We start from the raw sequence: 51,963 nt of genomic DNA on the forward strand, positions 1-51,963 counted from the left end.
GTGTTCGAAGGGCACATCTGAGCGGATGTAAAGCTCGCCTTTATAATCTATATAGTTTTAACAAATAACTTTAGATATTACTATCACAGTTTTCCATTGTATTTAACCAACCTCAATGGCCGGTAATCGCTCTTTTGAGGCATTCGCCTAAACACGTTTTGGGGCAGAAACGAGTTACGCGTGAATGACCGCTATTGGCACTTTCCAGCCATCCGATAATATAGAATATTGATAATAGTTGGCAAATATTACTGTGTCTGATGGCGCTCCGATTATCCGGCCTACACACTGCGGTTGGCTATAATCAAACCCTAACTTTACTTTTAGGAGTTATAGCCATACTTGAGCCCATTTACGGTATTTTTAATTAACTCACGGCCAGCTATAGTATCTATAAATGTTAAAGGTTTTTTAGAGTCGAATAGGAGTGAAGGGGTATTTAACCAAATATTAAAACGTTCTATATTTTCAAAGTAATCAAGACAAAAAGAGCAGACTTTTGCAATTTCAAATGCATTTTCACTTAAAGTGGTATTTAAAGGCTTTAATTCTTTTTTATAGCGTACATATGAGCTCTTGCTAGTTCTAATAGCTGAAGAAAATGCTCGTATATCCCAGCCTAGCTCTATCCTTAAACGCTCAGCATTTTTGATATCTACACCTTGATGTATAAAGTTAATTTGTTTTAGATGACTAGATTTTTCACTGATATTTCTATTGCTTAAAATCTCTATAAGGTCTATTTGTTTATGAATTTCAGAGAAGCTATACATAGCAACACCTTAAATTAAATTATGTTTCCTCGTGTAACTGAAATCGATGTTACCTGTAGAGGTCTATTTGAGATAAATTCTAGCGTATTTACCGCAATTCACTTAACCCCAAAGCAATAGCCTCTTGCTGAAAGCGGCCTGATATATTAATTATTCGCTCATAGGCACCGGTTAAAAAATGCTCCTCTGTCGCTTCAGGCCTATTGTTCATAACTGGCTGATCAAAAAAGTCAGCAAAGTTATCAAAATCAACCTGAGCTTTGGAAGGTTTTTTACTTTGTTTATTAAAAGTAATATTGCTTGAGTCTGTATCTGCGGTGTTTTTTCCAGCAGGAGTTTCAATTTTTTCAAACTTAACTACATCAGCTTCCAATGGAACATCTTGATTAACTCTATACGCGTATTCTAAAAGCTTAGGTTCGGCGGGCATGTACATAATAGCTTCTTGGTTCTTAGAGTTTGTTACCCTCAGTATGCGGCCCAATATTTGCCTAAAATGCATTTCTGTTTTTATGTTTGTAAGGTGGCAGCAAACCTGTAAACGAGGGATGTTTGTACCTTCGCTAATCATACCAACAGAAATAATCCACTTAGTTTGTGCATACCTAAACTGCTGAATAATACTTGTAGGTTCATTTTCTCGGTAGGTTACAACAATGCTATCCTCGTCAAAGTAAGTTCGCATTAACTTAGAGATTTGATGGGCATGCTCAACAGACGATGCAACAATTAACCCCGCTGCATCGGGGTTTTTCAATCTAATTGAGATAAGCTTTTTTTGAGCGGAAGAAATTATGTATTTTACTACCGCTTCATTTTCAATAATTTCTTGATAAGAAACGCCAGAGTCGTTTAATAACGCTTTAAAGCAGTTAAATGTTTTGGTTTCAACGTCATCTACAACTGTAATGTGGTTATTATCAACAGCTACTATTTTTGGAACCCGACACACATTATCTACAATAGCCTCTGAAAGCCCGTAAACGTAGTCACACGCTATTTTGTTGTTAGGCTGCTGATAAGATGAAAGAACAATAGGAGCAGCATCAGAGCGCCAAGGTGTGCCTGTTAAGGCTAATGTGCATTGTGCTTTATTATGAATGTTAAGAATTATCTGCTCACCCCATGCATTAGCATTGTCAATATTAGAGCCAGCACAATGATGAATTTCATCAAATATTACAAAAACACGATATCGTTCAAATAGCTGCCAAAAGTGCACATCTAAATACTGTAAGCTTTGATATGTTAAAGTTCTACCTTTAGCGCCAATAAGCCCATCAAATCGTTCATTCGTTTTTAGTTGCAAGCTTTCCTTAAAGTCTTGAGATACAATTGAAGACGGTGAAAAACAAATAATCACATCGACCATATTATTTTTTAATAATTGATCGGCTAATTCCGAGGCCATCAAGGTCTTACCCGCCCCAGGAGTTGCCAAGGCTAAAAAGTGGCTATTGCCGTTCTGATATTGTGTAAGCGCTAAATTAATACACTCGGCTTGCCATAGTCTTAGTTTCATATTTTCTCTAATGCTTCGCTCTGCTTCAGTAAGCCTTCAATCGCTCTAATCTTGCCAAGTATTCTTGTATTGTTGTCTCTCGCTTTGTTGTACTGTGGCTGTAGTTCATCTACCAGTTCGGGCGACTCCAAATAAAGCTCTTTATATGCCTCAGATTCCCCCATATTCAATAATAGATCGGCTTTGTAATGATTTAACTTACTAAGTAACAGCGAGTGTTTATCACCTGCCTTTTCTATGGCTTTAATGGGTACTGAGCTAGCTAAATGAGTAATTATCTCAACGTTAAAACTCTCTGTTTTATTGAATCGCGTAAATCCTTTTTTATTTGATACCACTTTTTTCAGCCAGCCTTTTTTAACAAGCTTGAGCAATTCAGCATATATACTTCGCCTAACTGCTGTAGGTACTAAAGAAGAGTCATTTTTTAGTGCTAAGTACGCCGAGCGTACATCACTTGTTGTAAAGTTATCAAAATTTGGTGCAACAATAATTTGAGCTACGAGAGGATCAAATTTCAAAGTAAATCCTAATAAACTTCTTATAATAATGGGTATTATAGGGCGTGGTAGTTAAGCGCTCAACATGAAAATCTAATCATTTTGCCTTGAGGGAAATCAGGTGAGTGATTTAGTTAAACATTTTGGTGAAAAGCTACGAGAAAAACGCAAAGAAGCAGGTTATTCGCAAGAAGGTTTTGCGGCCTATGTAGGTATAGAGCGCGGTAATTATGGAAAAATGGAAAGAGGTAATGTGAATATTAAGTTAGAGACATTATACAAGCTAGCTAATGCGTTAAATTGTGAATTTGAAGACATAATGCCACCAAGGTTGATGTATAAACTCAATTTAGATTAATTAAAATACATTCAAATTCTACGAGTTTTTATTAATTAAAAGCACGTATCAAAATTAATCCCGGATTTTTTGTACAATATGCATGCATATTATTATCGAACAATAGAAGAAAAGTCACCTTTCATGTATAATAATATTGGTCAATATATTATTTAATTCGAGCATTTTTCATGGCTAGTTCAACGCAAATAAAAGCACTTATGCAATCGCATATCGATAAAGATGACGATAGATTTTTATCTATTGCGCTTCAAGTTGCTGCGCATGAAGCAAGAAGTGGTCATGGCAAACTAGCACAGGAATTAAAACAGCTTATTGATAAGGCAAAAAAAAAGAGCCTTAATAATCTACCTGTTTCAATTGCAAGTGGTGTCAAAGATTCTACGGGACTGCTGACAACAAGCTATCCTAAGCTACGTTTTAATGATCTTATAGTTTCTGAAAGTGTTAAAGGCCGGTTAAATCGCTTAGTCAAAGAGCAAAAACATTTATCAACACTAAAAAATCATGGTTTATCACCAAGAAGAAAATTACTATTAGCAGGAAAACCAGGTACAGGTAAAACTTATACGGCATCTGTACTTGCAGGAGAATTAAATTTCCCTTTATTTGAAGTCCGCCTTGATGCGGTGATTACTAAATATTTAGGTGAATCTTCAGCTAAATTACGTCAAATATTTGATGCTATTAGAGATGTAAGAGGCGTATATTTCTTTGATGAATTTGACGCATTAGGCTCTCACCGAGGATCAAATAATGACGTAGGTGAAGCACGAAGAATCCTAAATAGCTTCTTACAGATGATTGAACAAGATGATTCTAGTAGTGTCATTGTTTGTGCTACTAATCATATTGAAGCCCTTGACCATGCACTCTTTAGACGTTTTGATGATGTCATTCGCTACGAATTGCCGTCAGAGAATGAAATAATTGCACTTTTTAAGTCTAGACTTCATTCTTATGTTGCTAAGAATTTCTCATGGAAAAAATTAGCATTGAAGTCAGATGGTCTCAGTAATGCAGAAGTTACCCTAGCTGCTAATGACGCAATCAAGGAGATGTTGATTCATGATTATCCGTCGATCACTATCACTATGATTCAAGAAGCAATAGAAGATAGAAAAAGCATTAGTCAACATTTTGCGATTTAATATGGAAGCTTAATGAAGAATAACAATTTTGAAGGAACAAGCAGTGACTAACCACTTTTTTAACAAACCGCACTTCATCCTAAATTCAACGGCAAGACCTCAACTATTTACTACTCCTAATCGACGCATTCCTCCAATACTTATCCCTCAGCGAGATCGACAAAGTCATAGTAGAAATCTACGAGGTGATCTTGCCACAGTTTCAACTCAATTAAATACATTGAAACAACACGCTTCAGGTTTAACATTGCAAATGGGGATAGGTATACAGGTCGAATTTGAAAGTTTTCCTGATATTGATATGGCAGTAGAGAAATTAGCTAATGCGACGCATAAAATAGAACTTCATAATGTAAAAAAGATTACAGAAAACAATCAAACAAGAACTATTGCTACTGTTTTTATTCCTGAAGGAAAGCTTCATACTTTTGAAAGTAAAATTATTGAGTATGTTAATCAAGATAGGATTATAAATGGAATTGTTAGAGATAATCAAAAATTAATAGATACCATATCATCTATTCGCACCGCTGCTTTTTCTGCTATATGGTCTGATGATAATACTTTATTACCCGATGATAAAAATGATTTCGTTTGGTGGGAAGTATGGCTGTCTACTCCAAAGAGAAGTAGAAGCACAACAAATCATTATGCAGAAATTATTTCCGATTTTACGTTGATAGCTAACGAGTTTGAAATTGAGGTTTCTGAACATAAGTTGCGATTCCCAGAGCATACTATTATTCAAGTTAAGGCTACTCAAAATCAATTAACTAATAACACATTATTGCTAAGTCGAGTTGCTGAAATTCGCGCACCAAAAACCACAGCTGATTTTTTTGACTCTGCCCCCCATGAAGAACAAGAGCAATGGACAGAAGATTTATTGCGACGTCTAAGCGTGAACAACAGTGGTACTGAGCCTTACATTTGCGTGTTAGATACAGGCGTAAATGTAGAGCATCCTTTGTTGTCTCCTTTTGCAGGTCTCAATGATCAATTAACGGTTACTGATAACGGAGACGCTACGGATATTAATGGTCATGGCACAGAAATGGCTGGGCTTGCTATGTGGGGGGATTTAACCGATATACTTGGTTCTAATGATGTAGCAACTATTAATCATAAATTTGAATCAATTAAAGTTTTAGATCGTAGTGGTGATAATGAAGACAAGTCTCTAGGTTTAATAACTGCTAATGCGATTGCAACAGCAGAATTTGCAAATATTGAACGAAGTCGTATATTTTCAATGTCACTTTCAGCTAATACTGGGACAGACGGAGGCAGGCCTTCATCTTGGTCAAGTACGCTAGATTCATTAGCTGTAGATTATTTAGGGGAAGGAAAAAACCCTCGTTTATTTACTATATGCGCAGGTAATGTTCCGTTTGATTCTGATATGGAATACCCCGATACTAATCAACTACAAGATATTCATGACCCTGCTCAATCTTGGAATTCTATTACAGTTGGTGCTTATACCAATAAAGTGACCATTACAGAGTCCTGTGATTATCAACCATTAGCAAAAGTGGGGGGATTATCACCTTATAGTACGACTTCTCTTGTATGGGATAGAAAAAACGCCCCTATAAAACCCGAGATTGTTTTTGAAGGGGGGAATATTGGTAAAGATCAATATGGGTGTGCAGGAATGCAAGACTTACACTTACTTACTACTTTCCATGATTTCTCTCAACGGAACTTCCAAACCAGTAATGCTACAAGTGCAGCTACAGCGCTTGCCGCCCGCTTTACTGCGCAAGTAAAAGCCGAACACCCTGACTTGTGGCCTGAGACTATTCGGGCTTTAACTATCCACTCCGCGGATTGGACAGATGAAATGTATCAATTAATAAATACAGGGCGCTCCAATAAAGCAATTAGAAAAAGTGATATGAGTAACTTAACTCGCATGGTTGGCTTTGGTGTGCCCAATTTAGAAAGGGCGGTTAAAAGTGCCAGCAATTCTCTTTCGTTAGTTATACAAGATGAATTACAACCGTTTTATAAGGATGGTAACGTTAAAACAAAGGATATGCATTTACATGATTTACCATGGCCGAAAGATACGTTACAAACAATAGGTGAGGCAGATGTTGAACTAACTGTAACGCTTTCTTACTTTGTTGAACCAAATCCATCAAGCCGTAACACTTTAAATAAATATAGCTACGCCAGTCATCAATTGCGCTTTGATGTAAAACGGCATGAAGAATCTTCTGCTGCATTTCAAAGTCGTATTAATGCGGCTGCGGAGGGGGGCAAACCAGATGACTCTCCGAGTGACTCTAATTGGACTTTAGGGGCTGATAACCGACATAGAGGCTCTATTCATAAAGACATTTGGAAAGGCAGTGCAGCAGAGCTTGCAGAGCGAGGACAAATTGCTATTTATCCTGCCAGTGGTTGGTGGAAAACTCGTACTTCACATGAGCGTTGGGATTCAAAAGCAAGATACTCTTTAATTGTTACTCTTTCAGTGCCTGAAATAGATATAGATATTTATTCTGAAGTAGAAACTAAAGTAGAAGCTACTCTTCTAGCAAGTTCCGCGGTTGACGTTCAGGTTTAACAGTGCCTATCAACTAAGTTTACATGGCTTAATTGACATAACCCAAGAAAAACTTAGTTAAACTTTTTGAACCTTTCACTAAATAGTATGCTTAATTAGTATGTGTACTATTAAAATTTATTTGTTTATCAATGCAATTCTATTTCATAGTATGTTTTTAGAGGTACTAACCGCAATATAACAAGCGATTGCTGCGCCAAATTGACCGCCGAGTACGCTACTTACGCAAACGCATACCAGATTTAAAAATTATTGACTACTCTCCGGTGCAAGATGGAAAAGTATTTTTTGGTGCATGGGTTGAAATTGAAAACGAAGAAGGTGAAGTTAAAAAGTTCAGAATTGTAGGTCCTGATGAAATTTACGACCGTAAAGATTACATATCAATAGACTCACCTATGGCGCGTGCGTTGATTAAAAAACAAGTGGACGACGAATTTGAAGTGACCACTCCTCAGGGAAAAAAGCAGTGGTATGTAAACAGTATCGATTACCAAAAAAAGAAATAAAAAGTTTTGATTCAGATCATGTTAACTTTTGATTGTGTAAATTAAAGCAATAAGCTATAACTGAATTATTCAAGTTGATTTGTTTAATTTGAAAGCAGTTAATTAAGGTCGTGATTATGTCAAACATAGTACAGCGCATATTTAGTAATGCCGTATTGTTTGCACTTTTAATGAGTGTAAGTTTGACGCTGCATGCCAGCAACACTGACGTAAACCTTGATAACGCTAAACTATCTAATCACTTTATTACTTGTGATATTCCTGACCAAGCAAACCTCGATTTTGACGTGGACTCTCACGTTAACACTATTACCTTTAGGTCGCCTCAACCACTTCCTAATGTCGTAGATTCTTTTTATAAGAGCACTAATCTAAACAGACCTTTTAGCACTGCATACCAACGCGGACCACCTAGCTATTTAATTTAATTCATTATTTTACAACTTAATTAAATTTTATAACTACTAAGGTGACTACTATGTCTAACTTTAAAGAATTACGTACCCAAAATATTTCTCATGGCGTTATTGCTAGCACATTTGCAGATGATCAACCATTAATCGATTTATCTTCTCCAGCGCTAAAAATGGTGAATAACTTTACTCAAAAAACACCTATTCGTGCAGAGCATGGAACAACGATTACAGATGCACTTAAACAAGTAAGTGCACAACAATCTGACTTTGTTTTAGTAACAGACGAACACCAAAAATTAATTGGCCTAGTTTCTAGCGCCGATTTACAAAGCTCTAAAATTACTATTATTGCAGAGCGCTTAAATATGCAACGAAGCGAAGTAAGCTTACGTGACATCATGACACCAGTTAACCGCCTTACAGGTGTAAGTATGCAAAGCTTAAGCTACGCATGCATTGGTGATGCGCTGCAAACGATGGAGCATCAGGGCACAATGTTTTTATTAGTTACAACAGCGAGTAACGAAATTTGTGGTTTAATTTCAGCTCGCCAAATAGCTAAAACATTACATATTCCTGTACATATCTCACCTATTGCTCACTCTTTCAGTGAGGTATTAGAAAACATTGAGCACCCTCACTAGGGCGCTCTTTTAGTTGAATTGATTTGCTCCCGACCCAACCATCTTAAAGCAAGTAAAATAGCTTGCTTTAAGAGCTTTTCATTACTACCTCCTGTGATATTATTCAAGCAATTAACAGCGCCAGTAACACGCTTCTGGTCTTATTTTATTGTATAAAAAGGTTTTTGCATGAGCGATATCTCTGCACGTTTAGCCGGTGAGTTAAACGCACAGCAGCAACAGGTTGTTGCTGCAACAAAGTTACTTGATGAAGGCGCAACTGTTCCTTTTATTGCCCGCTACAGAAAAGAAGTTACAGGCGGCCTAGACGACACCCAATTACGCCTTTTAGAGCAGCGTTTATCGTATTTACGTGAACTAGAAGAGCGCCGTAGTTTTATTTTATCGACAATCGAATCGCAAAATAAATTAACGCCAGAGCTAAGTGCCGATATAACCAATGCACAAAGTAAAACAGAACTTGAAGATTTATACCTACCATATAAAGCTAAGCGCCGCACTAAAGGCCAAATAGCAATTGAAGCTGGTTTAGAGCCTCTTGCAGATGCACTATTTAAAGATGCTAACCTTGACCCAGAGCAACAAGCGGAACAGTTTGTAAGTGCTGAAAAAGGTTTTGCAGATACAAAAGCGGTACTTGAAGGCGCTAAATTCATCTTAATGGAACGCTTTGCTGAAGACGCAAAATTACTTGCTAAATTTAGAAGCCACATTAGCCAAAATGGCGCAATTGAAAGTACTGTGATTAAAGGCCAAGAGCAAGCCGGTGCAAAATACCGTGATTACTTTGAGCATCAAGAACTTCTTAAAAAAGTACCTTCTCACCGTGCGCTTGCAATGCTTAGAGCTCGAAATGAAGGTGTACTTCAGTTAAATATAAACCCAGAGCCTAGTGCAGAAAATTCAGCACAATTATGTGCAAACATGATTGCTGAGCATTACCGTTTAGATATTAAATATAAAGCGGCAAGTCCTTGGTTATTAAACGTTGTTCAATGGGCGTGGAAAGTTAAGCTAGGGTTACACCTAGAGAATGAGTTTTTTGCAGCAATGCGCGAAAAAGCAGAAGCCGGTGCAATAGATGTATTTGCTAAAAACTTAAAAGATTTATTAATGGCTGCACCTGCAGGCCCTCGTACTACTTTAGGTCTTGATCCAGGCCTTCGTACTGGCTGTAAGATTGCCGTTGTTGATAGCACAGGTAAATTACTAGCTACACAAACTATTTTCCCTCATGCACCACAAAATCATTGGGATAAATCAGTGCGTACGTTAGAGCAACTTTGCCGTCAGCATAAAGTTGAGCTAATTGCGATTGGTAACGGTACTGCATCACGCGAATCAGATAAGTTGGTTGCTGAGCTTATCAAAGCAAACAGCGAACTTAAGCTTAGTAAAATTATGGTTAGCGAAGCGGGTGCATCGGTTTACTCAGCTTCTGAATTTGCAGCTAATGAATTTCCAGATTTAGATGTTTCTATACGAGGGGCTGTCTCTATTGCACGCCGCCTTCAAGATCCTCTTGCTGAACTTGTTAAAATTGAGCCAAAATCAATTGGTGTTGGCCAATACCAACATGATGTATCGCAAAGCCAATTAGGCCAGAGCCTTATTTCAGTAGTTGAAGACTGTGTAAACTCAGTAGGCGTAGATTTAAATATGGCCTCGGTACCACTACTTACACGTGTATCTGGTTTGAACAAAACATTAGCGCAAAATATCGTTAATTATCGCGATGCTAACGGCACATTTACTAAACGTAGTGAGCTTAAAAAGGTTGAGCGTTTAGGGCCAAAAGCATTTGAACAAGCGGCTGGTTTTTTACGTATTAACAATGGTAGCGATCCACTAGATAACTCATCAGTTCACCCTGAAGCTTATCCTGTTGTTAAACGCATTTGTGAACGCAATAGCGTAGATGTCAGTAACCTAATTGGTAACAGCGACTTTTTAACTAAACTTGCTGCTAACGATTACACTGACGAAAAGTTTGGCTTACCAACCGTTACCGACATTATCACTGAGCTTGATAAACCAGGTCGAGATCCTCGACCTGAATTTAAAACAGCTGAGTTTAAAGCCGGTGTTGAAAAAATTAGTGACCTAAAACCAGGTATGATTTTAGAAGGCGTGGTTTCAAACGTTGCTAATTTTGGTGCGTTTGTTGATGTAGGTGTTCACCAAGATGGTTTAGTGCATATTTCAGCAATCACGAATAAATTTATATCAGATCCGCGTGAAGTTGTTAAAGCTGGTGATATTGTAAAGGTTAAAGTTGTTGAAGTAGACGCTGCACGTAAACGCATAAGCTTTACTATGCGCTTAGATGACGATATTGACACAAGTAATAAGTCAGCAGCTCCAGCTACGCAAAAGCCACAAGCACGTGCTAATAATTCGCAACCTCGCGCTGCAAAGCCTAAACGTGACAACGGTAATGCGTTAATGGGCAATGCATTTGCCGATGCGTTCGCTAATGCTAAAGTAAAAAAATAATACTTGTACAACTAAGCTAAAACGAAAAAAACCGCGTAAGCGGTTTTTTTGTGGTTATGTTTTGCTAAATTATTAACTTAACGCTGAAAAACTACTTTGGCTCGCTGGCGATGTAGCCATTTGATAAAAGTTAGCAATACGCCCCGCCCGTGCTTCAACATCGGCATCACGTGTTTGCTCGTCACTTTTAGCTGTTTTTGTATCGCTGCTTTCATCGCTAGAGAATGACGCTTCAAGTTTACTTTTTGCGTCTTCGTCGTCTTCTTTTTCAGGTTGTGCAAGCTCAGCTTGAGCCGCTGCTAGCTTTTGCGTAGCATCTGCAGCAATAGAGCGATCAGCTCCTGAAGGCTCTGCAGGCGCTAATGCGGCAGCGCGTACCGTTTGCATTTTGTCTATAGTCGCTTGCGGGTCACCCGGAATTTCTGATACATCTATTTGTACTTCTCCGCCAACTGCGTAGTTAGTACCATCTGGGCCACGTTGGTATTCATAGCTTGGCGAGCCAGCATATTGCCCGCCTACAGAAGCGTGTGCTTGTTCGTGTATTCGTACTTCAGTATCCCGTGCTTTTAGCTCTGTAATTTGTTGTTGTTCTTGTTCTAATTGCAGCTCTTCTTGCTCAGATTCTTTTTTCTCGATTGCTTCACTTTCTTGCTCAGTGCCCTCAGGATTTTCTGAGTTTCCATCGCGCTGCTGAACTGACTTTTCGTCTGCTATTTTTCCCGTTGCGTTATACGTCGCACCATCGCTACTGCCTGGCAATTTTGCTTTTTCAGCATCACTTTGCGCTTTGGTTTCTGTATTACTTGCGCTACTAGATGCGGGAGCCGGAATAACTTCGCGTAGTTGGTTGTCACGCCGTGCGGTTTCCGTATAAACATTTGCGGTGTTTATATTGATAGACGGAAATGGCGTGACAATATTCATAATACTAAACTTTAATATCGATTAACGTGCCAAGTACATCATCGGCCGTTTGAATTGATTGCGTGTTTGCCTTGGCATTAAATTCTTCAACTTTTAAGTTAACAAGCGCTTCATCAACACGAGCTGGTTGTGCTACTGGTGCAGTAATCGCCTCTTCAGGGCGTGCTGCCGTAAGCTGACGTTGCTGCGCTAATTGCGCGTCATCTTGTTGTTCTATACTGGCACGGTTAATCTCAGCACTGGCTTTTTCAATACCTTGGCTAGCTCGGTTAAACCCTTCTATACCACTATTAAATACTGATCCGATTGGCATATTAAAACCTCCACCAAATAAACATTGTTTAATTATCGCTCAGGTTCTGCTCAAAATAAAGCTTTAAACAGCGCTATTCTTAGCTCTATTTTAAAGCATTGATTTAACGACAGATAAAAACTCACTTTTATGAGAAATAAATGGTGCATGAGATGCTTTATCTAGTACTTCATATTCAAACTCAGTATTTAGTGCTGACATTTTGCTAATAGCTTTATAAGGTACTAAAGCATCAAGCCGGCCAAATACTCCTCTAATAGGGACTGGGCAATGAGTAAATAAGTCACGTAAATCGTCGTTTTGTAAAATATCTAAACCAGCACTCAGGGCATCGCTTTGGGGTGCGCTGTACTGATTTAGCAATTGTTTAAGCTGCTTTATATCATCACGCGCCGACTCGCTACCCATTGCTTGAATAGCTAAAAAGCGCTCTATTGTTTTTTCTCGATGATTAACTAACTGCTCTTTAAACTGCGCCAATACATTCGCTTTTATTCCAGGCCAATTATCTGCCTCTGCAAAAAAAGGAGTCGATGCTATTAAAATAACTTTAGATACCTTTTCAGGCCAATGTTTAGCAATATAAAGTGCAAATAATCCACCTAACGACCACCCCATTAAAATGCTCTTTGGCTTTAATTGCTTACTCAAAATTTCTGCTGCATCATGCAAAGTATAAGGGCTTGGGCACACATCGCTATTACCAAACCCAGGTAGGTCATGGCTACGTACATTTCCTGAATATAAAAACTCAAGTTCTGGCTGTACTAACTGCCATACGCCCTGATTCATTCCCCAACCATGTAATAACACTAACTCATTTTGCATATTTGCCTAACCTTTACCAAACTTAGGCTCATCATAACGTTTAGAAAGGCGATTGCAATGCAAGGAGCGAGTCTGTGAAACAAGCCGTTTTAAATTGGTTATTTCCCTCTTATTGCGTGCAGTGTCAAAACTCGATTGCGACCTCTTTAGGGCTATGTGATTATTGCCTTGAAGATTTACCATTGTTTGATTTTAGTAAGCATACGAGTTTATTGCATCGACCTGATATTATTGAGATGTTTCCTAATTGCGAGTTTGATAAATTATTTGCATGCGCTTTTTATCAGCCTCCCTTTGAGCATTGGCTTAAAAGGCTAAAATTTAATAATCAAATTCATTATAAAAAGGCATTGCAGCAAATTATACAAAAACAGTTAACGCAGTTTTTTGAGCAAAGCCCTAACTTGCCAGATACCTTTATTATTTTACCTCTTCATAAAAGCCGCTTTATTACTCGTGGATTTAATCAGGTAAGCCAAGTTTGGCAACCCTGTTTAGCTAATTACGCCCCACTAAGTAATGTTCTTATTCGCGATAAAAAAACACAAGCTCAGTCGGAGCTATCCCAAGCAAAGCGTATAAGAAACTTAAAAAATGCCTTTATTTGTACACAAGACATGGCAGGTAAAACAGTCGCTATTGTTGATGATGTGATGACGACAGGGGCAACATTAAACGCAGCTACTAGTGCACTAAAACAAGCAGGCGCTAAACAAGTGTGGGCTTTTACAACTTGCTTAACGCCTATTTAATTATTAAAAAGTATTAAACCAATCCGCAATAATACTTAATCATTTTGCGGGGCTAAACGTGTCGCTACCTGTGTTAAAAAATTCTCATTTACGACTGCATGGATGCAGAAGGTAGAGCAATGCAGAAGAAATTGCCGAGAACAACTAATTAGCGAATTTTTAGCCTAGCTATCAACACGTTTTTCCATCCTCAAAATAGATTACTTAATTAAGCTAATTGGTATTATTCGCCATTTGCACGAAACGTATGACCAAAAAATAACGCATTGCTTAGTAGTCGACTAGTCCCATACCAGTAACCCCTAAATACAGGATCGTCGGTCATGCCTATTACTGTACCTCGTCCATATGAGTGCGCAATTAAGCCAGCACCACCAGCAACTTGCTCAACATTAACAGCATCGGTAAAACCCGCTAACAATGGCTTTTTAGTATAGGTAAGTACATTTACAAACGGTGCATCGGAAGCTTCTAGCAACCAAGTACTGTTTTTGAATACGGGCAATGTATTGCGTTTAAGTGAAAATGTAAGTGGGTGAGTTAAATCTACATTAGTATTAAAAATAGCTCCTGCAATGCGTTGACGTCCTGCTAAATGGTCCTTATCGGCGTAGCTTAAACCTTTTGTTTTAAATGCACTTGCTACATCTTGGCGTGATAGATAGCTTGCTTTGAGTAATTGCTGATCAGCTAAAAATTTAGCGCCGCCTTTGTGACCCCAAATAACGCCGCCTTTTCTTACCCAGCTTTTTATAGCCACTTTGTCGGTATCAGATAAGCTGTTGTAGTTACCATGAGCAAGTACTATATGGCTGTAATTACTGAGTTCAATAGAGTTTAAACGCTCCATTTCAACAATTGTTGGCGCAACACCTACAAAGCGATCGAGGTAATACCATACTTCCCCAGCTTCGTACTGGCTTACGCCTTTACCACCTACCAATAATACTTTTGGCTCGCTAACAACCGCCATTGTACGAGACCCTAAATCGGCTCCTTTGCTTGTAAGACCTGAGTTAATAGGCTTGATTGCAATTCCAAACTCGTTTTGTGCTTTATTTAATATTCCAACCCAATCATTATTCGTTTGTAAGCCTGCTGGCACAATAATACTACCAGCATCAAAGCTTACTTCACTTGAGTTTGATTTGGCTGTTAATGGGCTTAGCGCTACACGCGCTTTAATACCTTGCTTTAAAAGGCTGTTTAGCATTTTAGGTGCTAGGTAATCATCCCACGAAAAGCCAAACGCATAGCCTTGCTCAAGTGAAGCAAAAGAAGGTTTTACCGCTTTTTGCCACGGTGTACTTGCAACCTCTAAACCCCAACTGCTTTTTACTTTTGCAAAAGGTAAGTTAAACGCATGCGCTAAAGTCCAGCCAGATACGTCATAAAAGGTGTTATCAGCAAAGTTTTTTTGCTCGCTAAAAATAGCTTTTATTAGGCGGTACTGTGGCTGGGCTAAGGGCACAAAGTAACTATTGGTTGTATAGTTGTTGCCATTTGCCTTGAGTGATTTAGTAAGCGAAAAAGCATCTATTTGATGCTGTTTCAACAACCCTAAAAAATCTTTAATACGAGTGTTGTCATCCGCGCCCTCAATTACATAACCTTCAAAGCTTTCATCACTGGCTAAATCAGTAGCTTGATTATAAAACTTAGCTTGGTAATCAAGTAATGCTTGGCGGTTATCAACAGCGGCTTTAAAGGTAGATAAACTCGTTAATAGTTGATTTTTAATAGTAAAGGGAAAGCTCAAAGGTCCATTTATAGTGTCTTGGATATGCCCGCGAGAACTTGCTTGCTCAAATAAAATGCCTATGCCACCATTTACATCGGGATAGGTTGAACCTTTACCGTAATAGAAGTCGTCAAAGCTTTCTTCAGTAAAGTACAGTGCGTTGTTTTCATCTAACGTTTTTGCGTGATAGTTAGCAATCGCTTTAGTTAACGTTACATTTTCATCCGGTGTTATAGGATGCTTACGACTAGGAATACCTGGCTGAAAAAAGTAACTGCTGTTTGGTCCCATTTCATGAAAATCGGTTAAGACATTTGGTTTCCACTGATGAAATTTAGCAATACGCGCGCGCGATTCAGGGTGTTGTAGTAATAACCAGTCACGATTTAAATCAAACCAGTAATGATTGGTACGACTACTTGGCCAGTTTTCAACATGTTCACGGGTTTTAGGGTCGCTTGATAAGTTCATACCTCGGTTACTGTTGGCCCAGTTAGCAAAACGAGCAAGTCCGTCAGGATTAAGCGAAGGGTCGAGTAAAATAACCGTGTTGTTTAATAACTCATCTATTTCAGCACCTTGTGCAGCAGCTAAGTAATATGCCACCAGCAAAGATGAGTTACTACCTGATGACTCATTACCATGCACACTATACCCCATCCATACAACGGCAGGCTGCTTTGTAGAATTAGCATCTGATCCATCGTTACTTAAGCGTGCTAAGTGAGCTTGGCGTGTCTGCTCTATGCTTGATAACTTATCAGCTGCTGTAATTGTTAGCATGACAAGGGGGCGTTGTTCATGTGTGCGGCCAATCACTTCAAAATTTATACGGTCGCTTTTATCAGCAAGTATTTCCATATAACGTACGAGCTGATCGTGTCTCACGTGCCACTCTCCTACTTCGTAACCGAGTACTTGCTCAGGAGTAGGAATTGAAGGGTCAAATTTTACATCTTGTTCAAAATAATACGAAAGTGGCTTAGCTACACTTGAAAAGCTAAGCAACACCACCATTAATGTTAATACCAAACGCATATAAATCACTCAAAAAATGTTCGTTGTTTGCACGCTACCATTGCTTAAAATAGATGCCAACTTTTTACGCTCAACACTAGCCGCAACACGATGAGCGGAGTATGATACGCAGTATCCGAGTAATTTAGTCAAGTATAGATGGTTTTATGATTTCTATTTCCGAAACAGCGCAAGCGCATTTTGCTAAACTATTAGCAGATCAATCACAACAAACCAATATTCGTGTGTTTGTTGTAAACCCTGGTTCATCACAAGCGGAATGTGGTGTGTCTTATTGTCCAGAAGACGCTGTAGAAGCGAGCGATATTCGCCTAAACTTTAACGGTTTTGATGCCGTTGTAGATGCAGAAAGTGCTCCATTTTTAGAAGAAGCTGAAATCGATTTTGTTACCGACAAAATGGGTACTCAGTTAACGCTAAAAGCACCAAATGCAAAGGCGCGTAAAATAGGTGACGATGCATCGTTAAACGAACGTGTACAGCACATGCTAGAAACCGAAGTAAATCCACAACTTGCTAACCACGGTGGTCAAGTAAGCCTTGTTGAGATTACAGCTGCAGGTATAGCTATACTTCAGTTTGGTGGTGGTTGTAATGGTTGTTCTATGATCGATGTAACACTAAAAGAAGGCATTGAAAAAGAAATGATAGCTAAGTTTGAAGAAATCACCGGTGTTGCTGATATAACAGAACACGAAGCGGGCGATCACTCTTACTATTAGGCCTTGTAAATGCTAAAGCAGCTTATCTATCGCTTAGGGAGCAATCCTAAGCTGAGCTTAAAGCGCTTTTTTCGCGGCTTAGCACTGTTTGTGCTAGCCGTGATATTCATATCTATTGGGTATTACACCCACTACAGCTTACAAATAATTGGCGTTATAATTTTACTCCCCGCATTATTTTTTGCCGGTTGGGGCTACTGCGGTATTTTTGCCAATCGTTTTTCACAAGTTTTAAAAGATATGGGCCCTAAACACCATGACCCCGATCTCTGGAAATAAACCATTTATTTAATCTAATAGCTGATTATTTATTTTTAAGTGGTGATATTTAATTATTAATGTAACCCCGCGCATTAACATAAAACAGCTCATAGCCAGCCATAACCCGTTATTTTGCAAGTCTATAAACACCCAAAACACACCAAAAAAGCCAACTCCAGCTGAAAGTATCATACTGTTACGCATGTTCTTTGCTCGCGTAAGCCCTACAAAAACACCATCAAACAAAAAGCAACTCATGGCCAAAATTGGTAATACTACTATCCATGGTAAATAATGCGTTGCCTCTTGAATAACCTCTGGCACATTGGTTAAAAGCTTGATTATGGTGTTGCCAAATAATGCAAAAAATAGGCTATATAACACACCAAAAAGCATACCCCAAAATACGCTTATTTTAACCCACAGCTCTATATTCTTAACACTTCCTTGGCCTTTCGCTTGCCCTACTTTTGCCTCAGAGGCGTAAGCAACGCCATCAAGAGCAAAACTCACCAACATTAAAAAGTTAAGTAAAACAGCATTAGCAGCTAATGTGGTTTCGCCTATACGCGCCGCGTAAAATGTCATAAAACTAAAGCATAATTGCAGTATTAAAGAGCGAATAAATATATCTCTATTCAAACTCAATAATTCAGCCATTTTGCTAATACTCAACCAATTCGGTACATTTAGATCAATGTCTTGTTTTTTAGCTAGTTTAGCCACTAAAAACAGTGCAAATACTAGTGCTGTATAGTCAGCAATAAGTGACGCCCATGCAGCGCCTGCAACTGCCCAATCTAAATAAACAACAAAATAAATATCGAGCACTATATTAACGATATTAGTGACGAGTAATAAATAAAATGGACCTCGACCATAATGCACACCAAGCATCCAACCCAGTAACACTAAATTACATAATGCTGCTGGAGCACTAAAAATACGAATGCTAAAATACTGATAAGCTTGGGTGAGTACATCGCCATTGGCGGCGGAGAGATAAGCTATAGCGTGCTTTATTAATGGGGATAACACAATTAATAGCACGGCCACTGCGCTTGCAAGCAATAGGCTTCGTTTAAGTAAGGCGGCAAGTTGGGTTAAATCGTTTTTTCCGTATGCTTGTGCCACGAGTCCCGTGGTGCTCATTCTTAAAAAACCAGCAAGCCAAAATAAAATAGATATAACTGCAGAGCCAAGGGCAATTCCAGCTAAGTAATGAGCGCTTCCTAAGTGCCCAATTACAGCAGTATCAACAATTCCTAACAACGGCACTGTGATATTTGATAGTATCATCGGACCCGCTAACAACAGCAAGCTTTTATGGTGTGCCTTATTATGTATAAGAAATTGTTTCATTTAGTGTTATTTATCCTCATTAGTATATCTGTGCGGGCTCAAGCAGCCGTTATTTTACAGTATCATCATGTTAGTGAAACCCTACCCGCTGTCACGAGCGTTAGCGCAAATACATTTACGGAGCATTTAAGCTATTTAAAAGAGCACAACTTTAACGTTATTCCTCTTAATGAGTTAGTTAGCGCGCTTCAACAAGGTGAAACTTTACCTGATAAAACACTCGCCATCACCTTTGATGATGGTTATAACAATAACTATGAACAAGCCGCACCTATTTTAGAAAAGTTTGGCTACCCGTACACTATCTTTGTAAATCCTAAATTAATAGACGAAGGTATGAGTTACGTAATGGGGTGGGATAAGCTCAAAGAATTATCTAAAAAAGGGGCATTAATAGCCAATCATAGCGGACAACATGATTACTTACACCTTAAGCTTGAAAACGAAACCGATGCACAATGGCAATCACGTATTAAGCAAGATATTCTTAACTCTCAAAAGCGCATAAAAGAAGAAATAGGCCACAACTATAAATACTTAGCATACCCGTATGGTGAGTTTAATAACGAGCTGCAAGCACTCGTGACAGAGCTTGGCTTTGTAGGTATTGGCCAGCACTCAGGCGCTGTAAATAAAGATTCTAATTTTAGCCGCTTGCCGCGTTTTCCTGCATCAGGCTTTTACAGCAAGCTAGAAACCCTTATTACTAAGCTTAACTCACGCGCGTTTAATATCACCAATTTAACTTATCAAGATAGCGTTACACAGCAAAATCCACCCACGCTCACAATGGAATTTAAGATGGGTGATTTTCATAAGAGCCAATTTGCCTGTTATGTATCAAGCGTAGGCCAAGCAGATTTAAAATGGATAACTAAAAATACTGTCGAAATCACCTCACCAAAGGTGCTTAATAAAGGGCGTTCTCGTTTTAATTGCACGGCCCCTTCTATTTCAAGCCCTGGTGATTACTTTTGGTTTTCGCAGCCTTGGGTAATTGAAGCATCTAAACCTTAACGGCCTGATGTAAAAGCCGCTGGGTTATTTTATCCAGCGCAACTATCTCGTCAGCTGCATTTAGCTCAGCAGCTGCTTTAGGCATACCCCATACCACAGACGAATACTCATCTTGAGCCAAGGTATGTGCTCCGTTTTGTTTTAGTGCAAGTAAACCTTTTGCGCCATCACTCCCCATTCCTGTTAGTATGGCTGCAACTACGTTTTTAGCCCCAGTTTCAACTAATGAGTTAAACAACACATCTACCGCAGGTTTATGTCTGTTCACCGGCTCGCCATCATCAAGCTGGCAATACAAGCTAACACCTCGTTTTTTAATACTTAAATGAAACCCACCCGGTGCTATATAAGCCCAGCCTGCGCTAAGCTTATCGCCATGTTCAGCTTCTTTCACATTTATCGTGCATGTACGATTCATTCGCTCAGCAAATGAAGCGCTAAACACAGGAGGAATATGCTGAGTAATTACAATTGGCGGGCAATTTTGTGGCATTTTAATAAGCACTTCTTTTATAGCCTCAGTCCCCCCCGTTGAAGCACCTATCGCTATTACTTTATTAAGTAAAAACTGAGAATGAGTATTAATAGGCTCATTTGTGACGACCGTTTTTTTATAGCTTCTTACTCTTGCTCCAGCAGCTATTCGCACCTTTTGTTGGACAAGTGATGCATATTGGCTCAATTGCTCTCTTACGTTATTAGTAGGCTTAGCTATAAAATCAACAGCCCCTAATTCGAGCGCTTCTAGTGTGATAGGAGAGCCTTTTTGTGTCAGTGTTGAAATCATCACTACTGGCATTGGTCTTAATCGCATTAAGTTTTTTAAAAAACTAATACCATCCATTTTTGGCATTTCTACGTCGAGCGTTAATACATCAGGACTGAGTTTTTTTATCATTTCGCGAGCTTCGTAGGGATCCTCAGCACTCCCCACTACTGTAATGTCTTTAGCTTGTTGTAATATTTCAGTGAGTAAACGCCTAATTAAAGGGGAGTCGTCAATTATTAATACTTTAATCATGCATACTCCTAAAACAGCTCTATATCGGTTACTACTTCTTGCTTTTTAAGGTTTTGTAAGTAACGGACTTCGCGTTTTTCAATCGTATTATTATGTAGGTTTTTAAGTTTTTTCATATGAACTTTACCAGTGTTCGGGTGAAAAAATATTTTTCGCGGCCACGGCCCCCCCATATCATGGGCAACTAGATTTAATGCCTCTTCTTTAATATACGCTGCTGCAAAACTAATATTACCCAGCCCTATATCAGTCATCGCACTAATAATTTTCCCCCCGCCAAAAAGTTTTACTTTTAGGTTACACCGAGACGCGCCATTTTTTAAAACTTCGTTTATAAGATACTCCATAGCCCAATTACCGTACCGACAACTTAAACTATGCGCATTTTTAAGTTCTACTCCCTTTTGAATTGGTAACATAAAGTGATTCATCCCGCCAATACCAAGTACTTCATCGTATACACAAGCCGCAATACACGAACCCAGAACTGTAGAGATCAGTTCATTATTTTTAGAAACATAAAACTCACCCGGAAGTACTTTAGCAACAACGCTACCTCGGCCCGAATCCCAATATCGTTTAATATGTTCAAAGTTAGGTAATACCGGCCTGAACTCAGCGTGCATTTTGTCCCTTTTGGTACATAGTTTTCCCTAAGTTTTTGAATTGCGAATGCTCTTTACCCATACTTTCTGAGTGACCTAAAAACAAATAACCTTGTTCATTTAATATATTGGCGTAACGCTTAAAAAGCTGATCTTTTGTTTCTTTATCAAAGTAAATAACAACATTACGACATAAAATAAGATCAAATGATCCTTTCATTGGCCAGTCTTGTAATAAGTTTAAACGCTTGAAAGAAATAGACTCTTTTAGTTTATCTCTAACTTTATAATTTTCACCGTCTTTGCTTTTTAAAAACCAATGCTTAAGTTGCACGTCATCTAAGCCATTAACATTCGCTGCGGTGTAAATACCTTTTTGTGCTTTTGCCAATACATTAGAATCTAAATCGGTTGCTAGTATTTTTACATCCCAATTGCTCGGAAATGCGTTATTTAAAGTCATCGCCAAACTGTAAGGCTCTTCCCCTGTGGAGCAACCTGCAGACCAGATTCTTACTCGCTTACTGTTTTTATTTGCCTTTAAAAGAGCAGGTACAAGCTCAGATTTTATAAATTCAAAGTGATGTATTTCACGAAAAAAAGACGTTAAGTTCGTTGTTATTGCATTAATAAAGGCATCAAACTCCTGATCTTTATGACTATTCAGATACTCTAAGTAAGCTTTAAAATCAGTTAATTTACGCTCCCTAATACGTCTTGCTAAGCGTGAATAAACCATCTCTCGCTTATGATCCCCTAATACAATTCCACATGCGCTGTAAACTAAACTGGCAATTTCCTTAAAGTCGCGGTCGGTACACAAAAACTCTTTCATTGTTCGCTCTCAATTAAACCTAACGCTAACAAGTAGTGCCTCGCTGTAACTATTTATTAGACGAGGCATAAAAAGGCTAAATATTAAAACTCTTCCCACTCATCAGCTGAGTCTACAAAGTTATCGCCCCTTGGCTTATTACTCACAAAACGACTTCGCGGCTTATGAGATAGTTCAGGGGTTCGCATAGTTGATGACATCATTGTCATCTCTTGCTGATCTACTGAGAAAAAGTTAAGTAATCGGCGCATCTCATTAGCTTGCTCAGCCATAGACTCACCAGCAGCAGAGGCTTGCTCTACTAGAGCGGCATTTTGTTGCGTCATTTCGTCCATTTGAGAAATAGCTTTGTTAACTTGCTCAATACCCGCACTTTGTTCTTCAGATGCCTCCGTAATATCAGAAATCATTTGCGTCACTCTTTGCACCGACACAACAATCTCTTTAAGTGTAGCGCCCGACTCATTAACTAATTGAGAGCCATCAGCTACTTTGCCTACACTATCTCGTATTAACTCTTTAATTTCTTTCGCTGCGCCCGCAGAGCGCTGCGCTAAATTACGAACCTCACCTGCAACAACCGCAAAGCCTCGACCTTGCTCACCCGCTCTTGCTGCCTCTACAGCGGCATTAAGCGCTAATAAGTTCGTTTGAAACGCGATTTCGTCTATTACACCGATAATATCTGCAATTTTTTTGCTCGACTCATTAATTGCCGACATGCTCGTAACTGCTCTATTAACAACTTCACCACCTTGAATCGCTTTTTCACAGGTTTCTTCTGCCAAGTCGTTTGCTACTTTTGCGTTATCAGCATTTTGACGAACGGTACTGGTCATTTCCTCCATACTTGAAGCTGTTTCTTCAAGTGACGAGGCTTGCTCTTCTGTACGTTGGCTTAAATCAGCATTACCTTGAGAAATTTCTTCTGCACCACTGGCTACTAACGTTGCCGATGAATTTATGCGATTAATCACTTCTGTTAATTTATCTGCCGTAGCATTTGCGTCGCGTTTAAGTTTATCAAATGAACCTTTGTATTCTTTTTCAATACGTTTTGATAAATCACCACTTGCCATCGCATCGAGCATATTGCCAGTGTCGGCAACGGCATCATCAACTATTTTAACTAAGCTATTTAATCCTTGAGCCAAACGTAAAAAGAACCCTTCCTTCCCGTCTTCTGCAACTCTTGTATCTAATTCGCCATTACCTGCAGCACCAATAAGCTCAGCGATTTCTTTTTCAAGCGCAACTTCATTGGTTCTATCTTCCCACTCAACAATGGTGCCTAAATGCTTTCCGTCTTGACTGATCCAAGGTGAAGCAATCAAGGTAAAAGTGACACCTGCTAACAGTAGCTCGGCTTTATAGGGCTTATCTAGGTTTTTTAATAAATCACGTTGATGATTAGGGTGCTTATGAAAATCATCAACACAGGTGCCAATTAAATTATCAACAGAAAAGCTCGGCAATACGGTTTGTAATTCTTTTTCGCGGACTTTTAGCATTTGCTGAACACGGTCGTTCACAAATACTATATTAAGGTTTTCATCAGCAATCATTACGTTTGCTTGGCAAACTTTAAGCGCATTTGCTAAATCGGCTGCTTTGCGAGATGCCTTTTCAAGCTCTTTTTGTTCAGTAATATCAGATGCATATTTAATCACTTTAAACGGCTTGCCGTTCATATCATAAATTGGATTATAAGATGCTTGGATCCAAACCTCCTGACCCTGCTTTCCTATTCTTAAATATTCCCCTGAATCAAATTCACCGCGACCTAGTTTGGCCCAAAATTCTTTATATTCGATACTATTTGCAAGTTCGGGATCAATAAAAAGCCTATGGTGCTGACCTTTAATCTCGCTAAGTTGATAGCCAAGCGCATTTAAAAAGTTATCATTGGCATCAATAATAGTGCCATCTAAATTAAATTCGATAACCGCTTGAGATTTACTTATAGCACTAATTTGCCCTGAAGCTTCTGCTGTTATTAACTTTTGCTCAGTCACGTCGGTGGCAAACTTAACTACTTTTAATACTTGCCCTTGCTCATCAACAATTGGGTTATAAGTTGCTTGGATCCATACCTCAGTTCCACCTTTAGCATTACGCTTAAACTCATCTGAGATAAACTCGCCATTACGCAGGCGTTGCCAAAAGTTTTTATAATCGTTGCCCTGAGCTTCATCTGGGTCAACAAACATCGAGTGATGCTGACCTTGAACCTCCTCAAGACGATAGCCCATCGCGTTTAGAAAATTCATATTTGCAGTAATTATTTTTCCGTTAGGTTCAAATTCAATCACCGCTAATGATTTATTCAATGCGTCTACAATTAAATCATTACTTGATTTTGACTGCTTTGGATTACTAAACCATCCCATGCTCATCACCACCTTTAAGTTTATTATTCATTTAGTTTCTATTTGCTAAATATTCATTGTTTTTTGCAGGTCAATTAGCGCTACCATTTTTTCACCAACATTCACCAACCCAGCTACATATTCACAATTACTCGATTCAGACAAACTAGGAACCGCTTTCGCATCTTGCTCCGCAATACTGTAAACATCAGAGACGGCATCAACAGCAACACCTATAATTTTACTACCTAGTTCAAATTCTATTTTGACAACGATAACCACCGTTAATGGTCCATAGTCGACACTTGGTAATCCAAAACGCAACCGTAAATCAATAATTGGCACTATTGTTCCGCGTAAATTAATAACGCCTTTTACAAATTCAGGTGCATTGGGCAGTACTGTAATTTCTTCCCAACTGCGAATTTCTTGTACTGTTAAAATATCAACGCCATATTCTTCATCAGCCATAATAAAAGTTAAAAACTGTTTTACACCTTGCTGTTGCTGAAGATTTAATTGGTTACTTAACTGGCTTTGATCTGAGCTCATAACGCCTCCAAAGTGGCTTGCGTTTCAATAGTTAGTTCTTGGCTACCTGGCTTTTTTAAGCCTGAGAGCTTTATTAAGCCGCTAATGTCCACAATCAGCGATACACGCCCATCTCCTAAAATGGTAGCACCCGATACGCCATCCACTTTATGGTAGTTTGCCTCTAAACTTTTAATAACAACCTGCTGTTGAGACAGTAAATCATCAACTAATAAACCCACCTTTTGGTTATCTGTTTCTACAACAACAAGCAGCGTTTTATCGAGTGATTCAATAGCATTTTTATGATTAAAAATATCGTAGAGTCTTAATATAGGAATGTATTCGTCTCGAAGCCTCAATACATCAAGGCTTTTACCCACTCGACTCACTTTTGCAATATCAATTTGCAGTGACTCCACAATAGAAATGAGCGGAATAATATAAGTATGCTGAGCCACCTTAACTAATTGCCCATCTAAAATAGCGAGAGTAAGGGGTAATCTAATAGTAAACGTAGAACCAACACCGGGCGCTGAGGTTACTTCCACTGAGCCATTTAATGATTGGATATTTCGCTTAACAACATCCATCCCAACTCCACGACCAGATAAGTCACTTACCTCATCCATTGTCGAAAAGCCCGGCATAAAAATAAGCTCATTTATTTCATCGTCACTGAGATGGTTATCAGCTGAGATTAATTCGTTAGCGATGGCTTTTTCTTTTATTTTTTTTGTATTTAACCCTTGCCCATCATCCATTATTTCAATAACGATGTTTCCACCCTGATGAAATGCATTTAAGGTTACTGTGCCAACGGGATCTTTACCTGCCGCCAGTCTTTGCTCAACAGTCTCTAACCCATGATCAAGTGAGTTTCTTACTAAATGCACCATAGGGTCAGATATTTTTTCCATTACTGTTTTATCAAGCTCGGTTTGCTCTCCAATCAGCTTTAGCTCAACCTGCTTATTTAGCTTTTGCGCTATATCTCGCACTAATCGAGGAAAACGACTAAATACAAAATTAATTGGGAGCATACGAATACGCATCACATTTTCTTGTAAATCACGCGTATTATGTGCAAGTTGTGCTAAGCCTTCTTGTAGTAAAGTGATTGTGGCTGGTGTGATTTCTTGTTCGCTGAGTTGATTTAGCATGGCTTGTGTAATAACAAGTTCACCTACCATATTTATTAACGAATCAACTTTATCAATGCCAACACGTATAGAGGTAGATTCTGGTGCACTTGTAGGTTTTTTATCTTTATTAGCAACGGGTTGCTGTGGCTTACTTGGTAACTCAGCTACTTTTATTGAATCGGGTTCTTCAAGCTCAACAGCTTTAGGTATCTCATCTTGATTAGGTTGTATTGACTCATCATTGCCAAATAAGCCGCCACATAATTCAACTTTTATATCGGCATCGTCTTCTACCCATTCAAATACTTCTTTTATGGCTTTTTCATCATGGCTAGTATCTAAAAAAAAGCGCCAATGTAAAAAACATTCATCACTACTTAAATCGGTGATTTCTGGAACTTCATCGTAAAATACTGTGGTTTCTAACTCACCTAGCTCTTCAAGCTCACTGATCATATACAGTGGCTCGTTTCCTGTTTTAAATAAATGATGATGAGGTTTAAAGTCTATTTGATAGGTATTACTACTTGTTTGCTCTTCACAGCTTTGAGGTTTATTCTCATGTGTTTCATTTTTCATTCCAAGTACATGTTCAAATTGTACTTTTAACAAATCTGCTTCGGTTAAATCTGGCTCTTGTTCACCTTGAAGTGCAGCAAGTAAAGCGCGTAAGCAATCCACAGCTTTGAGTAATAAATTAACATGCTCGGTACTAAGCTCTCGTTCACCTTGGCGAATTTGATCTAGTAATGTTTCAAGTACATGAGTAAAGTCAGCAACGGAGCTAAAACCAAATGTCCCACTGCCTCCTTTTATTGAGTGAGCAGCTCTAAAAATAGTGTTGATAGTTTCTAAATCTTCCTCACCTGGCACTAAGTTTAATAGCTCAGCCTCCATGGTATCTAGGCCTTCAAAACTCTCTTCAAAGAAAACTTCAAAAAATTGACTTAAATCTATACTCACACTGCGCTCCTTAGCGAATAACTTTTTTAATTACCGCTAGTAGCTGATCGGGATTAAATGGTTTAACAATCCAGCCTGTTGCCCCAGCAGCTTTACCTTCTACTTTTTTTTCTAAACCCGACTCAGTTGTAAGCATCAGTAATGGTGTAAATTTATAACTAGGCAAAGTACGCAGCTCTCGTATTAATGTAATTCCATCCATTATTGGCATGTTTACATCTGAGATCACGGCATCAAAGTCTTGCTGCTTGGCAATAGCGAGAGCTTCACTGCCATCTTTAGCTTCGGTTACATCAAACCCTGCGGTTTTTAATGTAAAGCTCACCATTTGACGCATCGATGCTGAGTCATCAACCGCTAAAATTCTTTTCATATATACCCCTAACTTTTACTTTCGGTTGTTAAGTATTGGCTTAAGCCAAGTTTATTGATTGTATGTGTTAAGGCCTCGCTACTGCCTACCCAAATGATTTTGTGCTGTATGGTAAGTAGGTGTTTTTGTAAGGCGCATAAAAGTTGAATTGAGGCAGTATCAGCAGAAATCACATCGTTAATATCAAGACAGATATCATCGTTGCTATTGAGTTCGTGCAGTAAATCTTGATGTAGTGTTTCAACTTGCGTAATAGCAAGTTCGCTTGGAAGTTTTAGCATTTAGTAGGTGCATTCCCTGTCAATTCAATTCATAACAAAAGCTTAGCCCTAGTTATTAAAATTGCCATAAAATGCTTAATTAAATTTAAATCGTCGTTAAAAAACAAAAAAAGGAGCCTAAAGCTCCTTTCAAATTGGTAAAAAGTAAAAACTAGTTTTTGTAGTAATCGGCTATTTTTTTAAACTCTTTCGTTAAAGTCGTCGCATTAATTAATGGCACACTACCTTGTTTGAATTCTGGTTTAAAAATAGCTCTAACCGCTCCATTTTGATCAACCATAGCGACCGAAGCACTATGATCAACTGCATATTCTGATTCACTACTATCGCTAATCGCGTAAATTAAACCAAGCTCTCTAACAATAGGAAAAAGGTGTTTATGCTCCCCTGATACAGCTAAAAAGTCAGGATTAAAGTAATCTATATATTGCTTTCGTTTAGCTGGTGTATCGCGTTTTGGATCAACCGATAAAAACCAAATTTGCAGCGGATAATCTGCTTGTAAGTTTTTATAAACAGCATTTAACTTAGCAAGTGTTAATGGACAAATATCTGGGCAGCTTGTGTAGCCTAAAAATACTAAATTCCACTGTCCTAAAAATTGTTGCTTAGTCACTAATTCGCCGCGCTGATCGTTTAGCGTAAAATCAGACAATGGCTTTGCATTTTCGTAAACTAATGCATCTACATCTGGTGGACTATTTTCATTTGAACATGCTGATAAAAACAAAACTAAAACAACAATTAATCCAAGCCATAACTGCTTCATAAAGGGAGCCATTTATCTATAAATAAGATTACAAAGAGTACCATTAAATGAATAATCGAAAAACGAAATAAGTCCATTGCAGTCTCATCATTTCCAGCAATTTTTAATTTGACGGCTTTATATATAAACACTGCATTTAATACACACGCACCTATTAAATATATTAATCCAGACATACCGATTAAATAAGGTAATACGCAAACTACAGCGAGTAAAACAGAGTAGGCAACGACGCACGTTTTACAAAAGTCGATTCCATGGGTTACTGGTAACATAGGAATTTTAGCGCGTTCATAATCACTTTTTCGCGCTATAGCCAGCGCCCAAAAGTGTGGCGGAGTCCAGGTAAATATTATCATTACAAGTAACCAAGGGGCTGCTGCCATTTGGTTTGTTTCTGACACCCAACCTAATAATGGAGGCATTGCGCCAGCCAACCCACCTATAACAATATTTTGCGGTGTAGCACGCTTTAAAAATGATGTATAAACAAATGCATAACCTACCAATGCAAATAACGTTAATATAGCGGTTAAGGTATTAGCCCACACCATTAGCATAATAAAACCCGCAACCCCAATAACAGCTGCAAAACTAAGCGCATGTGTTTTACTTAAACGCCCTTTAGCCACAGGACGATGACGAGTCCTTGCCATTTTTGAGTCTATCTCACTATCAACCACATGATTAATAACCGCTGCAGCAGCAGAAAGTAGCCCTATACCTAACAAGCTAATAAACTGTACAGCCATACCGCGCCCTACATCAGGAGCCAGCGCTAAACCAACCCAAGCTGTTAGTACCAGCATGGCTACCACTTTAAATTTACTAATTGCTAAGTAGTCTTGCAGCAAATTATGAGTACGCGAAATTAGCGATTGAGTATTAACGGGTAGCAGTATTTTTTTATCAATTATAAGTGCCATTATATTTCCCCTTTATGTGCGTGATTTTAGGTAATAACACAACCTAACCATGCTTAATAATAGTATGGCAGCCATCAAGTTATGCGCCAGTGCAACTCCCAACGGAATATGCCAATGTACTAAAATAAGCCCTAAGCTAATTTGGCAAAGCAGGGTAAGCAATACGCTCACCACGCAATTTTTAATTTTTTTAGAGTACGCTTGGCTGTATATTTTCCACATAATTAGCGCCAGAACGATGCAAGTAACCAGTGCCCAAATGCGGTGTAATAAATGAATAGACATACGCGCTTGCTGCGATAACACACCAAATTCATAATTACTGTGCTCAAGTGGTAATTGAAATACGCTACTCAATGAAAACGGTTGTGCGTAATTACACAATGGCAAACCACTACAATGAGGAGCGGCGTAATTTGCAGCCAGCCAACCACCAAGTGCAATTTGGATAATCAATACACTGAGCGCAACTAAACTTAAACCAAAATAGCGTTTTGCGCCGCTATCGCCACCCATAATAGGTTTTGCGGTTAGCCGTAAATATAAAAGCGTTATAAGTGACAAAATACTAAAGCCACCTAATAAGTGGCCCATTACAATAAGCGGCTGAAGGTTCATGGTTACTGTCCACATACCAAGGGCAGCCTGAAACACCACTAGTAGAAGTAAAGCCAAAGGCAATTTAACTGGCGTAGTTGGATATTGGCGCTTTAAAAAAGCCAACACAAATAAACCTAAAATAAGTAAACCTAAAGCACCTGCAAAGTAGCGATGAATCATTTCTTTCCACGCTTTTGCGGTTTCGAACATCATATCGGGGTAGCTTTGAGCTGCTAAGGCTATGTCAGCCTCATGCTTAGGTACCGTTAAAAAGCCATAACAACCAGGCCAATCGGGGCACCCTAATCCTGCATCACTTAAGCGGGTGTACGCACCTAAAGCAACTACAATCAAAGCGAGTAATCCTGTTATTAATACTAAGTTTTTATAATTTTTATACATCAGATACTCCAACTTAAGCTCAACTTAATTAGCTAGAACGAGAATAGTTAAGTAATTTTTTTAGATCTTTTAATAACCCTTTTTGTACTAAACGGTTTTCTTGTGGCTCGACCTTAAAGGGATATTCAAGTACCACTAACCCCATATGATCAATTAAATATAAACTTGCAGGGTTTAAACTCTGTTGTTCGGTAATAATTTTCCATGGTAGATTTTTATTGTCGGGGCTTCCCATTACAGCCATATCAACCTTGCCTTGGTTTTTACCAAGTGCCACATATAAGTTATTAAGTGCATTGAGCTGTTCGCTGCATGGGGTGTTACATTCGTTTGAATAATTAAGTGCGATAGTCCATTGTTTGGGATTATTTTGCGGCCAATTTTTAAGTTTTATTTCTTGGCTTAAAAACTCGCCATTATTAGTAATTGCAGTAGGCAACCAATCAAACTTTAATGCGCCATATGCCAAAATTAATGGGATAGCGCAGCAACCCACAAACAACAAAAGGGGATTATTTTTCATTATGTGTCCTTTTTTTACTCGCAAAAATAGCCACAACAGCACATGCAACAGCAATTAAAAACCATTGCAAAGCGTAGGCATTATGCTTTTGAGGGCTCATAACAACGGCCTCATAATGAGGTGTTGCAATCTCATCACCAGTACCTTGTCTGTAAGCCATAAAATTAATTAATGATTGCTGGCTTTGAGTGCTCAGCATATTCAAGTCGATAGATTGGATTCTTGTAGGTAAGTCGTTATTTGTAGTTTTATCTTCAAGCGTAAAGCTACTTAGGTTATTTTCTTTTATTTGCGCTTTAAGAATAAAAACACCTGTAGGCAGAGCAACCTTTGGCAGTGTATCTCTAGATATAGGCGCTTTTACCCATCCTAAATTAACTAAAATCACTTTTTCTTCGGTGTCTGGCTTTAGTAAAGCAAGTAGGTCGTACCCTACTTGTCCGTTATAAACTTGATTATCTAAAAGCCAATATTGGTTTTGTACAAACCGCCCTTTTAACTCAACCAATACACCAGTTTTGTTCCAGCTATCAGGCAAGTTAAGTAATTGAGACCAGCTCATCACACCACGAGTCTGTTGCTTAGCAATGGCGGTTAGTTGTTGCTGCTTTTGCTCACCTCGCTCCAACTGCCAAAACCCCAATCGCACACACACAAGTACAACAACCACAACCATACAAAGTGTGATTAGTGAGCTAAGCTTTTGTTTGTGCCATAAAACTAACTGCATAAAGGGTCAACTCAGTGATTATTAAAATTATTATCGTACTGTTGTTAATATTTATACTTTTTAACTTATTTAGAGCATTGTTTATTATGGTGTCAGGGAAAACAGGGGGACGACCTATGTCTCACTTTTTAGGTCGTCGCGTATTGTTTTCGTTCGTTGTTTTAATTGTTGTTATTGCAGCGCTTAAACTTGGTTTTATTAAAGCGAATAATTCGCCAATAAACGCTACAGCACATATACAAATACAAACAAACACAGCCACACCACATCAACAAAGTGCCAATACCAAGCAGCTGCTTGAAAAGCAAAGTGCTTATCTTTAGTAAAGTGCCCTTTTAATATCCGTAAAAATATTACAAATAAAAGTACGGTTCCTAGCGTTACATGCATGCCATGAAAACCAGTCAATAAAAAGAACGTATTACCGTAAATACCCGCATCTAGCGTTAGATTAAGGTCATTATATGCATGCATGTACTCCTCAACTTGCAGCCCTAAAAAGCAAACACCCAGTAAAATAGTAGCACCTAAAAAAACCTTAAGTGGAGTACGTTTATTGTTTTCCATCGCTACGTGGGCAAAATGTAAAGTAACTGAGGAAGTAAGCAGTATTAAGGTATTTATAAGTGGTAAGCCTTGCCAGCCCATAGCCTGAGTAGTTTCGCCAGCAGGTGTTGAAACTAGCGGCCAAACAGCTTCAAAAGTTGGCCATAAAACCTCGTTAGTCATTGCATTATTGCCTGCACCTCCAAGCCAAGGTACCGACAATACCCGTGCATAAAAAAGCGCACCAAAAAAGGCCATAAAAAACATAACTTCAGAAAAAATAAACCAGCTCATACCTTGTCTAAAAGAGCGATCCATTTGTGCTGAGTACAAACCTTGGTCCGATTCACTAATTACATTTTTAAACCAGCTAAACAACATATACACAAGCACAGCAATACCGGCATAAAGCAGATAAACCCCGCTACCACCTTCTTTACCTACACTCATAACAGTCAAGCCTGCCCCTACTGCAATAAAAAACAATGCAACTGCACCTACAATAGGCCACGGGCTTTGCTCAGGTACGTAATAATGCTCATATTCTTGATTCATTTTATTTACTCCTAGTTTCACACTAGTTTAAAAAGCTAGTTATTACTTGCCACCAGCTGTTCACTAATATCAAATACGGTATAAGATAAAGTTAATTCTTCAATGTCGCTTGGCAATGCGGTATCAACATAAAAAAGTAATTTAAATTCAAGCTCTTCCCCTGCTTTTAGAGGTTGCTGATCAAAGCAAAAACAAGCTATTTTATGTAAATACTTTGCCGCTTTACCTGGCGAGACTGATGGTACAGCCTGCATTACTTTATCTAGATTGCTGTTATTTTTAGCACTAAACATTACTTCACGCATTGCACCGGGTTTTACCACTACACTGTATTCTTTTGATTTAACTTTAAACGGTGCACCACTTTGTGCGTGAGTAGTAAAGCTAACGCCAACTTCTCGGTTTTGTACTATTTGTGTACTTTGCTCTGCTTGCTCAAGCGAAGGCTTTCCATTAAGCCCTGTTACATCACAAAACACGTCATACAAAGGTACTAAAGCAAAGGCAAAGGCAAACATGCCTATGCAAATAAGTACCAAACGTTTGAGTAGCGGTGCATGTGTCATTACTTAATAACCGGCGGCGTAGAAAAAGTATGATATGGCGCTGGAGAGTCAACTTCCCACTCAAGGCCTTCTGCCCCTTCCCATACTTTTGCAGGCACTTTATCACCGCCACGCGCGCATTTAATTACCACAGCTACAAACAACAATTGCGATAAACCAAAGGCAAACCCACCAATACTTATGATTGCGTTAAAGTCGGCAAATTGAAGAGCGTAATCGGGAATTCGACGCGGCATACCAGCAAGCCCTACAAAATGCATAGGAAAAAACAGTACGTTCACGCTCACCAGCGATAGCCAAAAATGCCATTTAGCCAATGTGATATTAAACATATTGCCCGTCCACTTGGGCAGCCAGTAATAAGCCCCCGCCATTATCGAAAATACAGCCCCTGTTACTAATACATAATGAAAGTGCGCCACTACAAAATAAGTATCGTGATATTGAAAATCAGCAGGTGTAATTGCCAGCATCAATCCCGAAAAACCACCCAAGGTAAACAGCACAATAAACGCAATACTAAAAAGCATTGGCACTTCAAAAGTTATTGAGCCTTTCCACATTGTGGCAACCCAATTAAATACTTTTACTCCTGTAGGTACCGATATAAGCATGGTCGCGTACATAAAAAACAACTCGCCAGCGACCGGCATCCCAGTGGTAAACATATGATGAGCCCATACAATAAAGCTCAATAGTGCTATGGAGGATGTGGCGTATACCATTGAGGCATAGCCAAAAAGTTTTTTACGAGAAAAGGTAGGTACTATTGTAGATATAATGCCAAAGGCAGGAAGAATCATAATGTATACTTCGGGGTGACCAAAAAACCAAAAAATGTGTTGGAACATCACCGGGTCGCCACCGCCTGCGGCATCAAAAAAGCTGGTCGCAAAATACTTATCGGTAAGTACCATAGTGACAGCCCCTGCAAGCACTGGCATTACGGCTATTAATAAAAAGGCAGTAATTAACCACGTCCATACAAATAATGGCAACTTCATCCATGTCATGCCTGGGGCACGTAAGTTCACTATGGTTACAATCACATTGATTGCGCCCATTATTGAGCTAATTCCCATAATATGTACGGCAAATACAAACAATGCAGTATTATCATTACTGTATGTTGTGGACAGTGGTGCATAAAAAGTCCAACCAAATGCAGGCCCCCCACCAGGCATAAATAACGATGCCAATAGGATTAGAAACGCAAACGGTAAAATCCAAAAGCTCCAGTTATTCATTCTTGGCAATGCCATATCTGGCGCGCCAATCATGAGTGGTATCATCCAGTTAGCAAGGCCTGTAAAGGCGGGCATAACCGCACCAAACACCATAATTAAACCATGCACTGTGGTCATTTGATTAAAAAAGTGAGGGTCGACCAACTGTAAACCTGGTTGAAATAATTCAGCTCTGATCACCATGGCCATTGCGCCACCAATTAAGAACATGGTCAGCGAAAAAATTAAATATAAACTACCTATATCTTTATGATTAGTTGTGTAAAGCCAGCGTTTAAAACCTTTAGCTGGGTGATGAGCATGATGAGCTTCATTGGCGTTAGGTTGTTCTACTATGCTACTCATTAGTTCGCCTCCACTTTGGCATCAAGTGCCGTCTGTATTTGACTCGGTTGAATAACATCACCCGTATCATTACCCCACGCATTACGTTTATAAGTAATAACCGCAGCTAATTGCTTTATAGATAACTGCTTGGCAAAAGCTTGCATTGCCGTACCGGGTCGTCCATGGATAACTACATCAATGTGATCTTTTATATCGCCAAGCACTATCGGGCTGCCTTTAAGTGCAGGAAATACGCCCGGTAACCCCAAGCCAGTAGGTTGATGACATGCAGCACAATTAGCCATATATACTTGTTCGCCTAAAGTCATTAATTCTTCTTTTGGGAGGGTTTTATCAAGTAATGCGGCATCTGCTAATGCTGCTTTTTGTTTAGCCTGCTTTGCATCTGTAAGCCATGTTTTAAAATCAGCCTCAGATTTAGCGACCACCACAACGGGCATAAAGCCATGGTCTTTACCACACAACTCAGCACATTGGCCTCGGTAAGTACCTTCTTCGTTTATGTTCGTCCATGTTTCGTTTATAAAGCCGGGGTTCGCATCTTTTTTAACTGCAAAATCAGGTACCCACCAAGAGTGAATAACATCGTCAGAAGTCATTAAAAATCGTACTTTTTGATTTATTGGCAGTACAAGAGGCTTATCAACCTCAAGTAAGTAGTTAGGATTTTTATCTGCAAGATTCGCGATTTCATCTTGCGGGGTAGATAAAATAGAGTAGAACTCTACATCTTCGCCCATATATTCATAATGCCATTTCCATTGCGAACCCGTAATTTTAATAGTGAGATCAGCTTTGCTGGCATCTTCCATTGCAATTAGGGTTTTAGTGGCTGGTACTGCCATAGCAATTAAAATAACAAACGGAATTGCAGTCCAAAGTATTTCTACTTTAGTGCTTTCGTGAAATTGGGCAGGTACAGCCCCTTTAGATTTACGGTGATGAATAAGTGCCCAAAACATAATTGCGAACACTATCACCCCAATCACACAACATATTATAAATATGGTCATGTGCAGCTGATATACATTATTGCTTATATCGGTTACGCCTTTGCGCATATTGTATTGGCTGTTAGCCAAAACTGGGTGCGAAAAAACACATAATATAAGCCACAAGGTAGAGGTCAGTTTACCCATGTGACGGCTCCTTTGATGCTATTGCGAATGCAAAGCGAAGAGGCATACGGCTTAAACGCCAATTCGTTATTTTTATTTTTTTAGCCAATCTTATTTAATATTGATTGGTTTTGCTGCGCCAACAACGAGTTTGTGTATATTGTGTGTTCTCAAAACTAAAAAGCTGTGAGTTATTATTAGCTCAGCACATTAACAATTAGCTAAAAAACGAACAACAAGCAAGTTTTAGTATAAAAAACAATCAGGTGATATTGAATAATTAATAAAAAATCGGTAATCAACTGGGCAACAGGAAGTTCAAAATATGAGCAAAACAAAGGGGTTTAACGCATTCGGAGGGGGAAAATATAAGTGCAAAAAAGTTTACAGCTTAAATAGTCAGTGGGCTGTTTACGCCCTTTTTTTAGTACAAATTCTAAAACAAAAATGCGTACTAATTAGTACGCATTTATAAAACTGCTTGTTTAAAAGCTATTTTTAAAGTCACATCCAATCAGCGTTTCTTATAACGCCAACGGCTAAGCCTTCAATATTAAAAGACTCATTCTCAAGATCTACTTCAATAGAGTCAAAATCGTCGTTTTCAGCATGAAGTAATACTTTACGACCCGCTTTCTCAAGACGTTTTACAGTTACGTCTTCGTCTAGGCGAGCAACAACAACTTGTCCATTTTCAGCGGTTTGAGTACGATGTACAGCAAGTAAATCACCATCCATAATACCAATATCTTTCATGCTCATACCGTTAACGCGTAGTAAAAAATCTGCAGCCGGTTTAAACATTAATGGATCGATTTTGCAGTGACTTTCAACGTGCTCTTGCGCCAAAATAGGTGAACCAGCAGCAACACGCCCTATAAGCGGTAAACCTAATTGTTCTGGCTCTTCTTCTTCAATTAATTGAATACCACGGCTTGCACCTGGTTTCATTTTAATTGCGCCTTTTTTAGCAAGTGCTTTTAAATGTTCTTCAGCAGCATTGGCACTTTTAAAACCTAATGTTTGCGCTATTTCAGCACGTGTAGGAGGCATACCAGTGTCTTTAATAAAAACTTTAATTAGTTCGAGTATTTGAGCTTGGCGGTTCGTTAATGGTCGCATACAACTGGTTTTCCATACAGTACATTTAACTGTGAGTATATACAGTTAAATAAAAATCGCAAATTTAAATTAAGCCTTAAAATAGCTAAAGTAATTTCACTTGTGTACATTTCAAGGATATAACTAAAGCTAAGTTTATAAATGATTAAAAATGCAAAGGAGACATTATGAGTATTTGGTACCAGCCCATCACCTTAGAGCTGTGCAAGCAGTTAGAGCAAGGCGTTAATGGCCAAGGAACATTAATGAAAACTATGGGGATAGAAGTCACAGAAATTGGCGATGATTATTTGGTTGCCACAATGCCGGCAATTCCTGAGCATCATAACCCGATGGGGATGGTACACGGCGGTGCTAACGTTGTACTTGCCGAAACAGTTGCCAGCTATGCCGCTAACTTTGTTGTCGATTTTACTAAATTTTACTGTGTAGGGCAGGAGATTAGCGCAAGTCATTTAAAAGCATCTCGCAACGGCACTTTAACAGCCACGGCTAGAGCATTTCATATAGGTAAACGTAGTTCAGTATGGGAAATAAAAATTACAAATAGCCGCAATGAGCTGTGCTGCGTATCAAAAATGACCGCAGCAGTCGTAGAGCGAAGATAGTTACTTTTCGATTGGGTAAATGGTAATTTCCATACCCGCACCAATCGCAGATATACGCAATAATGTATCTGCATCTAAGGCTTGATTAAAGCACTTAGGAGAAGTCCCTGATTCAAAACCAATATCAAACGTTCTACGTGAACAGCTTAACCATTGCTTTAGCGCGTTACGCGAACACGATTCAATAAGCTCACATATATGGTTTATGGCTTTATCAGGTGTGCTCACCTCACCTGTAGCTTCAATACGCGCTAGTTGACGGTATTCGTCTTTGTCATAATGTAAAATCGTCGCGACTTTTTTCAAGTCCGCCACTAGCAAACTAATATCTTGCTTTGATTCAAGCTCAAGATCTACATTTAAAAATTGAATTTCCGACATCGTTTCGTATTTATCCTCTAATAATTTCATTGCAAACTTTAACGCAGTTTTACCGTTATACCAAATCAACTATGCTCTATTAACCACTTTATATGGATATTTCGCAGCTTTTAAGTATTTTTTAGCATTTAAAGCTGGCTGGATATAAAACATTCAGCTCAATTAAACAGATAAGTCATGTTAGGAATTTAAGTGTAATCTTTTTTATTTTTAAATGATTACAGTAAGCTATAGTTTAAACTGCGACAAAATGTCGCAGTAACTTATCCCATTGATGTAATAAACTAGCTTCTAAAAATAATAAGACTAAAACATGAATAAAAAAATATTTAAACATGCTCGCAAGTTACATAAATGGTTAGGATATTTATTAGCACTACAAATTTTAGCATGGTTACTAGGTGGTTTAATTATGAGTGCAATCCCTCTTGATAAAGTTCATGGGGAGCATCTTGCAACACGTACTCTTAATAACCCATTTACGCAGGCTGATTATGTTGCCTCCCTTGACGATATTGCCTCTCAGGTGGTTAATCCAACACAAATAATTTTTGAGAACTTCTTAACTACACCACTTATTACTGTCTTTAGTAATAACGAGCAGCAAAGCTTCAATGGAATAACAGGCCGACCATTTGAACTGCCAACTAAAATACAAATTACCGCAAATGCTAAAGCACACTTACTTATTGACGCTCAAGTAACAAGCGCTGTACTACTAAAGCAAGGTATGCGAGAAGTTGGATATAAAACCAATGTTTGGCAGGTACAATTTGACGACACATTTAACACAACACTGTACTTGTCAGAAAATAACGGCAAAGTTGTTACCGTTCGCAGCACGCTATGGCGAATATTCGACTTTTTTTGGATGTTACATATTATGGATTACGATGAGCGAGAGGATTTTAATAATCCACTGCTTATTAGCTTTTCAGCAACCAGTGTACTTTTTTGTTTAAGTGGAATATTACTACTTATACAAAATATACGACTAAAACGATTTATCCGAATTAAAAATAAGAATAAATCAAAGTAGTCATATTGGTTTTTGAGAGCTAGCGCCCACTTATCAAAGAGTAAATAAGCCTAGGGCTTATTTTATTCCAAGTGCTTAAATCGACTCAAATGTCGCTTTAACATTTCGTTTTCGAAAATCAACTCATCACGCTCATCCAGCAATTGTAAAACTAAAGCTATTGCCGACCAATCTAACGAAAAGTCATGTTGGATGCGGGCCGCTTTTTTAACTAAGGTCACTGCAGATACCGTAAATTGCCACTGCGTAACATGATCCCCCTCAATTGGAACCGCAATATTATGCTCAACTAGCTCATATAAAATTGCTTCGCTAATATCACTGCTCAAACATAGCTCTTTGCTAGTAAGTAAATCGTCTTTTTGTGTCACGATAATTTGCATTATGGCTTGCTCCAGTTATTACGGGGATCAAAGTGAGCTTTTTTGGCTAATTCTTCCCACAGTTTTTTACTGGCATCATCAACAGATGTTGGATTAACAATTTTAAGCACAGCAAATAAATTACCTTTAGCTTTTTTACTCATTAATCCCTTACCTTTAATACGCAAGCGTTGACCAGACTGACTATTAGAAGGAATAGTTAATTGGATGTTTCCTGTCAACGTAGGTAAATTTAGCTTTGTACCAAGAGCCGCTTCCCATGGTGCAAGAGGGACAACTATATTTAGGTTATGACCTTCAACATCAAATAATGGGTGAGGCACTAAACTAATTTGTAAATACAAGTCGCCATTTTGCCCATTAGCTGACCCTAATCCGCCTTGCCCTTTTAGTCGAATTCGCTCGCCATTTACTGAGCCTGCAGGAATTTTCACTTTAAGTGATTTTTTAATTTCAGTGACACGGCCACTGCTGTCTCGCTGCGGTAACATAAACTCAACAGGCTTAACGGTATCAACTAAAGTCTCTTCAAGAAAAATTGGGAACTCTATTTCCACATCTTGTCCTTTTTGCGCGCGAGCGGCGTTACTTCTGCTCTGCCCGGAACGATCGAATCCACCAGCTCCGCCAAACATTGAATTAATAAAGTCAGAAAACTCTTGGTCGGTTTGAGGATCGCTTTGCTGATAATTACTTTGCGAAGAGGCATTGTTACCACCATAATGGCCTTGCTGTTGACGAGCACGATTTTGTTGGTGACGACGTAACTCGTCGTATTTAGTGCGTTCTTCTTTGTTATGGATGACTTCGTAAGCTTCTGCTATTTCTTTAAACTTATCTTCTGCTTGAGGCTCTTTGCTTACATCTGGGTGATATTTTCTGGCTAACTTTTTATAAGCAACTTTAACCGCTTTATCATCTGCATCAGGCGATATTCCAAGCACTGCATAATAATCAACAAATTTCATTTGCAATCCAAATCCTCATATTGAGTAAGCTTTAAGCATACTCCTTAACGGGTAACCTTGTGTGGTTAAAATACGATAAATATTGAGAAATAAATGAATAGTGAAAGTAACTTTGAGTAAAAAAATTAATCAGGCACTTTTTATTAATATAAGCGTAGGCCTTAAGCTAACTTTATCTTTTATCTTCAGGGCTTTAAACTGCCTATTCCTGTAGTTCACATTTGTGATGGATATGACTCGATTTATTCTGGCCTTATTGGCTTGTTGTGTGTGCGTTTCGGTATCAGCCGAACAATTTACCCGTTTTTCAACGGCTAAAAGACATTTAATTAAAACCCTACCTGACAACGCCAAAAGCATTTACTGCGGTTGCGACATTAAAAAAGAAGGCAAAAAACTCGTTCCTGACCCGTCTAACTGTGGTTACATTCCTCGAAATACCCTTACCCGCTCAGGTAAAGTAAATGTGCGAGCACTACGCATTGAGTGGGAGCACATTGTTCCGGCGTGGGAATTTGGTCACCAGCTACAATGCTGGCAAGATGGCGGGCGTAAAAACTGCCGTAAAGTAAGTGCTAAATTTAGAAAAATGGAAGCTGATATAAATAACTTAGCGCCAGCTATTGGCGAAATTAATGCCGATCGCTCTAATTATCGTTTTGGTATGCTTAGCGAAAACGCCACACAATATGGTCGTTGCGAAGTAAAAGTAAACTTTAAGCAACGTGTAGTTGAACCGCCTGTTTATGCACGAAAACGTATAGCTGACACCTACGCTTACATGCAAAAAACATACGGTTTAAAAATCTCTGATAAACAGCAAAAGTTATTTAATGCATGGCAAAAGCAAGCATTCGCAGATACAAGTAGTGCGAGCAAGCTCTAAGCTTTAACACTCATTTACATAAATCAAAGTTATAAATGTTGAATAAACGAGCGAGTGTTGTAATATTTTAAACAACTTATTTACAAAAAAGCCCTTAACTATGTTTAAAAATAATAAAACCTCGCTTGCCATTTTCACTGCATTTGCGGGCTTTGCTTTGACCGGTTGTGGCGGCGGCGGTAGCGGTATCGACTCAGCCCCTGTAGTTACAACACCTGTTAGTAGCAGTCCAACATGGACTGCGGGTGTATTTGAACCCTCTAACGATTTAAAAAACTTTTGCGAAACCCCGCGTACGGGTAACGATCCCTTTAATAACAACGAGCCTTACCCAGATCAAGCCGGTTCTGCCCTTTACGAAAAACTCTGGCTTCGCTCTTGGAGCGACGAAACCTACCTTTGGTATGATGAGATTGCCGATAACGATCCTGAAAGCTTTGCCACAGTAGCCGATTATTTTGCCCAATTAAAAACAGAGCAGCTTACCGACTCAGGGGCAAAAAAAGATAACTTTCATTTTTCAGAACCTACTGAAGATTACTTTCAAGAAGCGCAATCGGGCGTTACTTCTGGTTACGGTATAAATTGGGCGTTTATTGGCGATACAGCCGACCGTATTTTACGCGTCGCTTATCTTGAAGATGATTCACCTGCAAGCCAAATAGGCTTTCAACGTGGTGATACTGTACTTTCAGTTGACGGTGTTAGCATTAATACCAATACACAGTCGGGTGTAGATACGCTTAACGAAGGTTTATTTAGTCCTACTAACGGCGACTCACATACTATTGTTGTACGCAGTAACGATGGCGCCGAAAAAACATTTAATGTAACCGCTGGCAATATTGAACAAACACCGGTTCAAAATGTTAAAACGATTACAACCGCAAATGGTTCAAGCGTGGGTTACATGCAATTTAATAGTCATATAAGCATTGCCCAAGAAGGGCTTATTGATGCAGTAAATAAGTTTAAAACCGATGGTATTGATGAGCTTGTAATCGACTTTAGATATAACGGTGGTGGTTTATTAGCACTGTCGGCACAATTGGCTTATATGGTTGCCGGTAATGCCAACGTTAACAACCGCTTTTATTATCAAACTCAACAAAACGATAAACAACCCGTTGATTCGCCTTTTCCATTTATTGATGAAGAAATAGATTACTCTACTTTTTTTAGCACAGGTGAAAACCTACCTGATTTAAACTTATCGAAGGTTTATGTATTAAGCACATCAGGCACCTGTTCGGCATCAGAAGCTTTTATTAATGGTTTAAAAGGTATAGACGCAGAAGTTATTTTAATTGGCGATACAACCTGCGGTAAGCCCTATGGCTTTACCCCAACTCATAACTGCGCAACAACCTATTACACTATTCAATTTAGTGGGGTAAATAGCAAAGGATTTGGCGAATACGCTGCGGGTTTTACACCAACCCCTACGCCACAATTTGATGCTGATGTTCAAGGTTGTGAAATTGAGGACGACTTTGATCATCAGTTAGGCGACAGTGACGAGGCCGTTTTAGCCACCGCATTGTTTCATGTTGAAAATGGCAATTGCCCAATTAGAACGGCTGCTGCAAAAGCAGAGCCAGCTAATTTTTCAAGCTCTCGTGAATCTCTCATTCCTTTAAATATGCCTGAGCAATTTACCCAGCGTAATATGGACTTAACTTGGCCAACACTGAGTGAGGAAAGGTAATGGATAAATTATTACTCCCATTAGCTACCTTATTCGCTTTAGGTGGATGCCAAAGTGTAAATAGTGATCCCGCTAAACCCGCTATATTAACGAGCGTTAATCCTAGCGTTATTGCAACACTACAACAGGCAATTCAACAAGCTAAGGGAGGCGCATTAGTAACACTTTCCGATTCCGTATTTACTAAACGTAGCGAACTGCTAATTGATCATGCAATGAGTAAAGGGTCTGATGGCAGAGTAATTATGGGCGCGCATAATATAAAATCTGAGAAGTTTATTTTGCAACTACGTAATAACCAATGCGAGCTTTACTATCCTAAAAAAGAGCTTACTACAGTACTTGAAGGTGTGACCTGTAAAGAGTTATAAAGCACTTTATTAGCGTTTATAAAAAGGCGCGCAGCACATCGCTGTACGCCTTTTTCTATTTTAAAGCGTTATTACAAGTCTTCATGCGGACCAAACACTTCATAATGAATCTGCTCGTTTTTAACACCTAGTTCAAGTAACTGCTTTTTTATAAATGCCATAAAACCGGCAGGACCACATAAGTAAAAGTCGCCATTACTCAATGGTAGCTGTGCTTGTACTGCATTTAGGTTCATTAACCCAGTAAAGTCAGCGCCCTCTGTCGCTTGGTTAAACCACGTTATTGTTTTCAAGTGGTTATTCTGCGCTGTTAGATCATATAAATATTTTGAAAACGAATGTTGCTGAGTATTTTCGCAAGCATGTAAATACATAATCTCTTGATTAGAATTGTCACTTAATAACGTTTCAAGCATAGCCAGCATTGGCGTTTGCCCAACACCTGCTGAAATGAGAACCACTGGACTTGTGTTATTGCGTAAAAAGAAGTCTCCTGCCGGCGGGTATAACTCAACAATAGTGCCTTGCTCTAATGAGTGTAAATAATTAGACACCATGCCAGGCTTTGGCTGTAGCTCTTTTTTAACACTAATACGGTAGTTTTTAGCGTTACTTTTTTGTGAAATAGAATACTGGCGAATTTCTTCATATTCAGCGCCCTCTGGCTTAACTTTAATACCTAAATACTGCCCTGGTTTATGTGTAATAACAGCTTCGCCATCAACTGGCGTAAGTGTAAAACTCGTTACTAGTTCTGATTCGGCCTGTTTGTTGGTTATTTCAAATTGCCGAGTTCCCGCCCAACCACCGTGTTTATTTTTACTGTGCTCATACAAAGCAGCTTCTTCGGTTATACAAATATCAGCAAGTACGCCGTAAGCTTCGCGCCAAGCGTATTCAACATCGGGAGTAAATTGCTCAGGAAGAAGTTCTTTAAGCGTACCAATTAAGTGTGCACCTACAATAGGGTAATGCTCAGGTAAAATATTCAAGCTTGTATGCTTATGATTAATACGTGTTAGCGCTTCTTTTAATACGGCTAAATTATCAATATTTTGTGCATACGCAGCCAATGCATTAAAAAGTGCAAATTGCTGACGACCTGTATCTTGGTTCGCCATATTAAAAATATTTTTAAGCTCAGGATTATGACTAAATAAACGCTTATAAAAATGATCGGTAACAACCGTACCCGCCTGCGCTAATAACGGAACTGTGCTTTTTACAATCTCAATGGTTTTATCAGATAACATATGTATTTCCTATGGATGAACTAACCACGACGCCCATCAACACGACGCCGCGTTAATATAGGTGTGCAGTGAATTAAAAATAATGAAAAAGCTACTAACCACAGCAAAGCACTTATTTGCCAAGCAAGGTGAGGCCTAATAATAAAAGGGAGTAATGAACGAGTAATAGCGGCCACAAGCAAAAATGCAAAAGCAACAGCCATGTAATGAGGAATAGCGAGTATCCGCCCTGTATGACCATGCGATACACGCGTCATCATTGCTAAAATCATCATACCTATTGTGCCAATAGTGATTAAGTGCAGCGCATCTTTAAATTGCATTGCACTGCTATAAAAGCTAAATGCAACCATCATTAACCCTACGCCTAACGCTAAGTAGGAAAAATGTAAAGACCATAACAACGGCACTCTCAATACCTTGCTATCCCACCAACAACCAGCCCTAAGCAGGTGAAGCGCAGCAACAGTTGCAGCAACTAACGCAGGATTAATCGTGTTCAAAAACAACTTGTTGATGAAAAATAAAGTGATAGCCACAATAGATAAATACATAACAGCTTTATCTATTTTAGGAGTGCGAACTTGTGCGGCTAACCCCAGACCTTTAGCGGTAAAAAATGGTAAAACGCGGCCCGCAACAATGCCAACTAGTAAAGTAATAACCAGCACTGCGGTATCAACCACACCAAGTGCAAGCTGCATGTTTTGTTGTAAAACAAGTATTAAATACAATACATTGAGCCCACAAAGCACAGCTAAAATAGCTAAAAACGGATAGTTACTTTTGCTATTGGCTTTTAATAACATATTAGCCAACGCGGTTATGGCGCCTAGCCACCAAATAACTTGTAATGTAAGTGCAGCATATAAATTAAAATGAGCAATATCTGGCAGTACTACAAAAAATGCTAAGCGCGCTGCAAGCCATATAAACGTAAGCCACATAAGGGCTTTGCCACTTATGCTCGGCACGCCTGTCCACGTTTGTGCTGCGGTAAGTAAAAAGCCAACAGCTACAACTCCTGCAAAGCCAAACAGCATTTCGTGCGCGTGCCATAATGTCGCAGGTATCGATAAGTGCCAACTTGCATGGCCTGTTAAAATAAGTAGCCAATACCCCACTGACAAAAATGCCAATAAGCCACCGCCTAAAAAGAAAGGCCTAAAAGCTAGCATCCATAACGGCCATTGAGATACTTGATGAATAGCAACGCGTGCTGGCATTGGCTCAGTTAAGTTTATAGGGCGCATTATTTTATTTCCTGCCCTACACCATACTGAGCAAAAAAGTATTCAGCGCACGCTAGTGCCTCATGCAGTGAACTAAACTGTGTTTGATTATTTAAATTATTCAGCATTAGTGTGTTCATGGCGATCTCTGTAACTAACTACGTTACTTAGCTATTACACATACTGTGCCAACAAGTTTAATTAATTAAATTCAACAAGTTAAATTAAATCACTTTACAGTGTGAGTCTTTATGACCTACTATAAATTAACTCATAAAAACACAAATAGGTCATTTTGACGTGAACCAGCAATTCAACCTTACACAAGTTGCTCTAGAGCTTGCTCAAAGTACACTACACGAGCATAGCTTTGATCAATTACTAGCAACGGTTGAGCGGGTTATTCCAAGTGATGCAAGTGCGTTATTAGTGCTTCAGGGCGAACAATTAAAACCACTGGCAATTAAAGGATTAATGCCCGACAGTTTAGGCAGACGATTTAAAATAGTAGAACACCCTCGCCTAGAAGCTATTTGCAAAAGCACACTCGCGCTTCAATTTGCGCACGACTGCCCACTACCCGATCCATACGACGGATTACTATTAGCTAAAACCGGCGACATACCGGTACATGCATGTTTAGGTTTACCTCTTTATGATAAAAACGCGCTACTTGGCGTACTTACGTTTGATAGCCTTAACGCCAATGCATTTAACAGCATAAGCGCTGATACACTCAATACCTTACAAACGCTGTGTAGCGCGCACTTTAAAACGGCCTTAGAACTTGCCCATTACAAACAGCATGCACAGCACTCAAGTGCATTAGTACAAGAACTAAATCGTGAAGCATTAACACGTGACGGCGGTGAAATTATTGGTCAAAGTCCACTAATGCAAACACTTAAAAACGAAATTAAACTCGTTGCAGCATCTAACTTTAGCGTGCTTATATTAGGTGAAACAGGGGTAGGGAAAGAGCTTGTTGCACGTAATATTCACTTAAATTCAGCTCGCAAAGATCAACTGCTTATTCACTTAAATTGTGCATCGCTTCCCGAAAACCTCGCTGAAAGTGAATTTTTTGGTCATGCGAAAGGGGCTTTTACAGGCGCACAAAATTCGCGCCAAGGTAAATTTCAATTAGCTGATGGCGGCACGTTATTTTTAGATGAAATTGGGGAACTACCCCTTGCCATGCAAAGTAAACTATTACGAGTGCTACAAAGTGGCGAAATACAAACGGTAGGAGAAGACACGCCAAAGTACGTAGATGTACGCGTCATTGCCGCAACCAACAGAAATTTAAAAGAAGAAGTAGCTCAAGGTCGCTTTAGAGCCGATTTATACCATCGCCTCAGTGTCTACCCTATTACTGTGCCACCACTTAGTAAACGCGAGCACGACATAACACTCTTAGCTGGTTATTTTATTGAGCAAACAGCCCGTAAATTAGGGATAAAACAATTAAAACTAAGCCCTGAAGCGCAAGTACTGCTTAATCAGTACAGCTGGCCAGGTAACGTGCGCGAGCTTGAACATGTCATTAGCCGCAGCGCCCTAAAAGAAAAACAAAGCCAATGGCAAAATCCGATAATAACCATTACAAGCGAGCACTGTGACTTAACACCGAGTGCGCCGCAAAACTCTCTAGTAGCAAGCCAAAGTACAACCAACACCTTAATCAACCAACCTTTAAAGCAAGCTGTAGAATCGTTGCAATACAACGTAATTACCGAGCAATTAAAGAAGCATAACTACAACTGGTCAGCAGCAGCAAGAGTACTTGAATTAGATAGAGCAAACTTAGTACGCTTGGCTAAACGCCTAGGGATAGAAGTAAAAAAAACACTATAATCATTTAAAATACAGCTAACACGCTGCTAAAACTATTGATTAGCAGCTAACTTACTAAAGTGTGTTTTTAACAACCCTGCAAAAGCTTGTACTTTAGCAGTACGATGCACTAAGTGATGCGTGACTAACCATACATCGGTAGGCCAGCTTAACTCACTGTGCAATATAGGCACTAAATCAGGATATTGCGCCGCTACGTCATGTTGTAATCCGCCAATGCCTAGCCCTTTAATGATTGCACGAGTCGCTTCTGCAGTTTCAGATACTCGCAGCTTTATTTGCGATGCAGGAATGTGCTCATCAGCCCATGCAAAATAAGGCACGCGGGCATTAAAACCTGCCACGCCCGATACAAAGTTATGTTGTTGTAAATCAATTAATAATTTAGGCATACCGTATTTATTAATGTAACGTTTATTAGCGTATAAACCCGATGAAAGCTGCGCCAAATGCTGAGCAATATAATCGCCTTCATCAGGTCTTGGGCCTGCACGCACTGCAATATGTGCTTGTCCGTGATCGAGCCTTAGCCTTTTTTGTTCTAAAATAACCTCAAGCTGCACTTGTGGATGTAGCGCCTGAAATTGCTCACATACATCACCAAGGACATCCATGAAGCCACTTACCGTCGTTAGCAACAAACTACCTCTAAGGGTGCTATCGGCCGCTACTATATCGTTATGTAACTGCTCTAAGGAGCTATGGATTGTTTGTGCTGTTGCAAATAACTTGGTGCCAATTTCAGTAACCTTGTAGCCACGAGCATGGCGATGAAAAAGCCGTGCATTTAAGTTTTTTTCAAGATTATTAATTCGCCTAAGCACTGTGCTGTGGTGCACATTAAGCTCCTCGGCCGCTGCTGTTAGCGTGCCTAACCGTGCTACTTCGAACGCAACTTTAACGTCTTGCCAATCTTCAAATTTTATCGCCATGCTGCCTACCTTTTACTTATGTGCATATACGCACACAAGTGTTGCGTTTATTAGGGTTTTCTACAAGTGAAATTTTGCTACATTAGTCATGTAACTTAAAACATTAAAAGGCCACTACCATGTCAGCACCAAAAATTATCGCCCTAGCTGGAAGCCTTCGCCAAGAAAGCTTTAACCAAAAAATTATTAATGAGGCAGCACGTTTTGCTCTACAAACAGGTGCTGAAGTAGAAGTAATAAAACTAAACGAATTAAACATCCCACTATTTAACGAAGATATTGAAGCGCAAGGTACACCAAGCGATGTACAGCTTTTAAAAGATAAGCTACGTACAGCCGACGGTATTTTACTAGCAAGCCCAGAGTACAACGGCTCTATTACCGCAGCACTAAAAAATGCGATTGATTGGGCATCGCGTACAGAGCAAGGTGCTGTTCCTGCTTTTCGTAATAAAGTGGTTGCTTTGTTTGCAGCATCGCCTGGTGGGCTTGGCGGCTTACGCGGTTTAAATCATGTGCGTGATATATTAAGCGGCATTGGATCGTTAGTACTTGCCGATCAACTTGCAGTACCCGCTGTGCACACACTGTTTAATGAGAATGGGCAAATAAATGAACCTGTAACGGCTGAAAAAGTATCAGCCCTCGCTCATCAGTTAGTAAGCGTTGCAAGTAAGTTAAGATAACTTGCACGCCTAAATAACTAATTACTTTGTCGCTGCTATTTTGGCGGCGATAAAGTCGGTATGCGTTACATATAAAAGCCCTGCTACTTTACGTATAACGTAGTCTTCTTGGGGATCTATTTCTCCATCGGCATACGCTAAGCGCCATAATAACTCTATTATTTCTATTCGCTGCTCCGCGCTACAATGCTCATTAATCTGTTTTGAAAACTGAAAGTAATCTATCGAATCATCTAAGCTACTTGCCGCATTATTAGTAAGCTCATTAACCTCAGTGTCTGTTAAATTAAAGTACTTTTTTAAGGTTACAGTCAGGGTTCGTTGTTCATCATGTTCAAGCTTGGTATCTGCGCGCATAACTTCAATTAATAATGCAGCAACCGCTGTTTTTAAGTCGTGCTCTTGCATACTTGGCTGCTGTTCATCGAATACAGCAAAAAGTTGTTTTATTTGTTTGAACATCACACTTTCCCTTTTTGGGTGTTAGACTAATACGTAAAGAAATCGACCTTATTACTCTTATTAATGGGTATAAAGTTCGCAAATTAAAGGATACATTTTATGAAAGGAATAAACACACCACGCTTATTTATAGGCGCTACGCTGGTGGCCCTTTCGAGTGCAAATACTGCACTTGCTGAAAAAGCCGAAACCGAGAAGCTCTACGACTTTGATAACAAAGTACATTACTACCAAACACAAATTGGCGAAGACAACTATAAAATAGAAATCCAGTCAGACGATTACAAACACTTTACCAATCAAAGTGTATTTTTGTTACGTCATGCTGACCGTCTATGCCGCGGCAATACCTTTATGTTGAAAGTACTTGAAGGCGTGCAAGAGTACGAACGCTTTCCAACAAAACCACGCGCTTACCAACCTGATTTAAGTGTTTTACTCCAATGCGAAACTAAAGAAGATACAAGTAAGGGTAAGTAACCTTATTTATAACCCCAAGGTGCTGATGGTGGAGTAATCGGTTTAGTTAAATCAAAATCCACCTTAAACTCACGTCCTTGGCGAATTAATCGATAAGTAAATACTTCTGGGTAAATATACATTTGCCATGTATTACCTACAGACTGCGCAAGACCTTGTTTTACAAATAACTCTTTAGAGTATTGGTCTGCTGGAAACGACTGTATCTGCGCAGACCCTGCATCAAGCGTATGGCCACCATACATAGTTGATGCGTCGTCTGTTCCATCTTTATGACGATGATCGTGCTTTAAACTCAAGCCGCTACCCGTTTTAGTTATGATCCACGTACGTGATGCATCGTCTCCTACATGAAACGGTACTTGTAACTCAGTCTCACCACATTTACGTACATGCATAACCAGTTTTTTATCTGTAAATGAGCTTGGGCCTTTCGCGTTATCTACCGCTACTTCACCTTCAAAAGCTTTACCACAATGCGCTGCAATACTATTAAAAAAGGCATCATGAGTAGGAATAGACACTAACGGTGCAGGGCGTGCAAAGGCTGTCGATGAAGCAAGTAATAAAGTTGCTGCAGTTAATAATTTCATTTGTTTCTCGTTATAGTTATTTTAAAACACCTGTAATAGTACAGTTTTCTTAAGTACTTTATTAGAAGTATCTAAATAAAAATGAGAACAGGACAACTAGATAAAATTTTAAGTAATGATTAACGACTAAATATCTCTGCACTCATTAACAATCCTACTTTTATAAATATTAATTGCACACTCCGAGATGTGATTTTAACGTCGGGAGTCGCTACGCTCGCCCTACGTAATGAGTGTTGGTATAAGAGTCTATTAATTGAGCGTATTTTACTTTTCTGCAGACGTAAAAAAGCCCGACTATTTCTAGTCGGGCTCTCTACAATTTGAAGCCTGGTAATGTCCTGATGTCGTAGTGCCCACAGCGGTAGAAAGTCACATAGCAAATGCTACACTATCGTTGGCCGGGGCTCGCCTTCGAGCTGTTTGGTTTCACTACTGAGTTCGGCATGGGCTCTTGGCTATTTACTAAATCCCAGAAAGCAAAAAACCCGTCACATTGCTGTAACGGGTCTCTACAATTTGAAGCCTGGTAATGTCCTACTTTCACATAGCAAATGCTACACTATCATCGGCGCTGTTTCGTTTCACTACTGAGTTCGGCATGGAATCAGGTGGGTCCAAAACGCTATTGTCACCAAGCA

The 51,963-nt window shown here is 39.1% G+C and carries 53 protein-coding genes, 1 rRNA gene and 1 pseudogene; 20 read left to right on the plus strand and 35 right to left on the minus strand.

Features of this window, described 5'->3' with window-relative positions:
- Positions 1–323: 323 nt before the first annotated feature.
- The 3 genes from H5089_RS18975 to H5089_RS18985 form a co-directional block, all read right to left on the minus strand.
- A complete protein-coding gene (locus H5089_RS18975) occupies positions 324–773 on the minus strand; it encodes an antitoxin Xre/MbcA/ParS toxin-binding domain-containing protein (protein ID WP_182712877.1) in 450 nt (149 codons plus the stop codon).
- 88 nt (positions 774–861) lie between these two features.
- On the minus strand, positions 862–2,295 hold the full coding sequence (locus H5089_RS18980; protein ID WP_182712878.1) for a DEAD/DEAH box helicase: 1,434 nt from the start codon (positions 2,293–2,295) through the stop codon (positions 862–864).
- Positions 2,292–2,816 carry a hypothetical protein gene (locus tag H5089_RS18985; protein WP_182712879.1) on the minus strand — a complete coding sequence of 175 codons (525 nt, stop codon included), beginning with the start codon at positions 2,814–2,816 and terminating at the stop codon, positions 2,292–2,294. Before H5089_RS18985 ends, H5089_RS18980 begins: the two co-directional genes overlap by 4 nt.
- A gap of 100 nt (positions 2,817–2,916) precedes the next feature.
- Here H5089_RS18985 and H5089_RS18990 point away from each other — a divergent pair, with 100 nt between their 5' ends.
- The 7 genes and pseudogenes from H5089_RS18990 to H5089_RS19020 all read left to right on the plus strand — a co-directional run bounded on the left by H5089_RS18990 (position 2,917) and on the right by H5089_RS19020 (position 10,947).
- On the plus strand, positions 2,917–3,153 hold the full coding sequence (locus tag H5089_RS18990; protein WP_024591386.1) for a helix-turn-helix domain-containing protein: 237 nt from the start codon (positions 2,917–2,919) through the stop codon (positions 3,151–3,153).
- 170 nt (positions 3,154–3,323) lie between these two features.
- The gene (locus H5089_RS18995; RefSeq protein WP_182712880.1) at positions 3,324–4,304 is read left to right on the plus strand and encodes an AAA family ATPase; all 981 of its coding nucleotides are present in this window, start codon (positions 3,324–3,326) and stop codon (positions 4,302–4,304) included.
- A gap of 43 nt (positions 4,305–4,347) precedes the next feature.
- On the plus strand, positions 4,348–6,882 hold the full coding sequence (locus tag H5089_RS19000; protein ID WP_182712881.1) for a S8 family peptidase: 2,535 nt from the start codon (positions 4,348–4,350) through the stop codon (positions 6,880–6,882).
- A gap of 173 nt (positions 6,883–7,055) precedes the next feature.
- Positions 7,056–7,391 (plus strand): annotated as a pseudogene (locus H5089_RS19005) (GreA/GreB family elongation factor); the annotation flags it as partial.
- A gap of 116 nt (positions 7,392–7,507) precedes the next feature.
- A complete protein-coding gene (locus H5089_RS19010) occupies positions 7,508–7,819 on the plus strand; it encodes a hypothetical protein (RefSeq protein ID WP_033020846.1) in 312 nt (103 codons plus the stop codon).
- A gap of 50 nt (positions 7,820–7,869) precedes the next feature.
- A complete protein-coding gene (locus H5089_RS19015) occupies positions 7,870–8,451 on the plus strand; it encodes a CBS domain-containing protein (protein ID WP_039489108.1) in 582 nt (193 codons plus the stop codon).
- Positions 8,452–8,619: 168 nt separating this feature from the next.
- The gene (locus tag H5089_RS19020) at positions 8,620–10,947 is read left to right on the plus strand and encodes a Tex family protein (RefSeq protein ID WP_154904138.1); all 2,328 of its coding nucleotides are present in this window, start codon (positions 8,620–8,622) and stop codon (positions 10,945–10,947) included.
- A 72-nt stretch (positions 10,948–11,019) separates the two neighbouring features.
- Here H5089_RS19020 and H5089_RS19025 read toward each other — a convergent pair whose 3' ends face one another.
- From H5089_RS19025 to bioH, 3 genes are all read right to left on the minus strand, one after another.
- On the minus strand, positions 11,020–11,874 hold the full coding sequence (locus tag H5089_RS19025; RefSeq protein ID WP_138489779.1) for a putative metalloprotease CJM1_0395 family protein: 855 nt from the start codon (positions 11,872–11,874) through the stop codon (positions 11,020–11,022).
- A 4-nt stretch (positions 11,875–11,878) separates the two neighbouring features.
- Complete coding sequence (locus H5089_RS19030; RefSeq protein ID WP_002959563.1) at positions 11,879–12,187, minus strand: hypothetical protein; 309 nt, start codon at positions 12,185–12,187, stop codon at positions 11,879–11,881.
- Positions 12,188–12,277: 90 nt separating this feature from the next.
- A complete protein-coding gene (bioH, locus tag H5089_RS19035; protein ID WP_182694084.1) occupies positions 12,278–13,015 on the minus strand; it encodes a pimeloyl-ACP methyl ester esterase BioH in 738 nt (245 codons plus the stop codon).
- A 74-nt stretch (positions 13,016–13,089) separates the two neighbouring features.
- On the opposite strand from bioH, the gene H5089_RS19040 reads away from it, so the two are divergent.
- Entirely contained in the window at positions 13,090–13,767 is a 678-nt protein-coding gene (locus H5089_RS19040; protein ID WP_182712882.1) for a ComF family protein, read from the plus strand.
- Between the two features lie 223 nt (positions 13,768–13,990).
- Here H5089_RS19040 and H5089_RS19045 read toward each other — a convergent pair whose 3' ends face one another.
- Positions 13,991–16,546, minus strand: coding sequence for a M14 family zinc carboxypeptidase (locus H5089_RS19045; protein WP_182712883.1), 2,556 nt, complete (start codon positions 16,544–16,546; stop codon positions 13,991–13,993).
- A 146-nt stretch (positions 16,547–16,692) separates the two neighbouring features.
- Here H5089_RS19045 and nfuA point away from each other — a divergent pair, with 146 nt between their 5' ends.
- A complete protein-coding gene (nfuA, locus tag H5089_RS19050) occupies positions 16,693–17,268 on the plus strand; it encodes a Fe-S biogenesis protein NfuA (protein ID WP_002959571.1) in 576 nt (191 codons plus the stop codon).
- A 9-nt stretch (positions 17,269–17,277) separates the two neighbouring features.
- Complete coding sequence (locus tag H5089_RS19055) at positions 17,278–17,547, plus strand: hypothetical protein (protein ID WP_002959572.1); 270 nt, start codon at positions 17,278–17,280, stop codon at positions 17,545–17,547.
- Positions 17,548–17,556: 9 nt separating this feature from the next.
- Here H5089_RS19055 and H5089_RS19060 read toward each other — a convergent pair whose 3' ends face one another.
- A complete protein-coding gene (locus H5089_RS19060) occupies positions 17,557–18,828 on the minus strand; it encodes an MATE family efflux transporter (protein WP_182712884.1) in 1,272 nt (423 codons plus the stop codon).
- Between the two features lie 42 nt (positions 18,829–18,870).
- Here H5089_RS19060 and H5089_RS19065 point away from each other — a divergent pair, with 42 nt between their 5' ends.
- A complete protein-coding gene (locus H5089_RS19065) occupies positions 18,871–19,908 on the plus strand; it encodes a polysaccharide deacetylase family protein (RefSeq protein WP_182712885.1) in 1,038 nt (345 codons plus the stop codon).
- Here H5089_RS19065 and H5089_RS19070 read toward each other — a convergent pair.
- The 13 genes from H5089_RS19070 to H5089_RS19130 all read right to left on the minus strand — a co-directional run bounded on the left by H5089_RS19070 (position 19,898) and on the right by H5089_RS19130 (position 31,981).
- Positions 19,898–20,929, minus strand: a complete 1,032-nt coding sequence (locus tag H5089_RS19070) for a chemotaxis response regulator protein-glutamate methylesterase (RefSeq protein WP_024596107.1) — start codon at positions 20,927–20,929, stop codon at positions 19,898–19,900. The genes H5089_RS19065 and H5089_RS19070 overlap by 11 nt on opposite strands.
- Before the next feature lie 8 nt (positions 20,930–20,937).
- On the minus strand, positions 20,938–21,555 hold the full coding sequence (cheD, locus tag H5089_RS19075; protein ID WP_039489124.1) for a chemoreceptor glutamine deamidase CheD: 618 nt from the start codon (positions 21,553–21,555) through the stop codon (positions 20,938–20,940).
- Positions 21,545–22,369 carry a protein-glutamate O-methyltransferase CheR gene (locus H5089_RS19080; RefSeq protein WP_182712886.1) on the minus strand — a complete coding sequence of 275 codons (825 nt, stop codon included), beginning with the start codon at positions 22,367–22,369 and terminating at the stop codon, positions 21,545–21,547. Before H5089_RS19080 ends, cheD begins: the two co-directional genes overlap by 11 nt.
- 83 nt (positions 22,370–22,452) lie before the next feature.
- The gene (locus tag H5089_RS19085; protein WP_182712887.1) at positions 22,453–24,759 is read right to left on the minus strand and encodes a methyl-accepting chemotaxis protein; all 2,307 of its coding nucleotides are present in this window, start codon (positions 24,757–24,759) and stop codon (positions 22,453–22,455) included.
- 45 nt (positions 24,760–24,804) lie between these two features.
- Positions 24,805–25,290, minus strand: coding sequence for a chemotaxis protein CheW (locus H5089_RS19090; RefSeq protein WP_002959588.1), 486 nt, complete (start codon positions 25,288–25,290; stop codon positions 24,805–24,807).
- On the minus strand, positions 25,287–27,377 hold the full coding sequence (locus tag H5089_RS19095; RefSeq protein WP_182712888.1) for a chemotaxis protein CheA: 2,091 nt from the start codon (positions 27,375–27,377) through the stop codon (positions 25,287–25,289). The genes H5089_RS19090 and H5089_RS19095 overlap by 4 nt, the downstream gene beginning before the upstream one ends.
- Positions 27,378–27,387: 10 nt before the next feature.
- Entirely contained in the window at positions 27,388–27,750 is a 363-nt protein-coding gene (locus tag H5089_RS19100; RefSeq protein ID WP_002959593.1) for a response regulator, read from the minus strand.
- 8 nt (positions 27,751–27,758) lie between these two features.
- On the minus strand, positions 27,759–28,031 hold the full coding sequence (locus H5089_RS19105; protein ID WP_002959595.1) for an STAS domain-containing protein: 273 nt from the start codon (positions 28,029–28,031) through the stop codon (positions 27,759–27,761).
- Positions 28,032–28,182: 151 nt separating this feature from the next.
- Positions 28,183–28,800, minus strand: coding sequence for an SCO family protein (locus tag H5089_RS19110; RefSeq protein ID WP_182712889.1), 618 nt, complete (start codon positions 28,798–28,800; stop codon positions 28,183–28,185).
- Entirely contained in the window at positions 28,797–29,726 is a 930-nt protein-coding gene (gene cyoE, locus H5089_RS19115; RefSeq protein ID WP_138489788.1) for a heme o synthase, read from the minus strand. Before cyoE ends, H5089_RS19110 begins: the two co-directional genes overlap by 4 nt.
- A gap of 12 nt (positions 29,727–29,738) precedes the next feature.
- Complete coding sequence (locus H5089_RS19120; RefSeq protein WP_024595086.1) at positions 29,739–30,728, minus strand: heme A synthase; 990 nt, start codon at positions 30,726–30,728, stop codon at positions 29,739–29,741.
- A 28-nt stretch (positions 30,729–30,756) separates the two neighbouring features.
- The gene (locus tag H5089_RS19125; RefSeq protein WP_024595087.1) at positions 30,757–31,251 is read right to left on the minus strand and encodes a hypothetical protein; all 495 of its coding nucleotides are present in this window, start codon (positions 31,249–31,251) and stop codon (positions 30,757–30,759) included.
- The gene (locus tag H5089_RS19130; RefSeq protein ID WP_182712890.1) at positions 31,241–31,981 is read right to left on the minus strand and encodes an SURF1 family protein; all 741 of its coding nucleotides are present in this window, start codon (positions 31,979–31,981) and stop codon (positions 31,241–31,243) included. Before H5089_RS19130 ends, H5089_RS19125 begins: the two co-directional genes overlap by 11 nt.
- A gap of 14 nt (positions 31,982–31,995) precedes the next feature.
- On the opposite strand from H5089_RS19130, the gene H5089_RS20455 reads away from it, so the two are divergent.
- Positions 31,996–32,304 carry a DUF2909 domain-containing protein gene (locus H5089_RS20455; RefSeq protein ID WP_182693455.1) on the plus strand — a complete coding sequence of 103 codons (309 nt, stop codon included), beginning with the start codon at positions 31,996–31,998 and terminating at the stop codon, positions 32,302–32,304.
- Here the strand turns inward: H5089_RS20455 and H5089_RS19140 are convergent.
- The 5 genes from H5089_RS19140 to lexA all read right to left on the minus strand — a co-directional run bounded on the left by H5089_RS19140 (position 32,207) and on the right by lexA (position 37,483).
- Positions 32,207–33,082, minus strand: coding sequence for a cytochrome c oxidase subunit 3 (locus H5089_RS19140; RefSeq protein ID WP_002959610.1), 876 nt, complete (start codon positions 33,080–33,082; stop codon positions 32,207–32,209). The two genes, H5089_RS20455 and H5089_RS19140, sit on opposite strands and share 98 nt — an antisense overlap.
- A gap of 35 nt (positions 33,083–33,117) precedes the next feature.
- Entirely contained in the window at positions 33,118–33,648 is a 531-nt protein-coding gene (locus tag H5089_RS19145) for a cytochrome c oxidase assembly protein (RefSeq protein ID WP_182693454.1), read from the minus strand.
- On the minus strand, positions 33,648–35,240 hold the full coding sequence (gene ctaD, locus H5089_RS19150) for a cytochrome c oxidase subunit I (protein WP_002959615.1): 1,593 nt from the start codon (positions 35,238–35,240) through the stop codon (positions 33,648–33,650). The genes H5089_RS19145 and ctaD overlap by 1 nt, the downstream gene beginning before the upstream one ends.
- Positions 35,240–36,382: a cytochrome c oxidase subunit II gene (coxB, locus tag H5089_RS19155; RefSeq protein WP_182712891.1), complete on the minus strand. Its 1,143-nt coding sequence runs from the start codon at positions 36,380–36,382 to the stop codon at positions 35,240–35,242. The genes ctaD and coxB overlap by 1 nt, the downstream gene beginning before the upstream one ends.
- Before the next feature lie 483 nt (positions 36,383–36,865).
- On the minus strand, positions 36,866–37,483 hold the full coding sequence (gene lexA / locus H5089_RS19160) for a transcriptional repressor LexA (protein WP_024595093.1): 618 nt from the start codon (positions 37,481–37,483) through the stop codon (positions 36,866–36,868).
- A 167-nt stretch (positions 37,484–37,650) separates the two neighbouring features.
- On the opposite strand from lexA, the gene H5089_RS19165 reads away from it, so the two are divergent.
- Entirely contained in the window at positions 37,651–38,091 is a 441-nt protein-coding gene (locus H5089_RS19165; protein WP_002959621.1) for a PaaI family thioesterase, read from the plus strand.
- On the opposite strand, the gene H5089_RS19170 is transcribed toward H5089_RS19165, so the two are convergent.
- Positions 38,092–38,472 (minus strand): hypothetical protein, encoded by a 381-nt coding sequence (locus tag H5089_RS19170; protein ID WP_024595094.1) that lies wholly within the window; start codon positions 38,470–38,472, stop codon positions 38,092–38,094. It abuts the gene before it with no gap.
- A 313-nt stretch (positions 38,473–38,785) separates the two neighbouring features.
- Between H5089_RS19170 and H5089_RS19175 the strand changes: the two genes are divergently transcribed.
- Positions 38,786–39,511 carry a hypothetical protein gene (locus tag H5089_RS19175; RefSeq protein WP_182712892.1) on the plus strand — a complete coding sequence of 242 codons (726 nt, stop codon included), beginning with the start codon at positions 38,786–38,788 and terminating at the stop codon, positions 39,509–39,511.
- 62 nt (positions 39,512–39,573) lie between these two features.
- Here the strand turns inward: H5089_RS19175 and H5089_RS19180 are convergent, their stop codons facing one another.
- Positions 39,574–39,894 (minus strand): chaperone modulator CbpM, encoded by a 321-nt coding sequence (locus tag H5089_RS19180; RefSeq protein ID WP_024599636.1) that lies wholly within the window; start codon positions 39,892–39,894, stop codon positions 39,574–39,576.
- Entirely contained in the window at positions 39,894–40,862 is a 969-nt protein-coding gene (locus tag H5089_RS19185; RefSeq protein ID WP_182712893.1) for a DnaJ C-terminal domain-containing protein, read from the minus strand. Before H5089_RS19185 ends, H5089_RS19180 begins: the two co-directional genes overlap by 1 nt.
- A gap of 232 nt (positions 40,863–41,094) precedes the next feature.
- Here H5089_RS19185 and H5089_RS19190 point away from each other — a divergent pair, with 232 nt between their 5' ends.
- The 3 genes from H5089_RS19190 (at position 41,095) to H5089_RS19200 (ending at position 43,827) form a co-directional block, all read left to right on the plus strand.
- On the plus strand, positions 41,095–41,748 hold the full coding sequence (locus tag H5089_RS19190) for an endonuclease (protein WP_149603346.1): 654 nt from the start codon (positions 41,095–41,097) through the stop codon (positions 41,746–41,748).
- A 100-nt stretch (positions 41,749–41,848) separates the two neighbouring features.
- The gene (locus H5089_RS19195; protein WP_182692764.1) at positions 41,849–43,456 is read left to right on the plus strand and encodes a S41 family peptidase; all 1,608 of its coding nucleotides are present in this window, start codon (positions 41,849–41,851) and stop codon (positions 43,454–43,456) included.
- The gene (locus tag H5089_RS19200; protein WP_182712894.1) at positions 43,456–43,827 is read left to right on the plus strand and encodes a hypothetical protein; all 372 of its coding nucleotides are present in this window, start codon (positions 43,456–43,458) and stop codon (positions 43,825–43,827) included. Before H5089_RS19195 ends, H5089_RS19200 begins: the two co-directional genes overlap by 1 nt.
- 71 nt (positions 43,828–43,898) lie before the next feature.
- Here H5089_RS19200 and hmpA read toward each other — a convergent pair whose 3' ends face one another.
- Positions 43,899–45,080, minus strand: a complete 1,182-nt coding sequence (hmpA, locus tag H5089_RS19205; RefSeq protein WP_024605008.1) for an NO-inducible flavohemoprotein — start codon at positions 45,078–45,080, stop codon at positions 43,899–43,901.
- Between the two features lie 20 nt (positions 45,081–45,100).
- Positions 45,101–46,333: an NnrS family protein gene (locus H5089_RS19210; protein ID WP_182712895.1), complete on the minus strand. Its 1,233-nt coding sequence runs from the start codon at positions 46,331–46,333 to the stop codon at positions 45,101–45,103.
- A 279-nt stretch (positions 46,334–46,612) separates the two neighbouring features.
- Here H5089_RS19210 and norR point away from each other — a divergent pair, with 279 nt between their 5' ends.
- Complete coding sequence (gene norR, locus H5089_RS19215) at positions 46,613–48,169, plus strand: nitric oxide reductase transcriptional regulator NorR (protein WP_182712896.1); 1,557 nt, start codon at positions 46,613–46,615, stop codon at positions 48,167–48,169.
- Between the two features lie 32 nt (positions 48,170–48,201).
- Here the strand turns inward: norR and H5089_RS19220 are convergent, their stop codons facing one another.
- Positions 48,202–49,101: a LysR family transcriptional regulator gene (locus H5089_RS19220; protein ID WP_138489798.1), complete on the minus strand. Its 900-nt coding sequence runs from the start codon at positions 49,099–49,101 to the stop codon at positions 48,202–48,204.
- Positions 49,102–49,220: 119 nt separating this feature from the next.
- On the opposite strand from H5089_RS19220, the gene H5089_RS19225 reads away from it, so the two are divergent.
- Positions 49,221–49,787: an NADPH-dependent FMN reductase gene (locus H5089_RS19225; RefSeq protein WP_008138682.1), complete on the plus strand. Its 567-nt coding sequence runs from the start codon at positions 49,221–49,223 to the stop codon at positions 49,785–49,787.
- A gap of 21 nt (positions 49,788–49,808) precedes the next feature.
- Here the strand turns inward: H5089_RS19225 and H5089_RS19230 are convergent, their stop codons facing one another.
- Positions 49,809–50,249, minus strand: a complete 441-nt coding sequence (locus H5089_RS19230; RefSeq protein WP_154904115.1) for a TerB family tellurite resistance protein — start codon at positions 50,247–50,249, stop codon at positions 49,809–49,811.
- A 99-nt stretch (positions 50,250–50,348) separates the two neighbouring features.
- Here H5089_RS19230 and H5089_RS19235 point away from each other — a divergent pair, with 99 nt between their 5' ends.
- Positions 50,349–50,729, plus strand: a complete 381-nt coding sequence (locus H5089_RS19235) for a hypothetical protein (protein WP_039489163.1) — start codon at positions 50,349–50,351, stop codon at positions 50,727–50,729.
- Between the two features lie 2 nt (positions 50,730–50,731).
- Here the strand turns inward: H5089_RS19235 and H5089_RS19240 are convergent, their stop codons facing one another.
- Together H5089_RS19240 and rrf are read right to left on the minus strand one after the other, a co-directional pair.
- Entirely contained in the window at positions 50,732–51,322 is a 591-nt protein-coding gene (locus H5089_RS19240; RefSeq protein ID WP_182712897.1) for a hypothetical protein, read from the minus strand.
- A gap of 524 nt (positions 51,323–51,846) precedes the next feature.
- Positions 51,847–51,961: ribosomal RNA gene (gene rrf / locus H5089_RS19245) — 5S ribosomal RNA — on the minus strand.
- Between the last annotated feature and the right edge of the window lie 2 nt (positions 51,962–51,963).

The organism is Pseudoalteromonas sp. SR45-1 (assembly GCF_014163655.1).
Lineage (GTDB): Bacteria > Pseudomonadota > Gammaproteobacteria > Enterobacterales > Alteromonadaceae > Pseudoalteromonas > Pseudoalteromonas distincta.

What these genes read in the sequence shown, in the direction of transcription:
- H5089_RS19030 (WP_002959563.1), bottom strand. Translation starts at nt 12,187, where the DNA reads ATGCCAATCGGATCAGTATTTAATAGTGGTATAGAAGGGTTTAACCGA.
- H5089_RS19120 (WP_024595086.1), bottom strand. Translation starts at nt 30,728, where the DNA reads ATGTATAAAAATTATAAAAACTTAGTATTAATAACAGGATTACTCGCT.
- hmpA (WP_024605008.1), bottom strand. Translation starts at nt 45,080, where the DNA reads ATGTTATCTGATAAAACCATTGAGATTGTAAAAAGCACAGTTCCGTTA.
- H5089_RS19100 (WP_002959593.1), bottom strand. Translation starts at nt 27,750, where the DNA reads ATGAAAAGAATTTTAGCGGTTGATGACTCAGCATCGATGCGTCAAATG.
- H5089_RS19070 (WP_024596107.1), bottom strand. Translation starts at nt 20,929, where the DNA reads ATGATTAAAGTATTAATAATTGACGACTCCCCTTTAATTAGGCGTTTA.
- H5089_RS19055 (WP_002959572.1), top strand. Translation starts at nt 17,278, where the DNA reads ATGCTAAAGCAGCTTATCTATCGCTTAGGGAGCAATCCTAAGCTGAGC.
- H5089_RS19240 (WP_182712897.1), bottom strand. Translation starts at nt 51,322, where the DNA reads ATGAAATTATTAACTGCAGCAACTTTATTACTTGCTTCATCGACAGCC.
- H5089_RS19090 (WP_002959588.1), bottom strand. Translation starts at nt 25,290, where the DNA reads ATGAGCTCAGATCAAAGCCAGTTAAGTAACCAATTAAATCTTCAGCAA.
- H5089_RS19085 (WP_182712887.1), bottom strand. Translation starts at nt 24,759, where the DNA reads ATGGGATGGTTTAGTAATCCAAAGCAGTCAAAATCAAGTAATGATTTA.
- H5089_RS19200 (WP_182712894.1), top strand. Translation starts at nt 43,456, where the DNA reads ATGGATAAATTATTACTCCCATTAGCTACCTTATTCGCTTTAGGTGGA.
- H5089_RS19190 (WP_149603346.1), top strand. Translation starts at nt 41,095, where the DNA reads ATGACTCGATTTATTCTGGCCTTATTGGCTTGTTGTGTGTGCGTTTCG.
- H5089_RS19180 (WP_024599636.1), bottom strand. Translation starts at nt 39,894, where the DNA reads ATGCAAATTATCGTGACACAAAAAGACGATTTACTTACTAGCAAAGAG.
- nfuA (WP_002959571.1), top strand. Translation starts at nt 16,693, where the DNA reads ATGATTTCTATTTCCGAAACAGCGCAAGCGCATTTTGCTAAACTATTA.
- H5089_RS19045 (WP_182712883.1), bottom strand. Translation starts at nt 16,546, where the DNA reads ATGCGTTTGGTATTAACATTAATGGTGGTGTTGCTTAGCTTTTCAAGT.
- H5089_RS19105 (WP_002959595.1), bottom strand. Translation starts at nt 28,031, where the DNA reads ATGCTAAAACTTCCAAGCGAACTTGCTATTACGCAAGTTGAAACACTA.
- H5089_RS19015 (WP_039489108.1), top strand. Translation starts at nt 7,870, where the DNA reads ATGTCTAACTTTAAAGAATTACGTACCCAAAATATTTCTCATGGCGTT.
- H5089_RS19125 (WP_024595087.1), bottom strand. Translation starts at nt 31,251, where the DNA reads ATGAAAAATAATCCCCTTTTGTTGTTTGTGGGTTGCTGCGCTATCCCA.
- cheD (WP_039489124.1), bottom strand. Translation starts at nt 21,555, where the DNA reads ATGCACGCTGAGTTCAGGCCGGTATTACCTAACTTTGAACATATTAAA.
- H5089_RS19080 (WP_182712886.1), bottom strand. Translation starts at nt 22,369, where the DNA reads ATGAAAGAGTTTTTGTGTACCGACCGCGACTTTAAGGAAATTGCCAGT.
- H5089_RS19220 (WP_138489798.1), bottom strand. Translation starts at nt 49,101, where the DNA reads ATGGCGATAAAATTTGAAGATTGGCAAGACGTTAAAGTTGCGTTCGAA.
- H5089_RS19170 (WP_024595094.1), bottom strand. Translation starts at nt 38,472, where the DNA reads ATGTCGGAAATTCAATTTTTAAATGTAGATCTTGAGCTTGAATCAAAG.
- H5089_RS19195 (WP_182692764.1), top strand. Translation starts at nt 41,849, where the DNA reads ATGTTTAAAAATAATAAAACCTCGCTTGCCATTTTCACTGCATTTGCG.
- H5089_RS18980 (WP_182712878.1), bottom strand. Translation starts at nt 2,295, where the DNA reads ATGAAACTAAGACTATGGCAAGCCGAGTGTATTAATTTAGCGCTTACA.
- H5089_RS19165 (WP_002959621.1), top strand. Translation starts at nt 37,651, where the DNA reads ATGAGTATTTGGTACCAGCCCATCACCTTAGAGCTGTGCAAGCAGTTA.
- H5089_RS19230 (WP_154904115.1), bottom strand. Translation starts at nt 50,249, where the DNA reads ATGTTCAAACAAATAAAACAACTTTTTGCTGTATTCGATGAACAGCAG.
- H5089_RS19145 (WP_182693454.1), bottom strand. Translation starts at nt 33,648, where the DNA reads ATGACACATGCACCGCTACTCAAACGTTTGGTACTTATTTGCATAGGC.
- H5089_RS19130 (WP_182712890.1), bottom strand. Translation starts at nt 31,981, where the DNA reads ATGCAGTTAGTTTTATGGCACAAACAAAAGCTTAGCTCACTAATCACA.
- H5089_RS19010 (WP_033020846.1), top strand. Translation starts at nt 7,508, where the DNA reads ATGTCAAACATAGTACAGCGCATATTTAGTAATGCCGTATTGTTTGCA.
- H5089_RS19065 (WP_182712885.1), top strand. Translation starts at nt 18,871, where the DNA reads ATGTATAAGAAATTGTTTCATTTAGTGTTATTTATCCTCATTAGTATA.
- H5089_RS19060 (WP_182712884.1), bottom strand. Translation starts at nt 18,828, where the DNA reads ATGATACTATCAAATATCACAGTGCCGTTGTTAGGAATTGTTGATACT.
- H5089_RS19110 (WP_182712889.1), bottom strand. Translation starts at nt 28,800, where the DNA reads ATGAAGCAGTTATGGCTTGGATTAATTGTTGTTTTAGTTTTGTTTTTA.
- H5089_RS18975 (WP_182712877.1), bottom strand. Translation starts at nt 773, where the DNA reads ATGTATAGCTTCTCTGAAATTCATAAACAAATAGACCTTATAGAGATT.
- H5089_RS19175 (WP_182712892.1), top strand. Translation starts at nt 38,786, where the DNA reads ATGAATAAAAAAATATTTAAACATGCTCGCAAGTTACATAAATGGTTA.
- lexA (WP_024595093.1), bottom strand. Translation starts at nt 37,483, where the DNA reads ATGCGACCATTAACGAACCGCCAAGCTCAAATACTCGAACTAATTAAA.
- H5089_RS19020 (WP_154904138.1), top strand. Translation starts at nt 8,620, where the DNA reads ATGAGCGATATCTCTGCACGTTTAGCCGGTGAGTTAAACGCACAGCAG.
- H5089_RS19225 (WP_008138682.1), top strand. Translation starts at nt 49,221, where the DNA reads ATGTCAGCACCAAAAATTATCGCCCTAGCTGGAAGCCTTCGCCAAGAA.
- H5089_RS19235 (WP_039489163.1), top strand. Translation starts at nt 50,349, where the DNA reads ATGAAAGGAATAAACACACCACGCTTATTTATAGGCGCTACGCTGGTG.
- H5089_RS19185 (WP_182712893.1), bottom strand. Translation starts at nt 40,862, where the DNA reads ATGAAATTTGTTGATTATTATGCAGTGCTTGGAATATCGCCTGATGCA.
- H5089_RS18995 (WP_182712880.1), top strand. Translation starts at nt 3,324, where the DNA reads ATGGCTAGTTCAACGCAAATAAAAGCACTTATGCAATCGCATATCGAT.
- ctaD (WP_002959615.1), bottom strand. Translation starts at nt 35,240, where the DNA reads ATGAGTAGCATAGTAGAACAACCTAACGCCAATGAAGCTCATCATGCT.
- bioH (WP_182694084.1), bottom strand. Translation starts at nt 13,015, where the DNA reads ATGCAAAATGAGTTAGTGTTATTACATGGTTGGGGAATGAATCAGGGC.
- coxB (WP_182712891.1), bottom strand. Translation starts at nt 36,382, where the DNA reads ATGGGTAAACTGACCTCTACCTTGTGGCTTATATTATGTGTTTTTTCG.
- H5089_RS19025 (WP_138489779.1), bottom strand. Translation starts at nt 11,874, where the DNA reads ATGAATATTGTCACGCCATTTCCGTCTATCAATATAAACACCGCAAAT.
- H5089_RS19140 (WP_002959610.1), bottom strand. Translation starts at nt 33,082, where the DNA reads ATGAATCAAGAATATGAGCATTATTACGTACCTGAGCAAAGCCCGTGG.
- cyoE (WP_138489788.1), bottom strand. Translation starts at nt 29,726, where the DNA reads ATGGCACTTATAATTGATAAAAAAATACTGCTACCCGTTAATACTCAA.
- H5089_RS19210 (WP_182712895.1), bottom strand. Translation starts at nt 46,333, where the DNA reads ATGCGCCCTATAAACTTAACTGAGCCAATGCCAGCACGCGTTGCTATT.